This window comes from Methylobacterium sp. 275MFSha3.1 (assembly GCF_900108435.1).
Classification (GTDB): domain Bacteria; phylum Pseudomonadota; class Alphaproteobacteria; order Rhizobiales; family Beijerinckiaceae; genus Methylobacterium.
This window is the reverse complement of record NZ_FNWP01000002.1, coordinates 55,250-112,920: the sequence shown is the minus strand read 5'-3', so window position 1 is coordinate 112,920 and position 57,671 is coordinate 55,250. Positions and strand designations below refer to the sequence as shown.

Annotated in this window: 46 protein-coding genes, 1 tRNA gene, 1 other RNA gene and 1 pseudogene (2 of these 49 running past the window's edge); 19 read left to right on the top strand and 30 right to left on the bottom strand. The window is 68.9% G+C overall.

Annotation, left to right across the window (positions count from 1 at the left end):
- Positions 1-430, top strand: partial view of a hypothetical protein gene (locus BLW78_RS00510; protein WP_244526693.1) — the 3' portion only. 98 nt of this gene lie to the left of the window's left edge; only the last 430 of its 528 coding nucleotides appear in the window; its start codon lies beyond the left edge, outside the window; the stop codon is at positions 428-430.
- A 248-nt stretch (positions 431-678) separates the two neighbouring features.
- On the opposite strand, the gene BLW78_RS00505 is transcribed toward BLW78_RS00510, so the two are convergent.
- From BLW78_RS00505 to BLW78_RS00495, 3 genes are all read right to left on the bottom strand, one after another.
- Positions 679-1,191 (bottom strand): hypothetical protein, encoded by a 513-nt coding sequence (locus BLW78_RS00505; protein WP_139215721.1) that lies wholly within the window; start codon positions 1,189-1,191, stop codon positions 679-681.
- Between the two features lie 1,134 nt (positions 1,192-2,325).
- On the bottom strand, positions 2,326-2,550 hold the full coding sequence (locus BLW78_RS00500; protein ID WP_020091235.1) for a hypothetical protein: 225 nt from the start codon (positions 2,548-2,550) through the stop codon (positions 2,326-2,328).
- A 156-nt stretch (positions 2,551-2,706) separates the two neighbouring features.
- Positions 2,707-3,465, bottom strand: a complete 759-nt coding sequence (locus BLW78_RS00495; protein ID WP_020091236.1) for a sugar transferase — start codon at positions 3,463-3,465, stop codon at positions 2,707-2,709.
- A gap of 1,192 nt (positions 3,466-4,657) precedes the next feature.
- On the opposite strand from BLW78_RS00495, the gene BLW78_RS00490 reads away from it, so the two are divergent.
- The gene (locus tag BLW78_RS00490; protein WP_091675639.1) at positions 4,658-5,803 is read left to right on the top strand and encodes a glycosyltransferase; all 1,146 of its coding nucleotides are present in this window, start codon (positions 4,658-4,660) and stop codon (positions 5,801-5,803) included.
- Between the two features lie 118 nt (positions 5,804-5,921).
- Here the strand turns inward: BLW78_RS00490 and BLW78_RS00485 are convergent, their stop codons facing one another.
- The 6 genes from BLW78_RS00485 to BLW78_RS00460 all read right to left on the bottom strand — a co-directional run bounded on the left by BLW78_RS00485 (position 5,922) and on the right by BLW78_RS00460 (position 15,021).
- Positions 5,922-7,265, bottom strand: coding sequence for an NAD(P)-binding protein (locus BLW78_RS00485; RefSeq protein WP_091675637.1), 1,344 nt, complete (start codon positions 7,263-7,265; stop codon positions 5,922-5,924).
- Between the two features lie 565 nt (positions 7,266-7,830).
- The gene (locus tag BLW78_RS00480) at positions 7,831-9,306 is read right to left on the bottom strand and encodes an O-antigen ligase family protein (protein ID WP_056524859.1); all 1,476 of its coding nucleotides are present in this window, start codon (positions 9,304-9,306) and stop codon (positions 7,831-7,833) included.
- Between the two features lie 150 nt (positions 9,307-9,456).
- Complete coding sequence (locus BLW78_RS00475) at positions 9,457-10,815, bottom strand: polysaccharide biosynthesis/export family protein (RefSeq protein ID WP_091675635.1); 1,359 nt, start codon at positions 10,813-10,815, stop codon at positions 9,457-9,459.
- Positions 10,816-11,094: 279 nt separating this feature from the next.
- Positions 11,095-12,510, bottom strand: coding sequence for a lipopolysaccharide biosynthesis protein (locus BLW78_RS00470; protein WP_091675632.1), 1,416 nt, complete (start codon positions 12,508-12,510; stop codon positions 11,095-11,097).
- Positions 12,511-12,754: 244 nt separating this feature from the next.
- The gene (locus BLW78_RS00465) at positions 12,755-13,816 is read right to left on the bottom strand and encodes a glycosyltransferase family 4 protein (RefSeq protein WP_091675628.1); all 1,062 of its coding nucleotides are present in this window, start codon (positions 13,814-13,816) and stop codon (positions 12,755-12,757) included.
- 182 nt (positions 13,817-13,998) lie between these two features.
- Positions 13,999-15,021, bottom strand: a complete 1,023-nt coding sequence (locus BLW78_RS00460; RefSeq protein WP_091675625.1) for a glycosyltransferase family 2 protein — start codon at positions 15,019-15,021, stop codon at positions 13,999-14,001.
- Between the two features lie 706 nt (positions 15,022-15,727).
- Between BLW78_RS00460 and BLW78_RS00455 the strand changes: the two genes are divergently transcribed.
- The 8 genes and pseudogenes from BLW78_RS00455 to BLW78_RS31665 all read left to right on the top strand — a co-directional run.
- Complete coding sequence (locus tag BLW78_RS00455) at positions 15,728-16,492, top strand: hydrolase (RefSeq protein WP_091675623.1); 765 nt, start codon at positions 15,728-15,730, stop codon at positions 16,490-16,492.
- On the top strand, positions 16,489-17,808 hold the full coding sequence (locus BLW78_RS00450; RefSeq protein ID WP_091675620.1) for a rhodanese-like domain-containing protein: 1,320 nt from the start codon (positions 16,489-16,491) through the stop codon (positions 17,806-17,808). Before BLW78_RS00455 ends, BLW78_RS00450 begins: the two co-directional genes overlap by 4 nt.
- Positions 17,809-18,077: 269 nt before the next feature.
- Positions 18,078-20,096 (top strand): glycosyltransferase, encoded by a 2,019-nt coding sequence (locus tag BLW78_RS00445; protein WP_091675618.1) that lies wholly within the window; start codon positions 18,078-18,080, stop codon positions 20,094-20,096.
- A 1-nt stretch (position 20,097) separates the two neighbouring features.
- Positions 20,098-21,762, top strand: coding sequence for a Wzz/FepE/Etk N-terminal domain-containing protein (locus BLW78_RS00440; protein WP_091675615.1), 1,665 nt, complete (start codon positions 20,098-20,100; stop codon positions 21,760-21,762).
- A 71-nt stretch (positions 21,763-21,833) separates the two neighbouring features.
- Entirely contained in the window at positions 21,834-22,946 is a 1,113-nt protein-coding gene (locus BLW78_RS00435; RefSeq protein WP_091675613.1) for a glycosyltransferase, read from the top strand.
- Between the two features lie 552 nt (positions 22,947-23,498).
- On the top strand, positions 23,499-26,129 hold the full coding sequence (locus BLW78_RS00430; protein ID WP_091675611.1) for an FAD-dependent oxidoreductase: 2,631 nt from the start codon (positions 23,499-23,501) through the stop codon (positions 26,127-26,129).
- Positions 26,130-26,259: 130 nt separating this feature from the next.
- Complete coding sequence (locus BLW78_RS00425; protein WP_091675608.1) at positions 26,260-27,204, top strand: glycoside hydrolase family 16 protein; 945 nt, start codon at positions 26,260-26,262, stop codon at positions 27,202-27,204.
- A 223-nt stretch (positions 27,205-27,427) separates the two neighbouring features.
- A pseudogene (locus BLW78_RS31665) lies at positions 27,428-27,547 on the top strand (IS481 family transposase); the annotation flags it as partial.
- A 182-nt stretch (positions 27,548-27,729) separates the two neighbouring features.
- On the opposite strand, the gene BLW78_RS00415 reads toward BLW78_RS31665, so the two are convergent.
- The 5 genes from BLW78_RS00415 to BLW78_RS00395 all read right to left on the bottom strand — a co-directional run bounded on the left by BLW78_RS00415 (position 27,730) and on the right by BLW78_RS00395 (position 33,702).
- Positions 27,730-27,806: transfer RNA gene (locus tag BLW78_RS00415), tRNA-Arg, on the bottom strand.
- Between the two features lie 124 nt (positions 27,807-27,930).
- A complete protein-coding gene (locus BLW78_RS00410; protein ID WP_091675603.1) occupies positions 27,931-28,683 on the bottom strand; it encodes a nucleotidyltransferase family protein in 753 nt (250 codons plus the stop codon).
- Positions 28,684-28,702: 19 nt separating this feature from the next.
- Positions 28,703-30,265: a tRNA (adenosine(37)-N6)-threonylcarbamoyltransferase complex ATPase subunit type 1 TsaE gene (gene tsaE / locus BLW78_RS00405; protein ID WP_244526688.1), complete on the bottom strand. Its 1,563-nt coding sequence runs from the start codon at positions 30,263-30,265 to the stop codon at positions 28,703-28,705.
- Between the two features lie 177 nt (positions 30,266-30,442).
- Entirely contained in the window at positions 30,443-31,723 is a 1,281-nt protein-coding gene (locus BLW78_RS00400) for an EAL domain-containing protein (protein ID WP_091675597.1), read from the bottom strand.
- Positions 31,724-31,809: 86 nt separating this feature from the next.
- Positions 31,810-33,702: a sigma 54-interacting transcriptional regulator gene (locus BLW78_RS00395; protein WP_091675595.1), complete on the bottom strand. Its 1,893-nt coding sequence runs from the start codon at positions 33,700-33,702 to the stop codon at positions 31,810-31,812.
- Positions 33,703-34,008: 306 nt separating this feature from the next.
- Between BLW78_RS00395 and cynS the strand changes: the two genes are divergently transcribed.
- Positions 34,009-34,497 carry a cyanase gene (cynS, locus tag BLW78_RS00390; protein WP_029358676.1) on the top strand — a complete coding sequence of 163 codons (489 nt, stop codon included), beginning with the start codon at positions 34,009-34,011 and terminating at the stop codon, positions 34,495-34,497.
- 97 nt (positions 34,498-34,594) lie between these two features.
- Here cynS and BLW78_RS00385 read toward each other — a convergent pair whose 3' ends face one another.
- From BLW78_RS00385 to BLW78_RS00365, 5 genes are all read right to left on the bottom strand, one after another.
- Complete coding sequence (locus BLW78_RS00385; RefSeq protein WP_091675592.1) at positions 34,595-37,891, bottom strand: efflux RND transporter permease subunit; 3,297 nt, start codon at positions 37,889-37,891, stop codon at positions 34,595-34,597.
- 272 nt (positions 37,892-38,163) lie between these two features.
- Positions 38,164-38,598, bottom strand: a complete 435-nt coding sequence (locus tag BLW78_RS00380) for a tellurite resistance TerB family protein (RefSeq protein WP_020091280.1) — start codon at positions 38,596-38,598, stop codon at positions 38,164-38,166.
- 106 nt (positions 38,599-38,704) lie between these two features.
- Positions 38,705-38,905: a DUF3606 domain-containing protein gene (locus BLW78_RS00375; RefSeq protein WP_091675589.1), complete on the bottom strand. Its 201-nt coding sequence runs from the start codon at positions 38,903-38,905 to the stop codon at positions 38,705-38,707.
- A 164-nt stretch (positions 38,906-39,069) separates the two neighbouring features.
- On the bottom strand, positions 39,070-39,291 hold the full coding sequence (locus tag BLW78_RS00370; RefSeq protein ID WP_020091282.1) for a YbdD/YjiX family protein: 222 nt from the start codon (positions 39,289-39,291) through the stop codon (positions 39,070-39,072).
- 8 nt (positions 39,292-39,299) lie between these two features.
- Positions 39,300-41,360 carry a carbon starvation CstA family protein gene (locus BLW78_RS00365; RefSeq protein ID WP_091675586.1) on the bottom strand — a complete coding sequence of 687 codons (2,061 nt, stop codon included), beginning with the start codon at positions 41,358-41,360 and terminating at the stop codon, positions 39,300-39,302.
- A 287-nt stretch (positions 41,361-41,647) separates the two neighbouring features.
- Here BLW78_RS00365 and BLW78_RS00360 point away from each other — a divergent pair, with 287 nt between their 5' ends.
- A complete protein-coding gene (locus BLW78_RS00360; protein WP_020091284.1) occupies positions 41,648-42,517 on the top strand; it encodes an NAD(P)-dependent oxidoreductase in 870 nt (289 codons plus the stop codon).
- Positions 42,518-42,644: 127 nt separating this feature from the next.
- On the opposite strand, the gene miaA is transcribed toward BLW78_RS00360, so the two are convergent.
- Positions 42,645-43,571: a tRNA (adenosine(37)-N6)-dimethylallyltransferase MiaA gene (miaA, locus tag BLW78_RS00355; protein WP_056524343.1), complete on the bottom strand. Its 927-nt coding sequence runs from the start codon at positions 43,569-43,571 to the stop codon at positions 42,645-42,647.
- A 14-nt stretch (positions 43,572-43,585) separates the two neighbouring features.
- Here miaA and serB point away from each other — a divergent pair, with 14 nt between their 5' ends.
- Positions 43,586-44,479: a phosphoserine phosphatase SerB gene (serB, locus tag BLW78_RS00350; protein WP_091675584.1), complete on the top strand. Its 894-nt coding sequence runs from the start codon at positions 43,586-43,588 to the stop codon at positions 44,477-44,479.
- Positions 44,480-44,482: 3 nt separating this feature from the next.
- Here serB and BLW78_RS00345 read toward each other — a convergent pair whose 3' ends face one another.
- The 7 genes from BLW78_RS00345 to BLW78_RS00315 form a co-directional block, all read right to left on the bottom strand.
- Positions 44,483-44,989: a coiled-coil domain-containing protein gene (locus BLW78_RS00345; RefSeq protein ID WP_091675581.1), complete on the bottom strand. Its 507-nt coding sequence runs from the start codon at positions 44,987-44,989 to the stop codon at positions 44,483-44,485.
- A gap of 141 nt (positions 44,990-45,130) precedes the next feature.
- On the bottom strand, positions 45,131-46,684 hold the full coding sequence (locus tag BLW78_RS00340; RefSeq protein WP_091676451.1) for a DegQ family serine endoprotease: 1,554 nt from the start codon (positions 46,682-46,684) through the stop codon (positions 45,131-45,133).
- A 113-nt stretch (positions 46,685-46,797) separates the two neighbouring features.
- A complete protein-coding gene (locus BLW78_RS00335) occupies positions 46,798-47,775 on the bottom strand; it encodes a protease modulator HflC (protein ID WP_091675578.1) in 978 nt (325 codons plus the stop codon).
- Complete coding sequence (hflK, locus tag BLW78_RS00330) at positions 47,772-48,965, bottom strand: FtsH protease activity modulator HflK (protein ID WP_091675576.1); 1,194 nt, start codon at positions 48,963-48,965, stop codon at positions 47,772-47,774. The genes BLW78_RS00335 and hflK overlap by 4 nt, the downstream gene beginning before the upstream one ends.
- Positions 48,966-49,247: 282 nt before the next feature.
- Complete coding sequence (locus BLW78_RS00325) at positions 49,248-49,736, bottom strand: dihydrofolate reductase (RefSeq protein ID WP_091675573.1); 489 nt, start codon at positions 49,734-49,736, stop codon at positions 49,248-49,250.
- Complete coding sequence (locus tag BLW78_RS00320; RefSeq protein WP_091675571.1) at positions 49,733-50,527, bottom strand: thymidylate synthase; 795 nt, start codon at positions 50,525-50,527, stop codon at positions 49,733-49,735. Before BLW78_RS00320 ends, BLW78_RS00325 begins: the two co-directional genes overlap by 4 nt.
- Positions 50,528-50,650: 123 nt before the next feature.
- On the bottom strand, positions 50,651-51,508 hold the full coding sequence (locus tag BLW78_RS00315; RefSeq protein WP_170855058.1) for a CPBP family intramembrane glutamic endopeptidase: 858 nt from the start codon (positions 51,506-51,508) through the stop codon (positions 50,651-50,653).
- Between BLW78_RS00315 and ssrA the strand changes: the two genes are divergently transcribed.
- Positions 51,500-51,881, top strand: a transfer-messenger RNA (tmRNA) gene (ssrA, locus tag BLW78_RS00310). The genes BLW78_RS00315 and ssrA overlap by 9 nt on opposite strands.
- Before the next feature lie 64 nt (positions 51,882-51,945).
- Positions 51,946-52,572, top strand: coding sequence for an SspB family protein (locus BLW78_RS00305; protein ID WP_020091294.1), 627 nt, complete (start codon positions 51,946-51,948; stop codon positions 52,570-52,572).
- A 221-nt stretch (positions 52,573-52,793) separates the two neighbouring features.
- Here BLW78_RS00305 and BLW78_RS00300 read toward each other — a convergent pair whose 3' ends face one another.
- Both BLW78_RS00300 and BLW78_RS00295 read right to left on the bottom strand, forming a co-directional pair.
- Entirely contained in the window at positions 52,794-53,072 is a 279-nt protein-coding gene (locus BLW78_RS00300; RefSeq protein WP_056524376.1) for a hypothetical protein, read from the bottom strand.
- Between the two features lie 85 nt (positions 53,073-53,157).
- Entirely contained in the window at positions 53,158-54,552 is a 1,395-nt protein-coding gene (locus BLW78_RS00295; RefSeq protein WP_091676448.1) for a cytochrome P450, read from the bottom strand.
- Positions 54,553-54,674: 122 nt separating this feature from the next.
- Between BLW78_RS00295 and fumC the strand changes: the two genes are divergently transcribed.
- From fumC to BLW78_RS00275, 4 genes are all read left to right on the top strand, one after another.
- Positions 54,675-56,084: a class II fumarate hydratase gene (fumC, locus tag BLW78_RS00290; protein WP_020091298.1), complete on the top strand. Its 1,410-nt coding sequence runs from the start codon at positions 54,675-54,677 to the stop codon at positions 56,082-56,084.
- Positions 56,085-56,146: 62 nt separating this feature from the next.
- Entirely contained in the window at positions 56,147-56,344 is a 198-nt protein-coding gene (locus tag BLW78_RS00285; protein ID WP_056524383.1) for a DUF4169 family protein, read from the top strand.
- A gap of 137 nt (positions 56,345-56,481) precedes the next feature.
- Positions 56,482-56,706 (top strand): ribbon-helix-helix domain-containing protein, encoded by a 225-nt coding sequence (locus tag BLW78_RS00280; RefSeq protein ID WP_020091300.1) that lies wholly within the window; start codon positions 56,482-56,484, stop codon positions 56,704-56,706.
- A gap of 82 nt (positions 56,707-56,788) precedes the next feature.
- Positions 56,789-57,415 (top strand): ParB-like protein, encoded by a 627-nt coding sequence (locus BLW78_RS00275; RefSeq protein WP_020091301.1) that lies wholly within the window; start codon positions 56,789-56,791, stop codon positions 57,413-57,415.
- Between the two features lie 25 nt (positions 57,416-57,440).
- On the opposite strand, the gene BLW78_RS00270 is transcribed toward BLW78_RS00275, so the two are convergent.
- Positions 57,441-57,671 carry the 3' portion of a PRC-barrel domain-containing protein gene (locus tag BLW78_RS00270; RefSeq protein WP_170855057.1) on the bottom strand. Its footprint extends 186 nt past the window's final position, so the window shows 231 of its 417 coding nt (coding positions 187-417); its start codon lies off the right edge, out of view; the stop codon is at positions 57,441-57,443.

Here is a 57,671-nt window from a genome sequence, read left to right as displayed (position 1 = left end):
CCCGACCGCGATGCCTGCGGCAACCGCGTCGACGGGCCCGCTCGTGGGCGCCGCGGCACCGCGTGCTGAGCCCGATATCGATCCGCTCCCCGTCGTCATTCCCGGCACTCTGAAGCTCACGGACGCGCAGATCGGCCAGAACGGTGTGAACCCTCTGGCGGTTCTCGATTCCTCGATGCGCAACCGCATGAGCTGGAAGAGTCTCCGTCCGGAGAATTTGACGAAGCCGCCGATCTATTCCGGCCTGTCCCGCATGTCGAACGGTGCCGGCGTCGGAGAAGCCTCGGCCACACAGAAAGACAACATTCCCGGCTTCGATAAGGATCTCGCCACCAAGAGGATCATGTCGGAGTACAATCGCGAAGCGGCGATGGCGGCGCTCCTGAAGGACGGACGCGGCGCCGCGAAGAGCGTATGCTCAGGATGCTGACGTCGCTCTTCGACGCGGCTCGAGAGTGAACGGCGAGTTCTCCGTATCGACCGGCACGCCTCGGTGCGTTCTCACCCGCCATGCCGGTCCCGACTACGGCCCCCAAGCCGGCGAAGCGGCCATCGCTTTCGCCGTGCGCTCCGTCAGCCGACGCCGCGCAGAAGTCCGTTCGCGGACTCCTTCCGGGGAGGATCCCGACGATGCGCCGCACCCATCCTCTCCGCCTTCTTCACACCTGCGGCCAAGCGTCAGTAGCGCGGCGAGAAATTCATCCCCGTCACGACGGTGAAGACCGGTGGCGTGCGGTCAGCAAGCTCGATGCGTGCCGGATCCTGCGAGCGCTCTGTCTGAACCGAGGGGCAGAAGACGGTGGAGGGCACCTCGACCGTCGGTGAGAGCACCCGTTCCAGAGGAGTCGGCCTCGTCATCGCGGGCTTCGGGTCCAGCCAAGTTCCGGGCACCACCTGCTGCCCACAATTGCTGACAACCGCTTCATGTATCGTCCCATCGATTGCGGCGGAAACCACACAATTGGCGGGATGGTACACCAACTCGTACTGAAACTTCCTATTCTCGTCGGATTCGGTTTTGAACCGTTTGTCCAAAATCACGGCCGTGTGCGGGCGATCGGTCGTCCCGACAACATAGAGCCGACCGGTGGCAATGGCAGCGACCGTGATATCGGAGGCCGCCGATGCGGGCATGCTGAAGACAAGCGCCAGCACTCCGGAGAGCGTCGCAGTCGAAACCAAGCCGCGCATCCTGCCCTCACCCTCACCCGCAACCTGTTCAGACCCGGCTCGATTGTATCGTCAGCCGTGATCGCGCCCCGAACAGCGGGTCCCACAGCCATTCTACCGAGCAATGGCCGGCGTCCATCACCCGATAGAGGTACTCAGATCTCTCATCCACCGGGATATCGAGCTGGACGGACCGCATACCAACGCTCGAGCGCCGGCCCACCCGTGGTCGCCGAGCCAGGGCCCTGGGTCCGGGACAGGAGCGTGCACGAACCTGATAGCCGGCGCATCGACGCGATCGCCATCCGATACCGGGAACGTGCCACCTTTCCTGACCAGGGACCTATACGTCCCAGATCTTGAATCGATGGCGCGGCATCGCGCACCGAATCCTGGGAATGCCGCTTGCGCCGTTCCGCTCCGATCGGTGAGCCTTCCGACCGATCCACAATCCGACGTCGGCGATGACGCGAAAGCCGAGCGACGAAGGATCGTCAACATCTCTATGATACAACACCGAAGAATCTCAACATAAAATAGATTACGCCGAACAGCGTTACACTTGCAGCAACCCAGATAAAGACCAGCAACCATCGATCAAAATATGCGACATCGCAGTCGGCGTATTCTGTGGCGCAGGGAACGCAGTATGCGTTGGAGATCTCCACCTTTGCCCCGCACGTTTGGCAGGCACCGACCGAGAGGGAGCGCTCGCTGGCGGTCATCCTGCGCGTGCGCGGCGGCCAGCCAAAGTGCCAGCGCCGAATGGCAGCCCCTGCCTCCGAGAACCTCATACAAGCACTCGCCACTCGATATGGGCAAATGACATCTGATCCCGTTCGGGATCCATCACGTCTGTCAATTTTCAGAATGGTCAATAGCGCTACTTCATAGCGTTAATATTGTCAATCTCGACCTGATGAAGCTCCCACAACCGGCGCCGCGGCTCCGAGTTCGGTATGCTCCGGACATAACCAGCCTGCGTGCCCGAGAGGTGGGGGGTGAACGGACGCTCAGATGCGCGTTCAGCGTGGCATCACGCTCACCGGAGCTCGGACGGCTGGAGGCCGCGTCGCGGGTCCATCGGCGGATGACGTATCACGACAGGCCGCTCGAGCCCGGCGAACGCTTCACTGTGACGATGCTGCGCTCGGCTCAGAGCCGCTTCGCAGCGGTGGTCCGATCGCGCAGGATCGAGCGCGCGGCCCGGCACCACAGTCGAGTCGGTAGCCAGTACAGCGCTCGCACCGCACCGAGAGCCGCCACGATCGGCACGAACGCGTGCGCCAGCAGATCGAGGATGACGCCAGGCGGCTCATCCGCCTCGATCCGATCGTACCAGATCGGATCCTCGTGCCGGTACGGGTCTCGTTCGGTCATCGCTGGCACCCGCCACAATCCGATCCGGCCCTCATCTATCGGACCAGCAAAGTGCTGCCCCGAACCGGATCTGGGAGCGCGGTTCGTGCTGCGCCGTCGCGCAGGGCCAGAGCACGCCGTGCCCCGGCGCGGGGCGGCTCGGGGACCACCCGCGCCTCATCGGCTCCCGCGCTGCGCCAGAACCGCGGGAACCGTGCGCAGCATGATGGCGAGATCCCGGTGCAAGGTCCACCGGGTGGCATAGTCCAGATCCAGCGCGACGCGCTCGGCATAGGTCGTGTCGGAGCGGCCCGAGACCTGCCACAGCCCCGTCACGCCCGGCGGCACGGCGAAACAGGTGGGGAATGCCCGCCCGTAGCGGGCGACTTCGGCCGGCACGATCGGGCGCGGACCGACCAAGCTCATCTCGCCGCGCAGCACATTCCAGAGTTGCGGCAGCTCGTCGAGCGAGGTCTTGCGCAGCACGTAGCCGACGGCGGTGACGCGCGGGTCGTCGCTGAGCTTGTGCGTCGCCGCCCACTCGGCCCGGGCCAGAGGATTGGCGGCCAGATGCGCCGCCAGAACAGCGTCGCCATTCGTCACCATGGAGCGGAACTTCAGGCACCCGAAGCGGCGACCGTCCCGGCCCACCCGCATGTGGCGGAAGATCGGCGCCTTGCGATCACCGGCATACACGAGAGCGGCGATCAGGATCAGCAACGGCAGCAAGAGGAAGAGGGCCGTGGCCGCCACCGTGATGTCGAGCCCGCGCTTGGCCGCCCAACCCAACCGCAGACCGCGCGCCACGAACGGCGCCGTTGGCAGAACGGCCTCCGCGACAGCCTCCGCGGCATCGCCCACTTGGTCCGCCAGCTCGACACCGTACTGCGGCGCACGCAAGGCAGGCTGAAGCGGTGGGCCGACGTCGCGCAGCATGTTCTGGCTCCTCGTGACGGCAGGTGGCCGCCAGGCGCAGCAACGGTTAATCAATTATTAACGACGGGATATCAAATCATCGCGCCTGTTTCAAGCTTAACCGTACCCTAAATGCCAGTATATTTTCCGCCCAAAAATGCAAGAATAGATTTCGATCCCGCAGGATGAAGCACAGTGGCACCGGGCCCCTGCCTCTCGACCCGGCCACGAATCCGCCTCGATGCCGCAATCCAAGCAATGTCACGAGACACCGACCTTGGCCGGATGCTCACCCATCATTGTGCACTGCGTTCGTCCAGCCCGAGGAATGCCGCGCGTTCCCACGGTTGATGGTCGAGAGCTGAGCCACTTGCAGCTCTGTGCTTCTCCCGTGCGCGCGGGCCACCCGTCCGGACCGGGACGCTCGCGCATGGGATCGCGGTGCAATGTCCGGACGTCCCGCCGCAGGCATTCCGGGAGGTCGCTGCGGCGGCGATCGCCGGGATGTTGCTGAATGGCGCGACGAAATCAATTTCGCGCCGAGGGCGATCATGACAACGTGCGGGGCGCGCTCTATGGATGGACTTCCGATACAGTACCTCAGGCGTGGTCAGCGGGATGAGACGCGTGCCGGATCGGTGGCAACGGCCGCCGCGCCGCGACGGACCATGCGTGCGCGGCCCTATTGCGATGCCGCGGGACTAATCCCTATGGCGGCGGGTTCCGCAGCGTGACCCGGATGGGCGAACTCAGTATCCTGCGGATGGCTAAGCGGCATCCAACGTGCAGGAGCGGCCACAATGCCGGAGCCAGTACGGATTGGGGCCACTCATGATGCATGCGCCGAGAGAGAACAGAGTGCCGGGTGGCGCGGCACGCCGGGTGGTCTGCGCCTGTTCGGCCGACGGGTGGGAGCGCGGAGCCTGATGCGGCTCCGGAGCATACCCGCCAAGTCGGCCAGGCCTGCCTGCAACGTCCATCCGCAGCGGATGGCGTGAGACCCGTCGATCCCGTCTGAAAGTCATCAATCCCCGCGGCTCCCGAGGCTCGAACCACACAGGTCCAGCCGAAGGCGCACGTTTCCGATCAAGACTGAGAATAGCGCAATCATGGTCCCTTGCCTGTGGAGCAGCTGCCTGCCAGCGACCGATCGGACATCCACCGGGCGACTCGGTGAGAGCTGCGCGGCGATCGGGGAAGCAGGTTCCGAGCGATGAGAGTCGCGATCGTCCATTACTGGCTCATCGGGATGCGCGGCGGCGAGAAGGTCGTCGAGGCGCTCTGCGACCTCTATCCGGAAGCCGACATCTTCACGCACGCCTACGCCCCGCAATCCATGTCGCCGACCATCAGGGCGCACCGAGTCAGGACCTCGTTCATCGGCCGATTGCCGTTCGCGACCAGCCGATACAAATCCTATCTACCCCTGATGCCGATGGCCCTCGAGCAGCTCGATCTGCGGGGATACGATCTGATCATCAGCAGCGAATCGGGTCCGGCGAAGGGGATCATCCCGCCATCCGACGCGCTTCATATCTGTTACTGTCACTCACCGATGCGGTACGTCTGGAACATGTACCACGATTATCGCGAGCGGACGGGGCTGCTCACGCGCCTGCTGATGCCGCCGGTGGCCCATTACGTGCGCAACTGGGACGCGGTCTCGGCGGGCCGGGTCCACGAGTTCATCGCCAACTCGGACACGGTCGCGCGACGCATCGAGACCTACTATCGACGCCAAGCCAAGGTCATCCATCCGCCCGTGGACACGGCGGCCTTCGAGATCGCTCCGGATGGCCAGCGCGGTGACTACCATCTGATGGTCGGCGAAATGGTCCGCTACAAGCGGCCAGAACTGGCGATCCAGGCCTTCAACCGGTTGGGGCAGCCGCTCGTGGTGATCGGCGGCGGCGAGATGCTGCGTGAACTGCGCAGCATGGCCGGTCCGCACATCAAGATCCTCGGTCCGCAGCCCTTCGAGGTCCTGAAACACCACTACGCACGGTGCCAAGCCCTGATCTTCCCCGGAGAAGAGGATTTCGGCATCGTCCCGGTCGAGGCCATGGCGAGCGGCCGGCCGGTCGTCGCGTTCGGCAAGGGTGGTGTCACCGAGACGGTCATCGACGGCGTGACCGGCACCTTCTTCCACGAGCAGTCCGTCGACGCGCTGATCGATGCCGTCCAGCGCTGTCGGGAGATCGGGGTGGAGCCAGAGCGCCTCGTCCGGCGCGCAGCCGACTTCGGTGTCGGCCGCTTCGCGGACGAGATCAGCCGTTTCGTCGACGGGGTCCTCGCGCGCGAGCGCTTGGCGGCCCCTCGTCCTCCGCGTGAGCCGGGCCGCGCCTATCTGGTCCAGTGAGACGGCCCCGCGCCGGCGGCCCCGGCCTCCTCGCCGAACCGCCGAGGTCACGACCGAGGCGGGGGAGGCCCCGGTCTCAGAGGGCGGCGCGCGGCGCCCGCCGGCCGAATCGACTCGACTAAGCGTCCGATGTCCTTGTCGGCATCAGGTGAGCCGCCGCGTTGAGCGTCGAAACACGGGCCGTCGGCTGGTAGTCGAAACCGCCCTGTCGTCCGAACGACTCGATCCCGAAGTCGGCGAGTTGGGCGAGCGCGCGCGACACCCGCTGATGGGCCTGCCCGGTGTAGATGGGATAGGCACAGGGCACCACTTGGCTGCCCTCACAAACCAGATCACCGGCGAAGAGCCCGTTCTTGGCGACATGTGCCCGAAAATCCTGCTCGGCGATCGCCACGGAATCGTTCGCGTGGCCAGCGATGACCTCGACTCCAAAATACTCGCGCCCCTCCACCCGACCATAGAAATCGGAATACATCGTGAGCCGCTTCCAAGCGCCGTCATGCGCGAAGTTGTAGAGGATCGAACAGTCGAAGCCGCGATTCCCGTCGAAGCTGAAATACAGGCTGATCAGCGTTACCGAGGCGAGACCGGGATCCTCTCGGACTCCGCAGAGGGCCAACGCCCGCGCAATGGGGATCGTCGAGATGAGTCGCTGGGCGGTCAAACGGCGGCCACCGGTGCGGACATCGAATTGCTTCCCGCGCCGTGTGATCGCTTCGATCCCCTCGCCCAGATGAAAGACCGAACCGCGCTGCCGCAGGGTCCGGGCGGCCACTTCGTAGAGGGCATTGAAGCCTTCGCGGGGTCGCGCCAACTGCCTGTTGGTCGGACCCGGCGCGCGATGCCGGCGGACATAGCGCAACAAGACGCGCGGGCTGGCGTGCTCCTTGATCCAGAGCATCCGCTTCTCGGCAAATTCCAGATCGACCCAGTCGGCCGGAACGCCGAAGAACCGCTTCATGTAGCTCTCGAGGCCGGACCTTCTGAGCAGATAATCACCGATCCAGTAGCGAGCAAACTCCCGCGCATTCCCGATTCTGCGCCGCGCCACGCGCGAGAAAGCGGCCGATAGCACGATCCTGAAGATGCCCCATGGACCGGCCCGGACGATGTCGTCCCGGATCGACAGCGGGTACGAGGTGACGAAAGCCTGGGGTGTCAGCTTTCCCCACGTCGGCTTGATCGGAACGTAATGTTCCAGCAACTCCGGAAAATACTTCAGCAGCGGCGAATCGTCCTGAAATATTAGACTTCCGATGTCGAATGTATATCCATTGATGGACCGGTCGATATGATTGCCGCCGATATTTTCAAATTCGTCGATGACGGCAATATTTCGACAGCCGAGATCGTGAAGGATTGAAGCCGATACGAGGCCTGTAATACCGGCCCCTAATACGATCGTATCGAAAATCTCGTCTCCCGAGTGCCCATGACAATCGAAGGCTGAAGAAACGGTCATGATTCGCTTTGCATCGGCCACGGCGTCAGGCGATGGAGGACGATGCCGGAGCATGATGGTCGGCCGCGCCGAGCACGATGATCATCGCCGACACTCGAATCAGATCGGAAGTTGCGGATCGATACCATAGGATCAGTTCGGAACCCAGTCATGACTACCGTTAACTGAGCAGAATTTGCAAACACACCGTGGCGCGCGGACCGAAACATCGCCTGACGGTCGCACTATGGATCTGTCCCCGTTCCGAACGAGCGGACAGGCGCTCCGCGCCTTGCGGCCGACAGAGGCAGCATTGGCCGCCCTTCAGCAGGGTAAAGTCAACAACGAAAACGACAGATGTCCCATGAGCCATTTGATCAATGGCTTCGAGGCAGTGGATCCACCCAGCATACCTTGAGCGTCCCCCGCGCCCCCGGGCCATTTCCGAGCTCTCTGCACGGCCGTCGCGGCGCGACGGCGCGGTCCGTGGTTTTGCTCCCGGAGCGGAACACGGAACGGCAGTTCCCGGTGCCGGACGGCAGCAACGCCCGGCCCTCGGTCCGGCCATCGGCCTCCGGGGCCGCCCTCACGTGCCGAGTGATACGTTCTGAGCCGAATGGCGAGCCGGTTCGGCGAGCCGCGACCGTATCGCGACCGCGGCCGGCTCGATCGGAGTTGCGGAGACACCGATACGCCCGACTGGATGACGTGCGGGATAGGCGCAGGCGGTGGCGGCGAAGATGTAGAATATCAAGCCCTGATCGACGGTCGGGCCCGCGATGAGGCTGCCAGGGAGAAGGGACAGGCAGGCGACGCGGCCAGCAGCACGGATGTCGCTCGCGTAGGTCCGCGGCGCTCCGCGCCGAAATCCGAACACCGACGCCAGGAAAAGCACGTAGAAGACGGCTCCGGGAATCCCGACATTCGACAGCACCGCGAGCGGAAAGCTCGATGTGCGATTGGTTCCGAGGCCGACGCCCAGGCCGTTCGAGTCGATGAAGTTCCGCCACGCATAGGCGTTCCAGGCCGAACGCTGAACACCCGAACTCGTCTCGGCTTTGCTCAGGACAAGCGTATCGACGTAATCGTAGACGCGCTCAGCCACGCCGCCGACCGAGAAGGCTAGGAGCACGAGGACGCAGGCGACCAACGGACCCGCGACCACCAGCCAGGCGCTGAAGCGGTCCTGACGACGCGTGCTGCATCGCAGCAGCGCGATCGTGTAGAGCATCGGGATCAGCACCGCGGCGCCGACCAGGCCGGTCGAGGATGTCGACAGGATCACGAACAACAGCGAGATCAACGCCAGAGGTCCCGTCACCAAGGGCTTGCGGCCACAGAGCCACAGCATGCCCGTGAACCCGCAACCTCCCAGTGTCATTCCCGCGAAGGCCGACGCCTCCGGCCAAGCCCCGATGATCCGCCGCATACTGCCGACACTCTCCTCGTCGTGGAACGTGTACTGAGCGTTGCGAATGAATTGCAGGGCCTCCTGCGTGCCCGTTGCCGCCGTGAGGACGTCGATGATGCCGAAACATATGTTGGCAGCCGCGTAGAGGATGAGCGCCTTCGCGAGCGTCTCAATCCCGTTCTTCGAGGATCCGAAAGCGGTGATGATACTGAAACAGACCAGATCACCGATGAGATAGATCGGCTGCGTGAAATTGCTGGATACTGGTCCCAGGGGAACGACGCCGTCGCTCGTGATCAGGTGTGACGACGTTCCCAGCGGCACGATATAGGTCTGCCCCGCGAAGAGCCGCGGCAGGATGTAGCTGCTCGCCACCCCGTAGAGAGTGAGACAGAGAAGCCAGAAACCCGGTTCAGGCAGGCGGAACGAACTCAGGACCTGTGTCGAGATGTTGCGATGGAACAGTGTCGCGATCATCAGGAACACGAGGAAGAGATGCGCCGGCTGCACGTTGGCGCCACCCAGCAGGAGTGCCGCGGCCGAGCCGAGATTGCAGAACACCACGAAGGCGATCACCACCGATTCCCTGCCGAACAGCAGACAGAACAGGCCGATGACGACCGCGATGGCGCCTATTGGTTCGAAGCTCATGTCAGGCTGATCCAGGCATGATCGACGGCGGAGCGGCGGTGGCACTCAGGCGACGCACCGGCACCCCCGGGGGTCGTGCCGGGCCGGGATCGGGCGATCGCGTCGTCTGGTCACCGCCCGGATCGATGCGACGCGCACGCATCGACCATCTCAGCGATTCGCACTCTCGGTTGGCCGCAGTGGCGCATCCGAAGCGGCCGGACCGCGGCTCACCGGAGCGCCCGATGATCCGGGCCGCGGCGACGGGGACGGCCGCGTCTCCCCGGCCTTGTCGGCCGGCTGGCGCACGAGCGTCACCCGCACGACGTCGCCGGGCTCGACGACGGCCTCCTCGGAGGCGAGCCATGTGCCCGCCTTCACCCCCTGCTTCCGGGTAATCTCGTAGCGCGCGCTCACGGCTTCTGCCGCGTCGTCGGTGCTGCCGACCATCTGAGACTCGGCATCGGCCGCGAGCCGCTCGGCTGTCCGCGCCTTCTCGTCGATCGAGGCGAGCTTCTGACGGGCATCCGCGGCCTCCGACAGAGCTTCGCGGCGGAACCGGGCCTTGAGGTCGATGATGTCGCGCTCGGCGCGCGTGAGGCTCTGCTGAGCGCGCAGCATGGCGACCTGCACGTCGAGTCGGCTGCTCTCGAACGACGCCTGACTCTGCTCCGCAGCCAGCTTGCGCGGCGCGATCGTGAGCCCCTTCGAGACCAGATCGTTGATCAGGCCGAGCTCACCGCGACTGAGCTCGATCTGGCGGTCCAGCGTTTTGGACTTATTATCGAGCGTGCTCATTTCATTTTGAAAGCTGGCGATCGACTGTTCAATCGACTTGATCTCGGCCTTCAGCGCGTTCCGACGCGTGTCGAACAGGAGTTGCTCACCGCGGACGGCCTGCTCCGCGTATATCCTGTCCACCGTGCCTTTCAGCTCGCCGCCGAACGCGATCGTCTCCGCGCCGCCGACCTCCGCTTCGAGACGCGCCAGCTTGGCGGCCAAGGCGACCCGCTCCGCGGCCAGATTTCGCAACTCGCCGCGCGTTGTGACCGCGTCGCGCTGGATACTGCGCGGGTCGGTGCCGCGCATCAGTCCCTGAGCCGTGCTGACGGCCTGTAGTACGGTCAGGCCGGGTTGATACTCGTACTTGCCGGGCTGCTGGACCGCACCGATGATGTAGAAGGGACGGTAGGTCGCGACTTCGACCGATGCCGCGGGCTTCTCCGCGAGATCGGCGACCTGTTTCAGAGCGACACCGATGGCGTTCGCGAGATCGATCGGCGTGCCGCCCGCCGCCTTGATCTGGCCGATCAGTGGCATGGACACGGTTCCGTCCGCTGCAACGACGAACTGACCGTTCAGTGCCGTCCACGAGTACGCTTCGCCTGTGTTGCGACGCAAATCATAGACGCGGATCGTCAGATGATCCTGAGGGCCGAGCAGATATCGACCGGCTTCGTCGGCGGCCGCATTCGCGTGCGGGCTGCCGAACAGCAGGACGCACGCCGCCGCAACTAGACGCAGACGCATCAAATTCTCCCCGACCAGAGCCAAATCTTGAGTATAAGTCTGCGCGCTGCGATCGCCCTACGGTATCCGTAGCACAGAATCCCGAAGGCCACATCGAAAGGTAGCAGACGCCGCCAAGTTAGCCAAGATTTAACGACCCGAGGTCTGTCTTGCGGCCGCTGCTCATCCGAGCCGTTGAAGTGAGCGCGGCCAAAATTATACCCTCCGCAATCTCGTGGATCAGCCCGATGGCGGCTGTAAGTTCTGCGTTCTTCGCCGCTGGCCCTCGCGCGACCGGCCTCATGGACGCAGGGTCCGCAGGCGGAAGCCGAGCAGCAGCATGCTCACGCCGTAAGCCGCCGCGCCGCCGAGGATCAGGGCCGCGAGAAGCCCGGCCGAGCCGATATCCAGGCGGCTCAAGGCGGCCCGCAGCGCGAGGACGGCGGCCGCCATCGCCGCGCACGAGAGGGCAATCTGCCAGAGATTACGGATCTGCTCCGCCACACCGGCACCGACGAGACGCCGCGCGTAGATCGCGCTGATCAGGAAGTGAAACAGGGCCGTGGCAAGGCGCGCGTAGATCATCATCATCACGCCGCCGAGATAGAATCCCAGTGTCATGCTCAAGACCTTCGCCACCGATTCGAGGAGCGTGATCTTGAGCATCACGTTCGGCTCGTCCATCGCGAGGCAGAGCGTTGAGACAGGTTGGTAATAGGCGGTGAACATGACGGCCAGCGACAGCCATCGCAGATAGGGCGCCGCGGAAATCCATTGCGCACCGAGGATGACGCTCACGATCTGGTCGGCGGTCAGTGCGATGCCCACGCCAGCCGGGAGCGCGATGATCATCGTGAGTCGAGCCGCCTTCAGGAAGGCGGCTCGTAAGCGGAGGCGGTCATCGGCCATCGTCGCGAACGCGGCCATGACCGGCCGCATAGCCGGACCGATGACGCTCTGGGTCGGGAGGACGGAGAAATCGCTCGCCACCCCGTAGCGGCCGAGTACGGCCTTGTCGACGTGGTAACCGAGGAACATGCGATCGAACTGCCAACTGAAGGCAGCGAGGATCTGTGAGGATGTGAACCAGCCTGTGAACGCCGAGAAGGCACTCAGCCGCGCCAGGGAGAGCCCCGGTCGGTAAGGCGCCAGCACGTAGGACAGGATGGTCGGCAGGATCGCGGATGCAGCCGGGTTGATCACCAGGGCCCAGTAGCCGGCTCCCAAGTAGAGAGACCCGATCGAGATCAGGGCCGCGGCCACTTTTCCGGAAAAATCCGCGAGAAACGACGCACGGAAGTCGATCTTACGGAACAGGTGTACCATGGCCGGGCTGTAGAGGCTTCGCGCGATCGGCGCCGACGCGAGCGCGAGCGTGATGGGGATCAGTCGGACGTCGTCGTAGATGTGGGCGACCGGCCAAGCGGCGGCCATCATCAGAACGGCGATGACCCCGCCCCGAAGAAGGCCCAGCGTGAATGCAGTATCCAGATGCGGCTTCTCGATCTTCTGCAGACGCAACAGGGCCTGAACCAGCGGGATCTCGAGGATCATCTCGACGATCGAGATCAGGGACGCGGCGATGGCCGTCAGGCCGAAATCGGCGGGCGACAGGATCCGTGCGAGGACGAGCAGCGTGCCGAGATCGATCGCGCGCGCGGAGATCCGCGCGGCGACACTCCATCCGGCGCCGCGCAGCGTCTTAGAGGCGAGCATGAACGTGTCCCACGGAGGACTGACCGGCGCCACACCGGCCCGGAACGACGTCGTGCCTCGTGGTCACGACATGGATCCGGATCTGAGCAACATGGCGATTCCGATCCTGACACGCTCTGCAAGGCAGTCCTGAACCAGCATCCGGCGGCGGCATCAATCTAGCTAATTTGGTCAGCTTGCGATCGAGCCGCGCCCGCGGTGCGTTGTGGGAGCCGTGTCCGGCTTCCGCGCACCGGGACGCGCATCACCCCGCGAGGCCGGCAGCGCGCCGATAGACGGTCAAGGTCTCGTCGGCCACCCGTGCGATCCGCAGGTGATCCAGGTTGATCTGGCTCTTCGCTCTCAAAGCGCCCAGGGCGCTCGGATCGGTCGTGAGCGTGATCAGCGCCTGCGCAAGCTTGTCCGGATCGTTTGCCGGGACCAGAATGCCCGCCCTTCCCCCGTCGAGCAGCTCGGGAATCCCGTCGACGTCGGTACCCACGATCGCGCAGCCCGCCTCCCGGGCTTCGGAGAGCACGAGCGGTGCCGGATCGGCGTGGGACGGGAGCACGAAGATGTCGGCGCCCAGCATCCAGCGGTACGGATCGTCCCGCGGCCCGGCGAAGGTAATGGCATCCGCGCAGGCCAGCGCGCGCGCGGTCTGCTCATAGGCGTCCCGGTGAGGACCGCCGCCGACGACGTAGAGCCGCATGGCGCGATTGTGGGGGAACGCCTTGTCGAAGGCCTGAAGCAGATCGGGCAATCCCTTCCGGGGATGCAGGCCTCCGACGAAGACGATGGCGGGATGATCCAGAGCCTGCGGTTCCTCGGACCGACCGCGCATGCGGGCTGAGCCGATGGTCCCGTTGAGCACGACGTCGATGCGGGAAGCCGCGATGCCGCGCTTCCGCATTGCCGCAGCGACCGCGCCGCTCACAGCGATGACCCTGGTCCCAAGGCCCATGAGGACGGCACCCTTCTCGAACTCATTGTGGACGGTCGTCACGAGGGGAACGCGCAGCAGCTTGCAGGTCGGCCAAGCCAGCACGGCGCTGGTCATCATATGGGCGTGGACGACATCGGGACGCCAACGCCGGAGCACACCGCCACATCCGAGGAACGACGTCAGGATCCGGGCCGGCGTGCGCGCGTGGCTCGCGAAGATCGACTCGACGCCGTTGGACCGGAGCAGCGCATCGAAATCCCCACCCTGACTGGCTATCGCGACCCGGTGTCCGGCCTGCGCCTGTTGGCACGCGAGATCGACGGCCGCGTGGACATGGCCGTTCAGTCGGCGCGTGTGATTCAGCAGATGGAGAATACGCATGACTTACGAGCACTCGTGTCGGATCCGAGCCCCGGCCTGCGCTGGACTCCATGCAAGCCGCGGCGCCGATTAGGCGGGAGATACGACCCTGGCCGAACAGGAGAGCCGCCACATATTCCGGAGCCATCTAGGTGTAAAAGCGCGACCGGGCGCAACAGAAAAATCCGGCGCACTACTGATTTTCAACAATGCCCCGCACCGATCGTGGCGCGCAGGATCTGTCGGACCGGCCGGCGCTTGGGCGAGAAGCGGAAGGCGAGCAACGCCTGCGCACACCGAACGGGCGCGAGAAACGTCGCGACTACGAAGAGCGCATTCGCCATTTTCCATTTCAGCGAACGCGGCTCGATCAGGACAGATCTGATCAGGCCCAGGAACGGCCTGCCACCGTACCGGACACCCCGGAGGATCGCCAGGCAGAACTCGAGGAACTGAAAATAGTATGTCTGCTCTGGCTCGACGAGGGAGACTCCGGGACGCCAGTCGTGAAGAAGACCGCGCAGATGCCTCAGACGTGACTGGAAACGCTGGAGATCCCGCTCGACGGTGGCCGCCTGCGGGACGCGGCCCAGACCCGAGTCATTGCGGCCATGGACACGGTAGAGCCCGAGACTTTCGGAAAGACTGACGATCTCGCCCATGAACGGGGCAGCCAACAGAATCACGCCATCGACAGCTTGGTCGTACGCGCATTGATGGAGCAGATCGCAGACATCGCGGCGGAAGACATTCCCGGACGTGGGCGGCGTCTGGTAGACGCCTGAGCGCAGGATGTCGTTGACAGTCCTGTCCTGCCCGCGGAACGCGCCGAGAGCGGGGTATGGGTCCGCCAGGATCGTCCCGGTCGAGTCGACGCACCTCAGACAGAACTGAAGTTTGGCGACAGTCGGATCTAGTTCCGCGAGAATACGGTCGAGAGCACCCGGCAGAAGCTCGTCGTCCGCGTCGAGAAAGAGCAGAAACGGGGCCCGGGCCTTGGCCAATCCGTACAGGCAAGCCGCCCTCTGACCGCCGTTCGGGATCCGGAACGCCGCGACACCGGACCGCTGGATAATCGACCACGAGTCATCCGTCGATCCATCGTCTATCACGACGATCTCACAAGAGTCATTGCCTTGCCCAACAACGCTTTGAATTGCTCGACCGACAAAATTTTCGTAGTTGTAACAGGTAATGATGACTGCGAGCTTGGGATCCGTGACCACGACAAATGTCTTTCACGCTCGTCGTTCAGCGCGCCCGTATCTCACGGTCTCCAGCGCCCGACAGGATGTGGCTAGCACGGTATCCCGCCGGAATCCACAATCGACATCTGAAGTCGCAGCAAAAATCCAAGTCCAATTGGTAGTTTAATCGCTGACGCCCTGCGCACTTCACGTTGGCTCGGAGACAAAAATCAACACTCCGTGATCGGGAATCGATCGATGATCGTCACCTTCCGGCCCGACTCGGAGCTCTGGGGACGTGTTGAGTCCCGCATGATGCGCGAGATCGAGGTGACATCCAGGCACGTCGAGCCTGTCGATCGATCCGTCGCGGCCGACGGCGCCGCCCCGCCCTCCCCAGCGCGGGCAGCCGTACCTCATGCTCCCCGGACCTACACCGAACGGCGGTCTTGTTGGGCGCCCCCGAGCTCCGTTAAGGCCCCTTTTTCCGGACATTCCCCCTCGGTCGGGCCGATCAACCCGCCTTTTCGGGGGAGAGCAACCGCCTCGTCAATGCTTATGGCCGTGGCAGCACGCCTTCATTGATGTCGGACGGCACAGATTGTTGCTATACTCGTTGGCGTATGGACATCGCCCGCAGTGTGGTGCCGGCACGGCACCGTGATTGCAGAAGGGATCCGCTGGACGCGACCCGGCGGGCAGGCATCAGGTTCGATCGCAATCGATCGGGAGAGATCTAACCATCATGCACCTACCCGAGACGGCAGCCCGTATCGTATCCTGCGACGTCTTCGACACGCTGCTCCTGCGCGATCACCGGTCCGAGCGCTTCCGCTTCCACGAGATCGCGGCCGTCGCGTCGCAGCTGCTCGCGGCGGAGCACGGCGTGGCGCGCCGTCCGGGCGCGATCTACGCCGCGCGCCTGGAGGTGCAGCGAGCGGCCTACCGGGCGCTCGACTTAGCCAATCCCTCGGGCGACGTGCGCTTCGCCGACATGCTCGCGGCCATGACGCGCGTCCTCGGACTCGATGATCGGGCCGCGGATATCCTGTATCGGGCCGAGATCACGGTCGAACGCGCCCAGTTGCGCGCGAACACCCGGCTGATGACGTGGCTGAGGGGCCGGGCGCAGGCCGGGGGCAGGATCATCGCGGTGAGCGATACGTACCACCGCGGCGAGACCATCGCGCAGCTGCTGAACGCGCTGGCTCCCGACCATCCCATCGCGCGCATCTACACCAGTGCCGATCACGACGCGACCAAGCGGACACGGGCGCTCTTCGATGTCGTTCTCCGGAGCGAGAAAGTGCCCCCGGCCGAGATCCTCCACCTCGGCGATGACACGCTGGCGGACGTGACGATGGCCGCCGCCGCGGGCCTGAGGACGGCACAACTGCTCCGGCCGCGCCACGTGGTGCTGCGTCGCCGCCTCGATGCCGTCCGCGCTCGCGTGATGCACCGGCACTGGATTGGTGCCACCCGCAGCGGGGCCAGGAGGATCGGGCCGTGAGCGCGACCGACGCCGCACGCGGCCCCGCGGGCGACGACGCGGGCGACGACGCGGTCGCGTTCGGCCAGCGCGTGCTGGGCCCAATCCTCGCCGAGTTCTGCCTGCGCCTCTGGCTCGCGGAACGCTTCCTCGCGCCGGACAGGACCGTCCTCCTGTTCTGCGCCCGGGGTGGCCTGCGCCTGCAACTCGTCTACGAGCGCTTCCTCCAGCGAACCGGCCTGCCACAGAACCTCCCGCGCGCGGCCCTGATGGTCTCGCGCCTCGTGGCCGCCCGCACCGCCTTCGATCCGCCGAGCCCCGGCATGCTCTCCGAACTCGGTCGGGAGTTCAGCGGCCGGTCGATGGCGGAGATCGCGGCGGCGCTGGCGCAACGCGACGATCTGGCCCTTCCGGCGTCCTGGGATGAGCCCTTCGAGGAGGGGGCTTTCACCGCGCTGCTGTCCGGCAACCAGCCCGGCGTGGCCCGCCTTCACGCCGCGGTCGCCCAACAGGATGCCCGTTTCCGCGCGCATCTCGAGGCCTGCGCCGGCCCGGCGCGCCACTGCGTGCTGGTCGATACCGGGCTCTACGGCAGCACGGTCCGCATGCTTCAGGAGGGCCTGCCGGAGCGGACGTGGTCAGGGCTCCAGCTCGCCCGCTGCAACTACAAGCGCCTCGCCACACCGCATTTCCGCCGCACGTTCGGCCTGAGTGTCGAGAGCGACTGGTACAAGCCCTGGGACGCGCGCACGTCGGTGCTGCGCTTCTGGCACCTGATCGAGGCCTGCCTGGAACCGGACCTGCCGAGCGTCCGCACCTTCGCCCAGGCCGTCCCGGGATCGCCGCCGCGGGCCAATCTTCAGGACGACGGCTGGGAGGCGCGGATCGCATCGACGCGGCCGGACCTCTTCACCGGCGTTCTGGCCCACATCGACGATTTTCGCTCCGAGAGCGTCGCGGCGATCCCGGACGACGCGGCGCGGGCGTGGGCGGCCCTGAAGAAGGCAATCATCTGGCCGGATGACCGGACCGTCTCGACCTTGAGTCTCGGCGGCAGATCCCGCGATTTCGGACGCGTCGAGCTGAGCGCGCAGTACGCCACACCGCGGCCGGCCCGACCCGCGCAGCAGATCCGCGACAGTCTCTGGCGCGAGGGCGCGCTTCTCCGCTTCTTCCCGCGGGCCGGCCGGTTCCTGCTTCCCGTGATCGAGGCCGTCTACGCCGGTCGCGCCCTTCGAAGGGAGGCCACGTCCCGTCTCGTCCGCCGCCGCGAGCCCGCGCCCGAGGCGCGCGCGGAGCCGCCCCTGTGGCGCCGGCAGGCCTCTGGCGCGAACTGAGGTCTCTGCGTGTCGTCGAATGCAGCGTTCGGGCCTCGGCTACTGAACTTGGATTTTCCTGTCGAGAATCAGAATGCTGCCTATAAAATAATTAGCGTCCCGGATTTTTGCCTCTATTACGTACGCGAATTCTGCGCACGCGCGGGGTCATGCGCGATCCCGGTTCCTGGGATCGCGGGTCCGACCGCGCCGCTCACGCGAAAGGTGGAACACTCTTGTTCTCGTATTCGATCCGCGAATCGGGGCTCCGACAGGAGTAGAGCGACAGCATGACGGCAGTCGGATCGTTCGGAATCAACGGTCGATTCCTCACCCAGCCGATGACCGGGGTTCAGCGCTACGCGATGAACGTCACCCGGGCGCTGAGCGCGGCCCTGACCGCTCGTGGCGAGAGCGCCCCCTTGCTGTCCGTGCCGGATGCGGAGGATCCCCGTCTCGCAGGCACGCCGCTCCGCACCGTCGGACCGGCGGGTGGGCATGTCTGGGAGCAATTCGTCCTGCCGCGCGCCTGGCCCGGCCGATTGCTCAACCTCTGCAACACCGCCCCCGCGCTGAAGGCCGATCAGGTCGTCTGCATCCACGACGCGAACGTGTTCAACGCGCCGGAGAGCTACAGCGCGTCGTTCCGGACCTTCTACAGGACGCTCCAGCCGCTTCTGGCGCGCCGTGCCGCGCGGATCGCCACCGTCTCGAGCTTTTCGGCTGGACAGATCGCCAACCATCTCTCGGTGAGAGCCTCCGACATCGTCGTCCTCCCGAACGGGCATGAGCACGTGCACGCCTGGGATCCGCGACAGGCCGTCCGGGCGCCGGCGGCCCTGGACCGGGACGCCGACGGCCTGGAGCGCCCCTTCGTGCTGGCCCTCGGGTCCCGCGCCCGCCACAAGAACCTCGATCTGCTGCTCAAACTGGCGCCCGCCTTGGGCGAGCTCGGGCTCGACCTCGTGGTGGCGGGCGGCCAGGCGACCATCTACGCCGCCGAGGACCTGCGGCGCGGCGAGAATGTCCGCCACCTCGGCTTCGTCACCGACCACGACCTCGCCTACCTGATGGAGCGCGCCCTGTGCCTGGCCTTCCCCTCCCTCACGGAGGGGTTCGGGCTTCCGGCGCTGGAGGCGATGGCACGCGGCTGCCCCGTCGTCTCGACCGACCGCGCGAGTTTGCCGGAGATCTGCGGGTCCGCGGCCCTGCTCGCTCCGCCGGACCGGCCGGAACGCTGGCTCGACCAGATCCGCGCCCTGGCCGCGAGCCCGGACCTGCGATCGGACCTGATCGGCCGCGGTCGCGATCAGGCCGCCCTCTTCTCGTGGGAGGCTTCGGCGCAGGGCTACCTCGATCTCATGCGGGCGCCGAAGGTGCGGCAGGCCGCGCGCCCTGCCGCGCGATCCGCGGCACAGCCAACCCCGCCCAGCATCGCCGTCGCCATCGCGACGCTGGGCCGTCCCGAGGTGGTGACCGGCACGCTGCGGCGGATCCTGGATCGGCAGACCCTGAAGCCCGCCGCCATCCTGATCTCCTGCGTCACCCCGGACGATGCCGGCGAGGCGGCCGCGTGGCCCGGCGTGACGGTGGTCACGGGGCGTCCCGGCCTCGCCACTCAGAGAAATGCCGCCCTCGCCGCGCTGCCCGAGGCGATCGATATCGTGGTCTTCTTCGACGATGACTTCGTCCCCGAGGCCGGCTGGCTCGCGGCAGCCGCGCAGCGCTTCGAAGACGAGCCGGACATCGTCGGCCTGACGGGCGACGTCGTCGCGGACGGCATCAAGGGGCCCGGACTGCGCTTCACCGAGGTCGACCGGATGCTCGCCGCGCTGGCTCCGGTCGAGCCGGCGGCGCCCATCGAGGCCTTCAGCCCGTACGGCTGCAACATGGCGTTCCGTCGCTCGGCCATCGGCACGCTGCGCTTCGACGAGCGGCTCGTCCTGTACGGCTGGCTCGAGGACCGCGATTTCGGCGCGGCCCTGGCGGCCCGAGGCGGCCGGCTCGTCAAATGCATGGAGGCCCGCGGCGTCCATATGGGCGTGAAAGGCGGCCGCATCTCCGGCGATCGGCTCGGCTATTCGCAGATTGTCAACCCGCTATACATGCTGCGCAAGGGCACGATGACCCTGTCTCAAGTCTTCGGCCAGATTACCCGCAACGTTCTCAGCAACGTGACGCGCTTCGCGGCCCCCGAGCCGTTCATCGACCGGCGCGGCCGGCTGCGCGGCAATCTGCGCGGCGCCGCGGACGTGCTCCTGGGACGGCTGGAGCCCGAGCGGGCCCTGAAGATCCGACGGAAAGTGTGAGATGAACATCCACAACACCAACCGGATCCCGCCGGACCAGTCCCAATCGGTCTCCCATTCTCCGGAGACGACCTCCATCGGCGTGCAGGACGGCCCGCTGGCCGTCATCTCGGCGGCCCTCAAGGCGGCCCGCCGGCACAAACTGGCGGTGGCCGTATGGGTGGTCTTCTGCATCGGCTGCGCGGCGCTCTACACGGTGACCGCGACCCCCTTCTACACGGCGACCGCGGTGCTGCTGCTCGAGCCGCGGCGCCCGGTGGGCTCGGGCTCCTCCGATGGCGCCCTGATGCCGAGCCTCGATGTGGGCCGGGCCGAGAGTGAGCTCCAGGTCCTCCGCTCGGAACGGCTGCTGGCGAACGTGTTCAACAGTCTCCAGCTGGCGAACAATCCGGAATTCGGTCCTCCGGAAGCCGAGAGCCCGAAGGAGCCGGGCCCGGGCGCGTCCGAATTGTCGGGGCTGCGGACCGCCCCGCCGTCGACGGCAGCCATCCTGCAGCAGAGGAAGTTCGAGAACTTCGCCGAGCGATTTACCGTCAGGCGGGTCGGACAGTCGTACGTTGTCGAGGTCTCGTACACGTCCAGAGACCCGAACCTGGCGCGGCGCGTCGCGAACGCGGCCGTCTCGGCCTATCTCCTGCAATCCATCGCTGCCAAGGCCGATGCGGCCAAGAACGGTGCCGAGTTCCTCCAGGGTCGCGTCAATGCCCTCGCCTCCCAGGCGCGGTCCGCCGCGGCGGCCGTCACCGAGGGCACGCTGCCGGACGCGCCGACGCCCGATGCCGACGCGCGGGTGATCGGCGCGGCGCTGCAGCCCCTCAAACCCTCGGCCCCGCGGAAGACCCTGATCCTCGGCCTCGGCGCGATGATCGGCCTCGTCGGCGGCTTCCTGGCCGTGGCGCTGCTGCAGGCCTTCGACCGCCGGATCCGGACGCCGCAGGATCTCGTCCAGAGGGCCGGCATCCCCTGCCTCGCCGTGATGCCCGAGGTCCTGCGCAAGACGGCCGAGGGGCGCCGCGAGACCGTGGATCTGCGCAACGTCAACGCGCCGTGGTTCCTCAACGTCAGATTCTCCACGGGCGTCCGCGACCTTCGGACGTCGATCCAGCTGGCCCTCTCCGCGCGCGGCCACGATTCCGACTGTGTCATCGCCCTGGTCGGCTGCACCCCGCGCACCGGCACGACCCTGATCGGCCTGAGCTTGGCGCGCCTGCTGCAGGAAGGTGGCCGGACCGCCCGGCTGATCGACACGAATATCCACGGCGCCGGAACCTTCTTCCTGACCCCGGACTCCAAGGCCGGGGTCGGCGCGAGTCTCGCCGACCTGATCATCAATCCGAGCCATCTGGCCCTCGCCAAGTTCGTGGATTTCGGGGGCGTCTCGGTCCTGCCGTCGCGGTCGCCGTACACGGCGGTCGGCACCGGCATCTCCCTCAGCTCCTCGGTCTTCCAGAGCGTCATCGACCAGATGCGCCGGGGGGGCTACGTCATCCTCGACCTGCCGCCGCTCTCCGTCTCGGCCGAGTCCCGGGTCGCGGCCCGTCGAGCGGATGTCGTGGTGATCGTCGCCGAGGCCGGGCGGACGACCGTCGACGAGCTGTCGGACGCGGTGAACGGCCTGATCGGTGCCGGCGCGAACGTGATCGGCGCCGTCCTCAATCGCGCGTGAGTCGGACTCCGGCATCGTCGACGGGCCCGCGCCCGGATCGCCGGAGCTTCGAACGGAAGGAGTTGGTTGGGATGGCGGCCGGAGATCGTGAGAAGGTCCAGATCCTCTATCTACAGCCGGGGTCTTCCGTCTTCGCCGGCATCGAGCGAGTGGTCGACACGATCGGCGGGGAACTCGCGCAGAAGTGCGGCACCGAGTTCGCCGTCGACGTGCTGCGAGTCACGCAGCACGCGAACTACCCGGCGGAACCGCGGCCTTACAGAAGCGTCTTCCGGCCGGTCACATCGCGCCTGCACCTCCTGCGGATCTTCAGGGATGTCAGCAAAGGAGGCCGCTACGATCTGGTCATCGTCCCGCAGATCGAGCCGACCGTCATCTTCTGGCTCGCCCGGTTGGGCATCCCGCAGCGGATCACGATGCACCTGCACGGCAACCCGCGGCGCGAATCCGCCAGCCTGAAATCGAAGGTCAAGTTCTTCCTCCTGAAGCATTACATCCTCCCGCGGATCGCTTCCGTTTTCGGCACGTCGCCGCGGCAGCTCCGGGCGTTCGAGGCCGATTTCAACTGCAGACGGCCAATGTACTGGGTTCCCAACCCGGTCAGGCACTTCGATGCGTCGGACGCCGACATCCGGCCCGACCCCGCCGTCATCACCTTCGTGAATGTCGGACGCTACGCCTTCCAGAAGGGTCAGGACCTTCTGGTGCGCGCGTTCGCGCGATTGTACGAGCGGCGCAGGAACGTGCGGCTCAACTTGGTCGGCCACGGATCCGACAAAGCGGCGCTGGCGGACCAGATTCAGGCGCTCGGCCTGTCCGAGGTCGTCCGGCTCGTCCACTACCCGGACAACCCGCAACGGGCGCTCTTCGCGAGTGATGTCTTCGTCGCGACGTCTCGATGGGAGGGCTGGTCGCTGGCGATCTGCGAAGCCCTCCGGTGCGGACTGCCCGTCATATCCACCGACTGCGAATTCGGCCCCAGCGACATCCTGGTCGACCGACGTCTCGGGCGCCTGATCCCACCCGACGACGAGGAGGCGCTCATAGAATCCATGGAGTATTACTGTGACAATATAATCCTGGAGAGATCGTTTTCGGAATTCAGGAAGCATCACATCGACCAGTACAGTGCCGAGAGGATCGTGCACATTCACGCCGACGCGATCCGGCAATCGGCATGCTGAACCTCGGCCAGCCCCCGGTCGCGCAGCGGCCCGGCCCATCCTCCACCTCGACCCTAGAGCGCTCTCCGCCGAAGTGGATACCGGTTCGGCGTAAGAGAGCGCGTCAAGACAAAGGTCTAGAGCCGTGCCCGATTGCAACGCGATCGGGCACGGCTCTAAGTCGTCGCGCGCGCCGCGGAAGCAGCATCGACGCGGCGGCCCGCCGAGCGCGTCAGGGTTCGCAGCCGCGATGCGCCGGCCGGCCGGTACGGGGCGATAGGCGCGCGCCGCACGGGAGAGCCGCACCACCGGCCGACAACGTCCGGACCGCGCCGCGGAGCGTCATGGATCGCCGTCCTCACGACCGCGCGCAACCGTCGCGCCCGCTCGTCGACGGATCTATCGCTGGTCCATATCCGCGTCGTGCCCGAAGAATCACTGACGATCCGGCGTCATGGCAAGTGGACACTGAGCATATTCATGCCTCCTCAATGCGTCGATCGTCCACGTCCGCGCTTCAGCAATAAGTGCGCGACGGTAGTCTCGATGGAATGAGCCCGGGAGCCGCCCACCGTGATCCAACTGCGTGCCGCACGTGAAATCGAGGGTCTTCTGGATGCGGCTTGCGATGTCTGCATTGTCGGGACAGGCCCGGCCGGGAGCACCTTGGCGCGCGAGCTGTCCGGCGGCGGCCTGAGGGTCGTGCTGCTGGAGAGCGGCGGCCTCGACCGGATGGAGAGCGCGGACGCGCTGGACGCCATCGTGAATGTCGGCCGGCCGCGCGCGACCCAGTGGGCCGTCCGGAACCGGATCGTGGGTGGTAGCTCGCACACGTGGGGCGGCCGGTGCGCCCCTTTCGACACGATCGACTTCGAGCAGCGTGCCTGGGTCCCGGAGAGTGGGTGGCCGTTCCAGCGCGACGCACTCGATCCTTATCTCGAGCGGACGGCCAAGTATCTCGGGCTCGCCTACGGCAACCATTTCAGCGACGCGCGCTTCTGGGACCTGTTCGGTTCGCAGCCGGCCTGGTCCGAGCCGGATCCTCGGATGCTCCTGCCCTTCTTCTGGCAGTTCAGCCGCGACGACGCGGAATCCTATCCGTTCGAGTACACGCGCTTCGGGCGGAAACTGGACGAGAAGTTGGGCCCGAACGTCACGTTGATCAGCGGCGCGACCGTCGTCGCGATCGACGTGAACGGGACGGGCGACAGGGTACAGGGCGTCCAAGTCGCGGCGCCCGACGGCGCGATCGTCAAGCTGCTGGCCCGCCATGTCGTCCTGTGTGCCGGCGGGATCGAGAATGCGCGGCTCCTCCTCGCCTCCGATCATCAGGTCCCGGGCGGCCTCGGCAACAGGTTCGACCGCGTGGGTCGCTACCTGATGGATCACCTGCGCGGGCCGGTCGCGCATTTCGACCCTCACCGATCGCGCGCGCTGCAGCGGCGGTTCGGCCGCTACACCATCGAGGATCGGCTGTTCCGAGGCGGGCTCCGCCTGAGCCCGGACGTCCAGCGAAGCCGTCAGCTCCTGAACAGCGCGGTCTGGCTCGGGGAGACGCTCGCCCCCGACGACCCGGGCGACGCGATCCGGAGGATTCTGGTCGGCAAGCCGCGGGCGAAGGACATCCTGACGCTGACGTCGAACCTGCCGCTGCTCCTGCGCGGCTGCCGGGACCATTTCATCGCGCGCAACGGCTTTCCGCGGAAGCTGTCCGAGCTGAGCCTCGAATGCATGGTCGAGCAGCGGCCGGATCCCGAGAGCCGGGTCATGCTCTCCGATCAGCGGGATCACCTGGGCAGCCGGCTGCCCCTGATCGACTGGCGCAGTCACGAAGATGAAGGCCGCACGATGCGCGAGACGGCGCGGCTCGTCGTCTCCGAGTTCGCCCGCCTGGGCCTGCCCGTGCCCGAGCTGGCAGACTGGGTGCGCGAAGAGGCGCCGATCCCGCTCAGCTTCGTCGATGTCGCCCACCCGACCGGCACCACCCGCATGTCCGACGATGCCACCAGGGGCGTCGTCGATGCGCGCGGCCAGGTTCACGGGATCGACGGCCTGTTCGTCACGGGAAGTTCGGTGTTCCCGACAGGAGGCCACTGCAATCCCACGCAGATGATCGTCGCTCTGGCGATCCGCCTCGCCGACCTGCTGAAGGTCCGGGAGCAGCGCGACACCGTGGTCTCCGACCTCCGAACGTCTCCGCCCGTCCCGGGCGATCTCCGCGTCCTCGTGACGGGGGCGACGGGGCGGATCGGCCGCATCCTGGTGGAGGACCTGCAGGAACGCGGCTACGCGGTCAGGGCCGTCACGTCCCAGCCCCTGACCGAGGCGCAGCCGCGCACGGGTCGGGTCGAGTGGCGGACCTTCGACTTCACGGCGGATCAGGATTACGCCGGCCTCGTCCACGGCTGCGCGGCCGTCATGCATCTCGCCGCCGAGCTCGGGAAGCAGGATCGGATGCAGGCCATCAATGTCGAGGCGACGCGGCGACTGGCCGAAGCCGCCGAGCGGGACGGCGTCCGGGCCTTCTGCTACATGAGCACCGTCTCCGTGTATGGCAGCGGCCGCGCGCGCACCATGACGGAGACGGCGCCGGTTCTCACCAGCAGCGTCGACGTCAAATCCGAATACTGGGCCCTGGACTACGTTCGCGCCTACGGTCGAACGAAGCTCGCCGGCGAAGAGGCCATCAGGCGGATCGCCTCGACCCTTCCCTACGTGATCCTGCGCCCGACGGTGGTCGTCGATCTCCATAATCTCATCGGCTTGCGCGACTGGAGCCTCTCGAAGCGCCTCTTCGCAGCGCATCGGCCCTCCCATCACGTCTACGTCCGGGACGTCACGGACGCGGCGATCTGGACGATGACGCGGTCCCTGACCGGGGCTTGGCCGGCGGGCGAGGTCCAGGTCTTCAATCTCTCCGATCACGAGGCGCGCGATGCGCGGATCGGCGACTTCATGCGGCGGGCGTTCGCGATAAGCCGCGATCCCCGCTTCCGGGTCATCCCGATGCCGGCCCTCGTCGACTGGCTCCACGATTTCCTGCGCAACCGGACGCTGCCCTTGCGCAATCCTCTCTGGAGGATGCGGTTCCCCAACGATCGTCTGCGGCAGGCCGGGTATCGACACCGCTACGGAATGGCCAGGGCCCGCGCCATGGCGCTGGACATCCTGCGAGCGGAAACACGGGAGCGAAACCGGTCCTGAAAGCCGTCAGCCTCACCACAGCGGCGCGCCGCCGGGCACCGGCACGTCCCAGATCATGGCGTCGCCGCGAAAGGGAGGTTCGTGCCGCGAAGTTCTCTCACTTGCCACGCCGGAACTCGGAGCCTGAGCCATGACGAAACCTCGCTGGGTACGCCGCGATCTGCTGAAATCGTGCTTCCGGGATCTACCGATCTGCGCGGCCGCATCCCTGCTGCCGACCAGCGGCTCGAGCGCGGCGATCGACGCCTCCGTGGATCCGACGCAGGGCCGCACGCTCGTCTTCGATGAGCCCTTCGCGGAGATCAACGGACGGATCTGGAATGGCGGACCGAAGGCCACGACAGGGCCGTCCGGTTTCTACGGCCGTTCCGCCTTCGCTCCCCTTGCCGGGGCGGAAGGCTTCAAACCCTACGAGATCGTCGCGGATGCGGAGGCCACGGGCGGCACGGCCCTCCAGATTTCCGCGAAATACATCGGACGCAAGATGAGCGTCGTGAATTACTATGGAAACAACACATCCGACTATCAGTGGATTTCCGGAAATTTGCAGACCGGCAGCCGCAGCGGTGTCGTATCGGTCGGCTGGCGCCAAGGCTATCTCGAAGCGCGGATGAGATTTCCGCGGCATCCGCTCACGTGGCCGGCGTTCTGGCTTCTCAACCGGGATGGCATCACCAATGCCAAACGGAGCATAGAGGTCGATATCGTCGAGCATAAGGGTTTCGAGCCGAAGCTCTACGGCGCGTACCTGCACGAATGGGGGCAGCCCGGCGAGCACAACGAAGGCACCGGCGTTCCCACGCCCGTCGACATGACCGAACAGTACTGCCGGTACGGCGTGCTGATCCAGGACGGTCAATGCATTCCTTATTTCGATCGCAAGCCAATCATCAATCCTAAGACGAACCAGCTCAATATTTGGACACTCACCCGCGCGTCGGAGATGGAACAAGCCGGCGACGTCTTCTGGCCGCTCCTCACATTGGCGTTGCGGACGGATGTCCCGGCCCCTCAACTGACCGAGGCGCAGAAGCTCACCCATATGCGCGTCGATTACTTTCGCGTGTACGCGTAGCCTCGGACGCCGCGCCGATGAATCCGTGAGGGCGGCGAGGCTCGCGCCCGCGACCTGTTCTCATCGCGGACGGCACACCAAGCGCGTCGCTCCGAATCTGACCTGACCGGCTGGCTTTGGACCGGGCTGATTGAGAGGATCAGCCAGGACCGAAGGCGTCGGACATGCGGCGCGGTCAGAAGACGAGCGGGGAGCAGGTCGTGCTGAAGCTGCGCCTGATCGAACGCTGGCCGAGCGCTACGGCATCAACCTGAAAGCCGTGGCGAAGTGGAAGACGCGCACGTCCGTCCTCGATCAGCGTACTGGACCGAAGGAGCGGCATTCGACCGTGCTGTCGGTCGAGCTACGAGGCTATCAGCAAAGCCTGGGCCGCAGAATCAGAGCACTTCAGGCTCGACCCGCTCCACCAAAAGCCGGGACCAAACACGCTCTCGTCGCGAGTTCAGAGACTTCGTGGGTTGGTCGTCCGATAGTCGTCAGCGGGAAGGGGCATTGCCCCGGCATCCGCTAAGCACGTGGTTTGAATGGCGCGCCCGAAAGGATTCGAACCTCTGACCCCCAGATTCGTAGTCTGGTGCTCTATCCAGCTGAGCTACGGGCGCCTGACACGGCGGCGGGCTCTCGGCCCGCCGGTGTGAAGGGGCTTCTAGAGGCTCAGATCCGGCTTGGCAAGACACTTCGGACAAGGACTTCGCGCTCCGCGCATCGTGCCCCGGATCCGGCTCTCTACGGGGCCCGGGCGCTCGCGCGGACGCGCTCCTCCGCGGCCCGGATCGCCTCCGGCGTACCGACATGCAGCCACTGGCCGTCGAGCCGCATCCCGAACAGCCGCCCCGCCGCGATCGCCCGGTCGAACAGCAGGTTGAGCGAGAACGCGCCCTCCGGCGTGTCGGCGAAGAGGCCCGGCGTGAGGATCGCCACCCCCGCGTAGATGAACGGCGCCACCGCGCGCTCGCCGCGGCGCTCTAGGCGGCCGTCCGGATCCATCACGAAATCCCCGGCGCCCTCGTAGCCGAGGCTGGTGGCGGTCGGTGCTACCAGCAGCAGGCCGTCCATGCGGTCCCCGTCCCAGGTCTCGATCAGCCGGCGCAGGTTGGAGGCCGGCCCCTCGAGCCAGAACGAATCCGAGTTCAGCACCACGAACGGCGCGTCGCCCAGGAGCGGCAGCGCCTTGCGGATGCCGCCGCCCGTCTCCAGCAGCGCCGCGCGCTCGTCGGAGACGGTCGTGGCCGGTCCCGGGGCCGCCCCCTCGGCCCGGCGCACGAGGTGCCCCTCGATCAGGTCGGCGAGGTAGTGGACGTTGACGATTGCGCTCCCGATCCCGGCCTCGGCGACCCGGTCGAGGGCGTGGTCGAGCAGGGCCTTGCCGGACACCTCCACCAGGGGTTTCGGCACGGTGGCGGTCACCGGCCGCATGCGCTTGCCCAGGCCCGCGGCCAGGACGAAGGCGCGGCTGACGGCGGGGCTGGGATCGCTCATGCGGTCGGGAATCCGGTGGTCAGGGGTCGGGCGCCGGGGCGACGAGGCCCGGCAGATGGTCCGCGTGCCAGGCCCGCAGACCGGCGAGCGCCGGATGGGCGAGGTTGCGGGCGAGGTAGCCCTCGATCCGCGGCAGGTGGGCGAGGTAGCCGGGCTTGCCGTCGCGCCGGTCGAGGCGCGCGAAGATGCCGAGGATCTTGGTGGCCCGCTGGGCCGCCAGCAGCGCGTAGGCGGTGGCGAAGGCGCCGACGTCGAAGGTCGGGTCCCGGCCGCGGCGCTCGCGGGCATAGAGGCCGAGGAGCCGCAGCTCGAACTCCGCGCTGGAATCGACCCGGGCATCCTGCAGCAGCGAGGCGACGTCGTAGGCCGGGTGGCCCATGACGGCGTCCTGGAAATCGATCAGACCGACCCGCTCCAGCCCGTCGCGCTCGGGCAGCCAGATCAGGTTCGGGGAATGGTAGTCGCGCAGGGTCCAGGTCGGCCGGTCCGGGATCGCGCCCTGGAGCGCCCCCCGCCACAGGTCGACGAAGGCCGCCCGCGCCTCCGCCGACAGGCTGACGTTCCGGATCGCCGGGGCGTACCATTCGGGCATCAGCTCCGCCTCGAACAGCAGCGCCTCCATGTCGTAGGGCGGCAGCCTGTGCTCGATCCCCTCCGCCACGGGCAGGACCGGGGGCAGCGGGTTGGCGTGGAGCTTGGCCAGCACGCGCACGGCCTCGGCGTAGCGCTCGGGCCGCGGGGCGCCCCCCTCGATCACCGGCTCGCTGCCGAGATCCTCCAGGATGAGCAGGCCCTCGGTCAGGTCCTCGCCGTAGATCTTCGGGGCCGAGAAGCCGAGTGCCCGCAGGCCGCGGTCGAGGGCCACGAAGGCGTGGACGCTCTCGGCGAGGTGCACGATCGCGCTGTAGGGCTTGCCGTCCCGCACCGGCGGCCCGTCGGGTCGCGGCGGCGCGATCATCAGCACGGCGCTGGTGCCGTCGGGCTTGGTCAGGCGCTCGTAGGCGCGGGAGGAGGCGTCCCCCTGCATCAAGGTCCGCTCGGCGATGTCCCAGCCGCTGCGGTCGAGGAGGCGGCGCACCGCGCGGGCCCGGTCGAGGCGGGCGCGCATGCCGCCGGTGCCGTCGATCCGCGCGAGCCGCGCCTCGGGGCCGAACTCCGCCCGCAGGGACAGGTCCACGGTCAGCACCGGGCCGGCGCGGGGCGGCATCCGGTCGGGCCACTCCACCAGGGTGATCGCGCCCTCGGCCATCTCGTCGAAGCCGAGTTCCACCAACTCGTCGGAGTCGCGCAGCCGGTACAGGTCGGCGTGGACGATCGGCCGGCCGTCGCGGGCCGCGTAGGGCTGGATCAGCGTGAAGGTCGGGCTCGGCACCTCCAGGCGCGGGTCGCCGGCGAGTTCGCGGATGACCGCGCGGGCGAGCGTGGTCTTGCCACCACCCAGGCCGCCGGACAGAGCCACGACGTCCCCGGGCATCAGGAACTCGGAGAGGAACAGGCCGAGATCCTCGGTGGCCGTCTCCTCCGGCAGCACGAATTCCCAGGGCGCCGGATGCGCGGATGCCCCCGCAGCCCCTTCGGCCATCTGCCCGTCCCGCTCGTCTCCGCCCAAAGCCCGCCTCCGAGACCCGAAGACGCATGGTCCGAAAACACGCACCGGATGCAAGCGTTTCCGCCCGGAGCCGCGCGCTTCCCGCCCGCCCGGTGCATCGAAACCACGCTCGCGGGGGTGGCGAAAGACCGCGCCGGGCCCGGGAATCCGTCAGGCCCGGACGTGGAACCCGTGCCGCCCCGGATCAGCCTCCCCGGAGAGCCCGACACGCCACGCCTCGGCGTTCCAGGCCGCCGCCGCCGCGAGGGCGTCGGCCTCCGGCATCGGGCGGCCGAAATGGTAGCCCTGGCCCAGGGCGCAGCCCATCGCCGCGAGGGCCTCCGCCTCGGCGCGGCCCTCGATGCCCTCCGCGACCGCCGTCACCCCGATCTCCTCGGCGAGCCGCAGGATGGTCTGGACGATCCGGCGATCGCGCGGCTCCGCCAGCATCGCCCGGACGAAGGCCCGGTCCACCTTGAGCGTGGTGATCGGCAGGGTGCTGAGATGGCTGAGCGAGGAGTAGCCGGTGCCGAAATCGTCCACCGCGATGCCGAGGCCGGCGGCGCGACAGCGCGCGAGGGCGGCCGCGGCCCCGGCCGGATCCTGCATCAGCGCGCTCTCGGTGACCTCGATCTTGAGGGCGCCGGGCGCGAGGCTGGTCCGGCGCAGCATCGCGTCGACGAGGCCCGGTATGTCCGCGCGGGCGAGATCCTGGGCCGTGACGTTGAAGCTCACGAACAGGGAGGGCTCGACGGAGGCGGGCGCGCGCAGGCCGGCCTGCAGGATGCGGGGCACGATCCGGCCGATCGCGTCGATCACCCAGGCGGTGATCGCCAGGATCAGGCCGTTCGCCTCGGCGGCCGGAATGAAGGCGGCGGGGGGCACGAGCCCGCGCTCGGGATCGTGCCAGCGGATCAGGGCCTCGAAGCCGGCGAGGCGCCCGGTGGCGAGCCGCACGATCGGCTGCAGGAACAGCGCGAACTGGTCCCGGGCCAGGGCGCGCCGCAGGGCGCGCTCCTGCGCGAGCGACGCGACCGTCGCGTCGAAATCGGCGCGGGCGGAGGGCGACGGCGGCGCCTGAAGCCCCTCGGCGGAAGCCGGCCCGAGGCGGGGCAGGGTCTCGCGGAACCGGGCGATGAGCCCCTCGAGGCAGAGGCGCAGGATCGGATCGGCGCCGGCGAGCCGCTGGCGGATCTGCGCCGCGTCCACCGGGACGAGCACGCTATCCGCCTCGGCGCGCGCGCCGGCGGAGCGCGGGAGGGCGTCGAGGATGGCCATCTCGCCGAAGATCTCGCCGGGGCCGCGCCGGGCGAGCACGGCCTCACCGCCGTCGCGCCGCCGGAAGATCGCGATGCGCCCGCTCAGGATCAGGTAGGCGCAGTGCCCGATCGCCCCCTCCTCGAACAGGACGGTGCCGGCCGGGAGAGTGACGGGATCGGAGAGGTCGTGCATCGGTCGGGGACGTTGCGCCTTCGCGGGGAAAGCCCGGCGCGAGCGTAGGCACAGCGGCCTTAAGATCGGATCAAGGGCCCGCCGGATCAGCCGCGCGGGATCCCGTGTGCCTTGATCCGCGAGGCCAGCGTCGTCGGCCGAAGGCCGAGGAGCGCGGCCGCGCCGCCCGGCCCGGAGATCCGGCCGCCCGCCAGCGCCAGGGCCGCGACGATCTCGGCGCGGTCGCGCGCCCGGCGCTCGGCCTCGGTGGCGGGCCGCCCGCCGGGCGGCGCGGCCGGGCTGGCCGCGTCCGCGGGTCCGGTCGCCTCACCGTCGGGCAGGTCGAGGCGGAGGCGTCCCCGGGCGGACAGGATCACCGCCCGCTCGATCACGTTCTCCAGTTCCCGGACATTGCCGGGCCAGGAATAGCGGCAGAGGCGGCGGACATCGCCCTCCGTGAGGCGCGGCTCCGGGACGGTGAGGCGGCGCGCGGCGACCCGGAGCAGGTGCTGGGCGATCGGTGGGATGTCCTCGGGCCGCTCGCGCAGGGGCCGCGCCTGGATCGGGAAGACGTTGAGGCGGAAGTAGAGGTCCTCCCGGAAGCGGCCCGCCCGGATCTCGGCGCGCAGGTCCCGGTTGGTGGCCGCGACCACGCGCACGTCCACCGCCCGCGTGCGCGCCTCGCCGACCCGCTCGAACGAGCGCTCCTGCAGGACGCGCAGCAGCTTGCCCTGGAGGTCGAGGGGGATCTCGCCGACCTCGTCGAGGAACAGCGTGCCGCCGTCGGCGAGTTCGAACCGGCCGATCCGGTCGCGCAGCGCCCCCGTGAAGCTGCCCTTGGCGTGGCCGAAGAACTCGCTCTCGAACAGCTCGCGGGGGATCGCCGCGCAGTTGACGCGAATCATCGGGCGGGCACTGCGGCGGCTGCCCTCGTGGATCGCCCGGGCGATCAGCTCCTTGCCGGTGCCGGATTCGCCGGTGATCAGCACGGTGGCGTCGGTGGCGGCGACGCGGTCGACCTGCCGGAGCGTCGCCGCGATGGCGGGCGAGCGGCCGATGATGCCCTGGTGCTGGCGCTCGGCCCGGATCTCCTCCTTCAGGTAGGCGTTCTCCAGCTCCAGGCGCTCCCGGAGGGAATCGACCTCGGCGAGTGCGCTCGTCAGGCGGGCCTCGGCCTCACGGCGCTGGCTGATGTCGCGGAACACGATGACGGCGCCGAGCAGGCGCCCCCGGTCGCGGATCGGCGTCGAGGTGTACTCGACCGGGAAGGCGGTGCCGTCGGCGCGCCAGAAGACCTCGTGATCGACTTGGTGCACGGTCCCGTCCCGGAACGCCGCGTAGATCGGGCAGTCGCGGTGGGGGTAGTGGCTCCCGTCCGGGCGGGTGTGGTGCACGGCGGCGTGCATGTCCCGGCCGACGAGGTCGGCGGCCTCGCAGCCGAGCATGCGCGCGGCGGCCGGGTTGACGAAGGTGGTCACACCCTCCGCGTTGACGCCGTAGATCCCCTCCCCGGCCGCGCGCAGGATCAGCTGGTTGCCCCGCTCGATGTCGCGGAAGATGCGCTCCACGCGCTGCCACTCCGAGAGGCCGGCGCGCATGTGCGCCTCGGCCTCGCCGTCGACCTGGCGGCGGTGGAGCGTGTCCGGGTCCGCCAGGGTGACGAGGAGGCGCATCGCGTCGCCCGGGAGCGGGAAGGCCGCGGTCTCGACCCGCAGGTCGCGTCCGGCCGCGTCGCGCGGCGCCAATGTGCGCGTCCACCAGTGCCCCCGGGCCAGCGCGGCCTCGGTGAAGACCGTGAGCGCCGGGAGCTGGTCCGGGAACAGGGCGCTCGCCCGTGCGCCGCGCAGCGCCGGGCGGCCGTAGCCGAGGAGGCGCGCCGCCGCCGGGTTGGCGTCCGCGACCCGGTCCTCCTCCGGCGCTAGCACCAGCATGGGATCCGGGCTCGCCTCGAAGACCGGCCCGAAGCTTCCGGCGGCACCGGACTCACGATATATCGTCATTGGCTCACGATATCTCGTTTCCAACGAGATGTCGTGAGCGACATCCGGCGACCCAAACCTCTGGCAGACCGAGCGATTTCTCCGGCATCCCTTCTGGCACACCCTTTGCCGAGTGAGGCTGTCCGCCCGTCGGCCGGCACCGCTCCCGAAGGCGCGCCGCGACGACGCCCGGCGGATGTCCGCGTCCGGACGCGACCGTCCCCCCTCACCGGTCGCGGTCCGGACGCGCACCCGCACCGGGTGGGTGGGGCCGCGGAGCGCGCGGCCTCACCGGACCCATCGCAGATCGAGATCCGGGAGCCGACGATGAAGCGCGAAGACCTCACCGAGAAGCTTCTCGACATCAAGCGCGAGAAGGGGTGGAGCTGGAAGCACATCCACGCGGAGATCGGCGGCCTGTCGCCGTTCCTGATCACCGCGGCCTGCATGGGCCAGATGAAGCTCCCGAAGGCCCAGGCCAAGCGGGCGGCCGAGCTCTTCGGCCTCACCGCCGCCGAGGAGCGGATGCTCAACGAGCCGCCCTATCGCGGCTCGATCCCGTCCATGCCGCCCACCGACCCGCTGATCTACCGGTTCTACGAGCTGGTGATGGTCTACGGCACGACCTTCAAGGAGCTGATCCAAGAGGAGTTCGGCGACGGCATCATGTCGGCGATCGACTTCAACATGGACATGGCCCGGGAGGCCAACAACAAGGGCGACCGCGTGAAGCTCACCATGTCGGGCAAGTTCCTGCCGTACAAGTACTACGGCAACGACGACGACACGCCGGAATACGGCTTCAAGGAGGGGTGAGCGACCCGCAAGGGCATCCCCCCGACCGGGATCCGACGGTCAGGCATCCGGATCGGGCCAGCGACACCGGCCGCGGCGCGCGACGCGCCGCCGTCCCTCACGCCGCCGCCGGGCGGCCCTCCGGCTCCAGGTAATCCTGCACCGGCCGCGCCGGGCCGCCGCGCATCAGCACGTAGAGGAAGGGCACAAGCAGCAGGGTCGCGGGCGTCGCGAAGGCGATGCCGCCCATAACCGCGCGGGCGAGCGCGGCGTTCTGCTCACCGCCCTCGCCGGTGCCCAAGGCCATCGGGATGAGCCCCAGAAACATCGCCGAGGCGGTCATCAGCACCGGCCGCAGCCGCGTCTCGCCCGCCGTGATCGCCGCCTCCAGGGCGCTGCACCCGGTCTCCTCCCGGTGCTCCTTGGCGAAGGTGACGAGCAGGATCGAGTTCGCCGAGGCGATGCCCACCGACATGATCGCCCCGAAGATCGACGGGATCGAGAACGGCGTGCCGGTCACGAACAGCGCGAAGGTGATGCCGCAGAAGGCCATCGGCAGGGCGGCGATCACCACGAACGGGTCGCCCCAGCTCTGGTAGTTCACCGCCATCAGCAGGTAGACGGCGATCAGCGCGATGCCGAGGCCGATCTCCAGGCGGAAGAAGGCCGAGCGCATGTTCTCGATCTGGCCGCGGACGACGATCTTGTCCGGCGCCTCGAGGTTCTTCTGCTCGTCCTCGACGATCCTGTCGATATCGCGCGCGACCGAGCCGAGGTCCCGGTCCTGCACCGAGGCGAAGATGTCGAAGGTCGGCTGGATGTTGACGTGGCTGATCATGGTCTGCGTCGGCGTCCGGCGGATGTCCGCGAGGCTCGACAGCAGGGTCAGCACCCCGGGGCCGGAGCCGGAGGTCGCGGCGGCGCGCACGAACATCGGCGTGTTGCGCAGGTCGGTGAGCGAGCTGTTGCGGTACTCGGGCGTCTGCACCCAGAGCTGGTAGGGGATGCCGGTCTTCGGGTCCGGCCAGAAGTTCGGCGTGACCTGGTAGCTGCCGGACAGCGAGATGTTCATGTTCTGCGCCACCTGCTGCTCGGTCAGCCCGAGTTCGGAGGCGAGGCGCCGGTCGACGTCGACGTAGAATTGCGGCTCGTTGACGATCTGCTGCAGGTGGACGTCGACGAGACCCTTCGTGTGCTTCAGCCGCTGCACGATGCGCTGGGCGACCTCCAGGTCCTTCTCCTTGTGCCGGCCGGAGACCTGCACGTCGATCGGCGTGAGGACGCCGAAGTTCAGGATCTGGGTGATCATGTCGGCGGGCTGGAAGTAGACGACCACGTCGGGGAAGCGCTTCATCAGCACCTCGCGCAGGCGCTTCATGTAGCCCGCCACCGGGCCGTGCCCCTCCTTCAGGCTGATCAGCATCTGCCCGTCATTGTAGGAGACGAACGAGCCGTCCGAGAACGCGAAGTTGTAGTTGTTCGACGGCAGGCCGATGTTCTGGAGGATCTGGTCGACCTCACCCGCCGGGATCACCTCGCGGACGGTGTCCTCGACCTCGGCGAAGACCTGCCGGGCGGTCTCGATGCGCATGCCGACGCGGGTGCGCAGATGCATGGTCATCTGGCTCGCCTCGATCTGCGGGAAGTAGTCCTGGCCGACGAACACGAACAGCACGCCGGTCATGCCGAGCACGCCGCCGACGGCGCCCAGGGTGACGATGCGGTGGCGCAGCACCGCGTGGAGCAGCCCGACATAGCCCCGGTGGAACCGCGCGAAGCCGCGCTCGAACGCGCCGTGGATCCGGCCGGCGAGCCGCAGCGCGGGGGCGCCCACGAGGCCGACGGCCCGGGCGATCCGGCCCCGCCGGGGCGCCGCGTGCTGCGCCGGGTGCGCGTCATGGTGCGCGTCCCGGTCCTTGGCGTGCTTCTGGCGGTATTCCGGCGCCACGATCACGTCGATCAGGAGCGGCACCAGGGTCCGCGACAGCAGGTAGGAGGTCAGCATCGCGAACACGACCGCGAGCGCCTGCGGGGTGAACAGGTATTTCGGCGTGTCGGTGAGCGCGAACACGGCCGTGAAGGCCGCGCAGATCGCGAGCGTCGAGATCAGCGCCGGCTTGGCGATGCCGGCGGCGCCGTGGACCACGCTCTCGCGGAACTCCTCGCCCTCCTCGAACAGCCGGTAGGTGTTCTCGATCGCCACCGTGGCGTCGTCCACCAGGATGCCGACCGCGAGCGCCAGGCCGCCCAGCGTCATCACGTTGATGGTCTCGCCGAGCGCCGCCAGCACGGCGAGCGAGGTCATGACGCAGAGCGGGATCGAGATCAGCACGATGATCGTCGAGCGCCAGGAGCCGAGGAACAGCAGGATGGCGAGGCCGGTCAGGGCCGCCGCGGTCAGCGCCTCGTGGAGCACCCCCTCGATGGCGTTCGAGACGTAGACCGACTGGTCGAAGAGCGGCTTGATCGCCAGCCCCTCGGGCGCGGCGGCGCGAATCGTCGGCATCGCCGCCTTGACGTTGTTGACCACGCTCAGGGTCGAGGCGTTGCCGTTCTTGATGATCTGCATCAGCACGGCCTGCTGGCCGTCGGCGCTGACCACGTTGACCTGCGGCGGGCCGCCGTCGCGGACATAGGCGACGTCGCGCACCAGCACGGGCTGGCCGGCCACCACCTTGATCGGCGCGAGGTTCAGGGTCTCGATCGACGGCGGGGTGCCGTTGAGCTGGACCGGGTACTGCTGCTCGCCGATCTTGGCGAGGCCGGACGGCACGGTCAGGTTCTGGGCCGTCATGGCGTTGGTGACGTCGAGCGGCGTCAGGCCGAGCGCCTGGAGGGCGTTGAGGTCGAGGTCGACCATGATCTGCCGGGGCGCGCCGCCGAAGGGCGACGGCAGGGTCGAGCCCGGGACCTGCGCCAGGGTCTGGCGGATCCGGTACTGGGCGTAGTCGTAGACCTGGTTGAGGCTCTCCTTGGCCGAGGTCAGGGCGAGCTGGATCACCGGCACCGAGGAGGCGGAGTAGCGCACGATCACCGGCGGCTGCGTGCCGGGGGGCATCACGGCGCGGATCGAGTTGGTCGAGGACACCACCTGGGCGATGGCGAGATTGAGGCTGACGGTGGGCTCGAAGTAGATCCGCTGCACCGCCGTGCCCTGGAGCGTCGTCGACTCCATGCGGCGGATGTTGTTGACGTTGTTGGAGATGCCGTACTCGGCGTAGGTCGTGATGCGCTGTTCCATCTCCGGCGCCGAGAGGCCGGTATAGGTCCAGACCACCACGACGACCGGGATGTCGACGACCGGCAGCACGTCCTTCGGCGCGACGACGATCGCCCCGACGCCGCCGAGCATCATCAGGACCGCGAGCACGTAGGTCGTGATCCGGAACTTGAGCGCGTAGAGGACGAGGCCCATGCGGTCTCCGCCGTCCGGCCCCGGGCCGGCAACTCCGCGTTGTATACCGGCTCACCGGCTAAACCCGGACTGTTTCGCTATCACGTCCGGTCAGGCAAGGGACGGGCCGCGTCGCCGCAGGTTCGGGATGGCGGCGGCCTCGCGCCCGCGCCGGCGTCCGCGAAGACCCGGCACGGCGGGCCGGGCCGCGTCACCTCGGGATGCGGGTGCCGGACGGGGAGAGCGCTCCCGGCGCGCCGTCCCGGGGTCTGCCGGGCGACGGGCCGGCCGGATCAGCGCAGCAGGGCGGACTTGTCGACCTGCAGCGCCCCGGCGATCTCGTCGAGCGCCTTGTGCTCGACCTCGCTGATGCCGTCGATATCGGCCACGTCCGCGCCGATCAGGAACACGTCCTGGCGCTGCTCGATCGGACGATCCGCGATGGCGCCGACATGGCGCAGGTTCTCCAGCCGCCCGGCCCGGGTCTTGGCCCGGGTGATCGCCTCGTAGAGCTCCTGCTCGACGCGCAACGTGTCGTAGGATTTCTCGAGGATCGGGTTGGCGCGGATGCCGGTGATCGCCGACTCGATCTCCTCCTCGCCCACGTCGCCATCGGCCACGATGACGTTGGCGGCGGACGAGACCGCGGCCTGCAGGAAGACCGCGTCGCCCGCGTACGACATGATCGTGCGGCCGAACCGAAGGATGGCGTCCTGGAAAATGCTCATGCCGACCTCCCGTCGGGCCTGAGATGGCGGATATTGTGGCGGCGGAGTCAAGATGCGGCCGAGCTTAAGCCCGGGATCGCGGAGGACTAGTCCTGGCGCGGCGGGATCAGGTGGCGGGCTCGTGGCCCGGCCAGTCGCGCCCGAGATGGGCGGCCACGCGGGCCGGATCGTCGCCGACCGCCGCCACGGCGGCCTCGACCTGCTCCACCGGGACCATGAACCGGCGCGCCCAGTAGGCCCGCTCCCAGGCATGGGCGGTGTTGACGGCCCGGGGCTCGATCGGATCCTGCACGCTCTGGTCGGTCATCGGCTCTCCGCGTCGCGCGAGGGCCGGGCGGCCCTCCGGCGTGGAGAACGCCGGCCGGGCCCGATCGGGTCCGCGCAGCGAGCGGGGCCCGGTCCGCGGCGAGGACACGCCGCCGTCATCGCGCGCGCAGCGAAGCAAGGACGACCAGGCTCACCGGCCGCCTGTCAGCAGCAGCGGAAGCCCGCGGTGTTGCCGACCCCGAAGCGGGCGTTCTCCCGGTTGCGGAAGAACTCCACCTCGCTCATCGGCGCCTGGTCGGGATGGGTGCGGCGGACATGCTCGGCATAGGCCGCGTAGTCCCCCTGCCCGACCATCAGGCGGGCGCCGTCGCAGACGCACTTGGACAGCGTCCGGATCCGGTCCCGCAGGTTCGACGACGGCAGCATGGGACCTCCTACTCGGCCGGGACCATGTGCGGCTCGGTCTCCAGCGCGGTCCAGCGATCGGCGCGCCACGCCTTCAGGCAGGCGGCGATGCCGAAGCCCGCGATGGCGACGACGAGGCCGATGAACAGGGCCGCCAGCACCGCGTCGATCCGGTCGTTGAGGATGATCTGGCTCATCTGGTCGGCGTTCTTGGCAGGCGCCAGGATCTTGCCCTCGGCGGCGGCGGCCGCGTAGCGCTCGGCGTGCGCCAGGAAGCCGATCTTCGGGTCGGCCGAGAAGATCTTCTGCCAGCCGGCCGTGAGAGTGCAGATGCACAGCCACGCGGTCGGGATGATGGTCACGAACGCGTAGCGCTCGCGCTTCATCTTGAAGATCACCACCGTGCAGAGCGTCAGCGCCACCGCGGCCAGCATCTGGTTCGAGATGCCGAAGAGCGGCCACAGGGTGTTGATGCCGCCGAGCGGGTCGGTCACGCCCTGGTACAGGAAGTAGCCCCAGGCCCCCACCGAGATGGCGGTCGCCGCGATGCTCGGGCCCCACGACGTGGTGTTCTTGAACGACGGCACCGCGAGCGCCACGAGGTCCTGCACCATGAACCGGCAGGCGCGGGTGCCCGCGTCCACGGCCGTGAGGATGAACAGCGCCTCGAACAAGATCGCGAAATGGTACCAGAAGGCCATCATCGCCTTGCCGCCGATGGCGGACGAGATGATGTGGGCCATGCCGACCGCGAGGGTCGGCGCGCCGCCGGCCCGCGAGATGATCGTGTGCTCGCCGACGTCGGCGGCGGTCTGGGTGATGACCTCCGGCGTCGTGGCGAAGCCGAGCTTGGTCACCGCGGCGGCGGCGGTCTCGGGCGTCGTGCCGACGAGGGCCGCGGGCGAGTTCATGGTGAAGTAGACGCCCGGGTCGATCACGCAGGCCGAGACCAGCGCCATGATCGCCACGAAGGATTCCATCAGCATGCCGCCGTAGCCGATGAAGCGGGCGTCGGACTCGCTGGCGATCAGCTTCGGGGTGGTGCCCGACGAGATCAGGGCGTGGAAGCCCGAGACCGCGCCGCAGGCGATGGTGATGAACAGGAACGGGAACAGGCTGCCCGCCCAGACCGGGCCGGTGCCGTCCACGAACTTGGTGACCGCCGGCATCTGCATGTGCGGCGCCACGAAGGCGATGCCGAGCGCGAGGCCCACGATGGTGCCGATCTTGAGGAAGGTCGACAGGTAGTCGCGCGGGGCCAGCAGCAGCCAGACCGGCAGGATCGACGCCACGAAGCCGTAGCCGATCAGCATCCAGCAGAGCTGTGGGCCCGTGAAGGTGAAGGCCGGCCCCCAGACCGGGCTCGCCGCCACCGAGCCGCCGGCGACGATCGCCAGCATCAGCAGGACGAAGCCGAGGATCGAGACCTCGCCGATCTTGCCCGGCCGGATGTAGCGCGAATAGCCGCCCATCAGCATGGCGATCGGGATCGTCGACATCACCGTGAAGGTGCCCCAGGGGCTCTCGGCCAGCGCCTTGACGACGATCAGCGCCAGCACGGCGAGCAGGATCACCATGATCAGGAAGGTGCCGAACAGGGCGATGATGCCGGGAATCGTGCCGAGCTCGGCCCGGATCAGCTCGCCGAGCGAGCGGCCGTCCCGGCGCATCGACACGAACAGGACCATGAAGTCCTGCACGGCGCCCGCGAGGACCACGCCGGCCAGGATCCACAGCATGCCGGGCAGGTAGCCCATCTGAGCGGCGAGCACCGGGCCGACCAGCGGGCCCGCGCCCGCGATCGCCGCGAAGTGGTGGCCGAACAGGACGCCGCGGTTGGTGGGCACGTAGTCGAGCCCGTCGTTGTGGCGCACCGCGGGGGTCGCGCGCTTCGGGTCGAGCCGCATCACCTTGTCGGCGATGAACTGGGAATAGTAGCGGTAGGCGATGAGGTAGACGCAGACCGCCGCGACCACGATCCAGAGGGCATTGATCGTCTCGCCGCGCTGGCTCGCCACGATCGCCAGCGCCGCGGCGCCGAGCGCCCCCACGAGGGCCCAGGGCCCGTGCCTGCCGATCGCCGTACCCATGTCCCACTCCCTGACCGAACGCCTCGCGCGCGGGGCCGCGCGGGGGGCTCCGGCTGGGACTTCGTGGTCCCGGGCTACACGGGCGGGTTATCCTATTGGTCCGGCGTTGACGCAAGCGATCCGAGCTGTGATGCAGCGTCGGCGGCGGCACGACGCCCAATCTGTCACATCGGGTCCCCCGGCACGGCCCCGACCCCCTTCACGGCCCGGCTGCCGAGCTCCGTCGCCGCCCGCCGTCGGAGATGGAAGGGCGCCGGCGCGGTCGGGCCCGCGAGGAGCGCACGACAATGGCGAAGGTCGCATTCCTGGGTCTCGGCGTGATGGGCGGCCCGATGGCCGGACACCTCGCCAAGAAGGGTGGCCACGACGTCACCGTCTACAACCGCACCACCCCGAAGGCCGAGGCCTGGGTGAAGACCTACGGCGGCGCCCACGCGCCCACGCCCCGGCAGGCCGCCGAGGGCGCCGAGATCGTGTTCGCCTGCGTGGGCAACGACGACGACCTGCGCAGCGTCGTGCTGGGCGACGACGGGGCGCTCGCCGGCATGAAGCCCGGCGCGGTGTTCGTCGATCACACCACGGCCTCCGCCGAGGTCGCCCGGGAGCTCGCCGCGGCGGCCGAGGCCAAGGGGCTCGGCTTCATCGACGCGCCGGTCTCCGGCGGCCAGGCGGGCGCCGAGAACGGCGTGCTCACCGTGATGTGCGGCGGCGACGCGGCGACCTACGCCAAGGTCGAGGGTGCGATCGGGTCCTTCGCCCGCGCCTGCCGGCTGATGGGCCCGGCCGGCGCCGGCCAGCTCACCAAGATGGTCAACCAGATCTGCATCGCCGGCCTCGTCCAGGGCCTGTCGGAGGGCGTCCACTTCGCCAAGCGCGCCGGCCTCGACGTCGAGGCGGTGCTCGACGTGATCTCCAAGGGCGCCGCCGGCTCCTGGCAGATGGAGAACCGCGGCAAGACCATGAACGCGGGCAAGTTCGACTTCGGCTTCGCGGTCGACTGGATGCGCAAGGATCTCGGCATCCTGCTGGACGAGGCCCGCCGCAACGGCGCCAAGCTGCCGGTCTCGGCCCTCGTCGACCAGTTCTACGCCGAGGTGCAGGCCATGGGCGGCAACCGCTGGGACACGTCGAGCCTCGTGGCGCGGCTGGAGCGCTGAGGGCTCCGGCCTTCGCCCGGAGCCGAGGACCGGGCAAGACGCGACAGGCTCCCTCTCACGCGCGAGAGGGGGCCGCCTGGATCGCGGCGCCGCGCGCCGGTCTCCCCCGGCGGGTCGGACGCTCGCCTCAGAACAGTTCCTCGACCCCCGCGGATTCCGGATCCACCCAGCGCCACGCCTCCCCCATCTGGTGGCGGAACCACGTGACCTGGCGCTTGGCGTAGGCCCGCGTGTCCGCCTGCCCCCGGACGATCGCCGCTTCGAGGCTCATCGCCCCGTCGAGGTGGGCGATCAGGCCCGGCACCCCGTGGGCGCGCATCACCGGCAGCATCGGGTCGAGATCGCGCGCGCGCAGGCGGGCGACCTCGTCCAGGGCCCCCTCGGCGATCATGGTCCGGAAGCGGGCGTCGATCCGGGCCCGCAGCACCGCCCGGTCGGGTGCCAGGAAGATTCTCTGGAGGTTCCGCCCGGCGAGCGGGCCGGGAACGGGATCGCCGTAGAAGCTGGCGATCGGCCGGCCCGTCGCGAGAAAAATCTCCAGGGCGCGCATCACCCGCATCCGGTCGCTCGGCCGCAGGCGGGCGGCCCCCTCGGGATCGTGCCGGCCGAGCTCGGCGTGCAGCGCCTCGGTCGGGCGGCCCTCGGCCGCGTCCCGCACCTGCCGCCGCACGACGTCGGGCACCGGCGGCAGCTCCGAGAAGCCCTGCTCCAGCGCCCGGAAGTACAGGCCGGTGCCGCCGACGAAGACCGGCAGGCGCCCGCCGAGCGTCGCCAGCAGCGCCGCCGCGTCCCGCGAGAAGTGCCCCGCGGAGTAGTTCACGGCGCCGTCGACGTGGCCGTAGAGCCGGTGAGGCACGCGCGCCTCCTCGTCCGGGTCCGGACGGGCGGTCAGGCGGCGCAGGTCCGCGTAGACCTGCATGGAATCGGTGTTGATCACCACGCCGCCGTGACGCTCCGCCAGCCGGGCGGCCAGCGCCGACTTGCCCGACGCGGTGGGCCCTGCGATGAGGACCGCGGCCGGGCGCCCCCCGGCTTCCCCCCGGTCTGGCGGCAAGGCGAAACTCCACGATGCTGGTCGCGGTCCTGATAGCAAACCCGGATCGGCCGTCCATCACCGACGCGGTGCTGGCCGAGACGCGCGCCGTGCTGCGGACGGAGCACCAGCCCCGGATCCTGCACGGCGAGGTGGCGGCCGAGCTGCTGGTGCCGGGCGAGCCCGCGGCCGCGGCGGCCCTCACCGACAGGCTGCGCACGGCGCTGGCCGGCGAGCCGATCGACCTCGCGGTGCTGCCCGCCGACGCGCACAGGCGCAAGCGCCTGTTCCTGGCCGACATGGATTCCACCATGATCGAGCAGGAATGCATCGACGAGCTCGCCGGGACGCTCGGCCTCAAGGACCACGTGGCGGCGATCACCGAGCGGGCGATGCGGGGCGAGATCGCCTTCGAGCCGGCCCTGCGCGAGCGCGTCGCGCTCCTGAAGGACATCCCGGTCGGCGCGGTCGACGGGCTGATCGCCGAGCACCTGACCCTGACCCCGGGCGGCGGCACGCTGGTGCGGACCATGCGGGCGCACGGCGCCCAGACCTGCCTAGTCTCCGGGGGCTTCACCCTGTTCACCGGCCCGATCGCCGCGATGATCGGCTTCGACGAGCACCAGTCCAACGTGCTGGGCGTGGCGGACGGGCGGCTCACCGGCCTGGTGGAGGACCCGATCGTCGGGAAGGCCGAGAAGCGCGCGACGCTGATCGCGCTGCGCGGGCAGCTCGGCCTCGGCGCCGCCGAGACCCTCGCGGTCGGCGACGGCGCCAACGACCTCGACATGCTGGGCGAGGCCGGCCTCGGGGTGGCGTTCCGGGCCAAGCCCGCGGTCGCGGCCGCGGCGCGGGTCCGGGTCGAGCACGGCGACCTCACCGCGCTCCTGTACCTGCAGGGCTACGCGGCGGCGGAGTTCGTGGGGTGAGGCTCAGTGGAGGGTGCGGGTCAGGGCGATGACCGCGCCGAGCACGGCGAGCGTCTGAAAGCCGATCGCGCCGACGAGCCAGCGCACCGTCTCGACCTTCGCGGAGGCGATCGCGCCCTTCACGGCCTCGATGTCGGCCTTGGTCTCGAGGCGCAGGCTGTCGATGTCGGCTTTTGTGGATAGGCGGAGGGCTTCGATATCCGACTTGGTCGACTGACGAAGACTGTCAGAATCCGCCTTGGTCGAGATGCGAAGCCCCTCGATATCCGCCTGGGTCGTGAGTCGCAGTGCCTCGATGTCGCCGCGGGTCTGTATCTTGAGGGCTTCGATATCGCCGCGGACGATCTGCAGTTCGGCCTGCACGTCGCGAATGTCGGCTTTGGTTGCAAGATTCCCGTCGAAGACGTCCACCAGCGCGTCGGCCAGGCCCTCCGCCTGCTCGGGCGACAGCTTCGCCTTCTCCCGCAGGGCGCGGGCGAACTTCAGGGTGTCGAACGCTACGGCCGTCATGGGTCCGAACCCGCCCGAGCCGCACCGACTCGCGGCCCCAGTGTGCCGTGCCGCGGCGCAGCGTCAATGTGGGCCCCCTGAACGCGCGAGGGCCGCCGCTCCCCGCGGAGCGACGGCCCTCGGCAACGCGGTCGAGGCCGCTCAGTCGAGGCCGACGGCCACGAAGCGCACGTCGCCGGTGGCGCCCGCCACCAGCAGCAGCACCGACTTGCGCCCATCCTTCTTGAGGGCGTCGATCCGCTTGGTCACCTCCGCGGGGGTGCTGACCGATTCCTGGCCGACCTCGACGATCACCTCGCCGGGCTGGATCCGCTTGTCGGCGGCGGTCGAGTTCGGGTCGACCCGGGTGACGACCACGCCCTTCACGGTGTCCTTGATGGAGTACTTCTTGCGCAGCTCGTCGGTCATGCCGGAGAGGTTGAGGCCCAGCGCCTGCCGGGTCGCGCTCTCGGGCTCCGGCTGGCGCAGGTTGGCGAGCTGCGGCTTGTCGCCGTCCTCCAGGCGGCCGAGGGTGACGGGCTTCGTCACCTCCTCGCCCTTGCGCATGACGACCACGTCGACCTTCTGGCCGACCGGGGTCGAGGCGACGATGCGCGGCAGGTCGCCCGAGGCTTTCACCGGCGCGCCGTTGAACTTCAGGATCACGTCGCCGACCTCGATCCCGGCGGTCTTGGCCGGTCCCTTCTCGTCGACGCCGGCCACCAGGGCGCCCCGCGCGCCGCCCTTGAGGTTGAGCGCCTCTGCGGTGGTGTCGTCGACGTTCTGGATGCGCACGCCGAGCCAGCCGCGGCGGACCTCGCCGAAGTCGCGGAGCTGGTCGATCACGGGCTTGGCCGTGCCCGACGGGACCGCGAAGCCGATGCCCACCGAGCCGCCGGTCGGCGACAGGATCGCCGTGTTGATGCCGATCACCTCGCCGTCCATGTTGAACAGCGGGCCGCCGGAATTGCCCTTGTTGATGGCCGCGTCGGTCTGGATGTAGTTGTCGTAGGGTCCGGACTCGATGTTCCGGCCCCGCGCCGAGACGATGCCGGCCGAGACCGAGCCGCCGAGCCCGAACGGGTTGCCGATGGCGATGACCCAGTCACCCGGCCGCATCTTGTCGGAATCGCCGAACGGCACGGCCTTCAGCGTGCGGTCGGCCGGGGGCTTCACCCGCAGGACCGCGAGGTCGATCTTCGAATCCTTGCCGACGATCTCGGCCTTCAGCTTCGTGCCGTCGTGCAGGATGACCTGGATGTCGTTGGCGTCGCCGATGACGTGGTTGTTCGTCACCACGAGGCCGGCGGAATCGATGATGAAGCCGGAGCCGAGGGAGTTCGACTTGCGCTGCTGACGCGGCCCGTCGCCGTCACCGCCGCCACCGCCGCCGCGACCGCCGCGGCGGTTGAAGAACTCCTCGAACAGGTCCTCGAACGGGGTGCCCGGGGGCACCTGCGGCCCGGCACGGCCGGCGCGGGCCTCGACGGTGGTGGACGCGGAGATGTTCACCACCGCGTCGGTGACCTGCTCGGCGAGATCGGCGAGGGAGGCCGGCCCCTTGGCGAAGGCCGGCACCGGCAGGGCGGCCGCGGCCACGGAGACGGTGACCGAGGCGCCGATCAGGATCGAGGCCATCACCGCGCGGGCGCGGGAGCGGGGCCGCGCCGGGGCGCGGTCGAACGGCGCCTCGGGGGCGCTCGCGACGGGGTGCATGGTCGACCTCTTCATGAACGCGTTTCCGGTCCCGCGGGCCTCGACCGATGGCCGATCGCCCGCGGGTTGTCCTGCAAGGTAATCCGCGGGCACCGGGGCGCCAACGGGCCCCCTCAGCGCGCCGTCCCCACCGTGGAGCCGGTCGTCGACCCCGTGGTGGCGCTCGGATCGGCCGGTCCGCGCGGCCCGCGGGCGGCCGGGGCGGGTGCCCGACCCTGCGGATCGCTGAAGAAGCGGAAGAAGTCCGTGTTCGGGCTGATCACCAGGCGGGTATCGGATCCCTTCAGCCCGCTCTCGTAGGCCTGCATCGAGCGGTAGAAGCTGAAGAAATCCGCGTCCTTCCCGAACGCGTCCGCGAGGATGCGGTTCTTGTCCGCGTCACCCTGTCCACGCAGCTGCTCGGATTTCTGCGTCGCCTCGGCCAGGATGACCGTGACCTCGCGGTCGGCCTTGGCGCGGATCGTGGCGGCGATCTGGTCGCCGTTGGCGCGGATATCGGCGGCCTCGCGCTCGCGCTCGGTCTTCATCCGCCGGTAGACGGCGGCCGAGTTCTGCGCGGGCAGGTCGACGCGGGTCATGCGCAGGTCGACGATCTCGATGCCGAGCGCCTTGGCCTGCCGGTTCACGTCCTCCTGGATCTGGTGCATCAGCTGCCCGCGATCGGTCTTCACGATCGCGTCGCGGGTCGAGCGGGCGAGCACGTTGCGCAGGCCGGAATTGGTGAAGCTCGCGAGCCGCTGGTTGGCCAGCCCGATATTGCCCACCGCCTGGTAGAAGCGCAGCGGATCGACGATCCGGTAGCGGGCGAAGGCGTCCACCTCCAGGTTCTGCCGGTCGGCGGTGAGCACCGTCTGGACCGGCAGGTCGAGGTCGAGCACGCGCTTGTCGAAGACGACCACGTTCTCCATGAACGGGATCTTGAAGTACAGGCCGGGCTTGTCCTCGCCGGTGGCGTTGAGGACGGCCCGGACGCGGCCGAACTGCAGGACGAGCGCCTGCTGCATCTGGCCGACGGTGAAGATCGAGGCGTAGAGGCCGATCGCGACGATGGCCGCGACCACGATCAGGCCGGTGCGGAGAGCTTGTTTCATCGGGCAGCTCCCGTCTGGGTCTGGGCGCGGGCGCCGAACTCGGAGAGCGGCAGCACCGGCAGCACGCCGGCCGCGGTGGTACCGCCGGGCTGCGTCCCGTTCTGGTCGATGATCACCTTGTTCACGGAGCCCAGGACCTTCTCCATCGTCTCCAGGAAGATCCGCTCGCGGCTGATCGCCGGGGCGGCCTTGTAGGAGGCGTAGACCTCGCTGAAGCGCGCGGCCTGGCCGGTGGCGTCGGCGGTCGCCTTCGTCCGGTAGGCCTCGGCCTGCTGGACGATCTGGGACGCCTTACCGCGGGCCTGCGGCACCTCGCGGCTGGCGTAGGTCTTGGCCTCGTTCTGCGCCGTGTCGGCGTCCTGCTGGGCCGCGTTCACGTCGATGAAGGCGGGGCGCACTTCCGGCGGCGGGTTGACCGAGACGAGCTGCACCACCTCGATGCGCACGCCGGCGCCGTACTCGTCGAGCGCCTTCTGGACCATCTCCTTCACCTCCTGGGCGATGCTCGACTGCTCGTTGGTGAGGATCGCCTGGATGTTGCGGCGGCCGATCACCTCGCGCATCGCGCTCTCGGAGATCGCCTTGATGGTGCCCTCCGGATTCTGGAGGTTGAACACGAAGTCGGAGGCCTTCAGCGGGTTGACCCGCCACTGCACCTCGAAGTCGAGATCGACGATGTTCTCGTCGCCGGTGAGCATCAGGCTCTCGTCCGGCACGTCGCGGTTGCGGCCCTGCCCGTTCGGGCCGGCGCGGAAGCCGATCTGGATCGAGTTCTGGGAGCCGACATCCGGCTTCACCACCCCGCCGATCGGATAGGGGAAGTTGTAGCGCAGGCCCTCGCCCTTGGTGCCGACGTAGCGGCCGAAGATGGTCTCGATGCCGACCTGACGGGGGTAGACGGTGTAGAAGCCGGTCGCGAGCCAGATGGCGACGGCCAGGACGGCGATCACCGCCGCGCTGCGGCCGCCGCCGACGCCGGTCGAGCCGCCGCCGCCGTAACCGCCGCCCGAACCGCCACCGCCGCCCGGGATCAGACCGCGCAGGCGGTCCTGCCCGCGCCGGAGCAGGTCCTCGAGGTTCGGCGGCGTCTTGCCACCGCCGCCGCCGCTGCCGCCACCCCAGGGACCACCGCCGTTACCGCCGGGCCGGCCCCAGGGCCCCCCGCCGCCGCTCTGATTGCTCCAAGGCATCCTAGCCGTCGTCTCCTGCCTGTCCGCGCCCGGCCCACGTCCCGACCGGCGCCCCCTGCCTGAACGGCCACGCTCGCCCGCCTAGTCCCGACCATCCGGACCGATCGCACCGCGACCGCTCCCGGCTGGAGGCCTCGAGGGCCCGCACGCGCATCTTCCCGCAGGATGTGCAGGCCCGGCGTGAGCGCGCGCACCCGACAGGCACCTGCGGGCGCACGCCCCGTGCTGTCAAGGCTGGCAGGTGGGCATGCGCGGCGCGGAACGCAAATGCGGCGGCGCGCCTCAGCGTGCGCGCTCCCAGTCGACGAAGGCGAAGGCGTGCTCGTCCCGCGGGCCCGCCGGGTGCGCCTCGCGGAACGCCTCCCGGAAGCGGGCGCGGTCGAAGGCGGGGAATCGCACGTCGCCGGCGGGCTCGGCCTCGACCTCGGTGAGGTGGAGCCGGTCGGCGTGCGGGAGCGCGAGCGCGTAGATCTCGGCGCCGCCGACCACCATCAGCTCCGCCCCGGCGGCGGCCAGCGCGGAGTCCCAGTCGTGGACGGTCTCGACCCCCTCGGCGCGGAAGCCCGTGTCCCGGGTCAGCACCAGGGTGCGGCGCCCCGGCAGGGGCCGGCCGATCGAATCCCAGGTGCGCCGGCCCATCAGCATCGGCTTGCCCATGGTCAGGGCCTTGAAGCGCTTGAGATCGCTGGAGAGATGCCAGGCGAGCCCGTTGTCGCGGCCGATCACGCCGTTGCGGGCGACGGCGGCGACCAGGGAAACGATCGGGCTCATACCGCCACCGAGGCCGCGATGGCGGGATGCGGGTCGTAGTTCTCGATGGCGATGTCCTCGAACCGGAAGGCGAAGAGGTCGCGCACCTCCGGGTTGAGCCGCAGGTGCGGCAGCGGGCGCGGCTCCCGGGCCAGGAGGGTGCGGGTCTGCTCCAGGTGGTTCCTGTAGAGGTGCGCGTCGCCGAAGGTGTGGACGAAGTCGCCGACCCCGAGGCCGGCCACCTGGGCGATCATGTGGGTCAGGAGGGCGTAGCTCGCGATGTTGAACGGCACGCCCAGGAAGGCGTCCGCCGAGCGCTGGTAGAGCTGGCAGGAGAGCCGCCCCTCGCTGACGTAGAACTGGAACAGGCAGTGGCAGGGCGCGAGGGCCATCCGGTCGAGGTCGGCCGGGTTCCAGGCCGACACGATCAGGCGGCGGGAATCGGGGTTGCGTCGGATCTCGTCGAGCACCCAGGCGATCTGGTCGACCGTGCCGCCGCCGGGCTTCTCCCAGGAGCGCCACTGCTTGCCGTAGACCGGGCCGAGATCGCCGCGCTCGTCCGCCCACTCGTCCCAGATCGTCACGCCGTTCGCCTTCAGCGCCGCCACGTTGGTGTCGCCCGCCAGGAACCAGAGCAGCTCGTGGATGATCGAGCGCAGGTGCAGCCGCTTCGTGGTGACGAGCGGGAAGCCCGCCGACAGGTCGAAGCGCATCTGGTGGCCGAACACCGAGAGCGTGCCGGTGCCGGTGCGGTCGTCCTTGGCGACGCCCGCGTCGAGGATGCGCCGGAGCAGGTCGTGATAAGCGTCCATCGCCCATTCCTGCGCGCCGGCGCGCCGGCCGGCAAGCGCGCCGCCGCCATATGTCCACCGCCGTCGCGCGGGAGCCGCTCCGGCGCAGGCCTGCGCGCGGCGCCCTGTCGGCCAAGCCGACCTTCAGACCGGCCAGAGCAGGTAGGTCACCAGGGCGAGGTTCGACCAGCCGTGCAGGGCGATGCCGGGCCAGAGGCGGCCGGTGCGCCAGCGCAGCCAGCCCAGCGCCAGGGCGAGGGGCAGCAGCGAGACCGGCCGGGCGAGCCCCCAGGACGAGATGTGGGCGGCGGCGAAGATGAGCGCGGTGACCAGGATCGCCCCCGCGGGTCCGACGGCCGCCCGGGCGCGGGCGAAGGCCTCGCCGCGCAGCAGCAGCTCCTCGGCCACCGGCGCCAGGATCGCCAGATAGGCGAGCCAGGCCGCGACCGCCGCCTGGCTCATGAACGGCGACAGCCGCACGTGCTGGCCGAAGCTCGCGCCGAACAGCTCCGCCGTGCCGGTGACCCAGGCGATGTGCAGCACCGGCCAGACCAGCAGGAGGCCCAGCAGCGCGACCGGCCGCATGCCGTTCGGCCGCTCGCGGTCGAGGGCGAGGCGGCGGCGCCAACCGGCCCGGTCGTGCCACCACGCGCCGCCGAGCACCAGGGCGGCGAGGTAGACCTGGCGCAGGGCGTCGATCGCGAAGGCCCGGTGGGCGAGTTCCACCGCGCCCAGGAACGGGCGCCGCTCGGGGGGCAGGAACGGGTCGATCCCGCTCCAGAGGTCGAAGCCGACGCGCACCGTGGCGAGGGACAGGAGGCTCGCCGCGCCGAGATAGACGACCACGAGGGCGACCAGGGCGCCGAGCCGCCACGTCGCGCCCCAGGCGCGCTCGAGCGGGCCCCGCGCGTCGGGGACGGCGGCGCGCGACTGCGCACTTCCGGCAACAGCCTCCCCCGGAGGCTCCAAATGAGGCGGCGGCGCGACACGATCGGGCTTCAAAACCGGACCGATCCCCTCTATATCTCGGGAGCCGGTCGCGAGGCCGGCTATGGCGATAAACGTTCTTCGCAATAAACCTATCGGACCCGGGGGCGGTACCCGGCGTCTCCACCCGAGCCCAGGACATGCTGCCGCAAGGGGCGTGATCGGAACCGGGGCTTCGGCGGGGGCGAAATAGGATCGACGAGGGCGTAAAGGTTGAGCTTTCGCTCGGCATGGTTCCGCCGTTATCGGGCCTTTGCAATAGTTGCCAACGACAACTTTGCTCCGGTGGCGGTGGCCGCGTAAGCGGTCCCCAATATCGACCTGAAGTCCTAGCGGGTAGCTCCGCATAGGCGGGGTTCGGAGGCGCCTGGCAACAGAAGCCTCCACTTCAGTCCTCGGTCCGGCCATCCGCGGCGGGGCGCCGGGCAGACCGGGCGAGAGCGCGACCGCAGATGGCAGACGACCTGATCCGCTACGACCTCCTGGTACAGGACGCCCTGCGCGGCGTGGTGCGCAAGGTCCTGACCGACGCGGCCCGCGAGGGGCTGATGGGCGAGCACCATTTCTACGTCTCGTTCCGGACGGAGGCCCCCGGCGTGCGGATGTCGCAGGCCCTGCGCGAGAAGTACCCGCAGGACATGACGATCGTCCTGCAGCACCAGTTCTGGGACCTCAACGTCACCGAGCACGCCTTCGAGGTCGGCCTGTCCTTCTCGGGCGTGCCGGAGCGCCTGCTGGTGCCGTTCGACGCCCTGTCGGGCTTCTTCGACCCCTCCGTGCAGTTCGGCCTGAAGTTCGACCTCAGCGAGGCCGGCGAGACCCCCGAGGAGGCCAACGCCGCCCCGGCCAAGCCCGGTCCCCGCGGCGCCGGCTCGGAACCCGGCGAGGTGCGGCCCAAGAGCGCCGGTCTCGCGACGATCGGCGCGGGCGCGCCGAAGGGTCTTCCCGCGCCCGCCGCCCCGGGCGAGAAGGACGCCGGCAAGACCGACGACAAGGCCCCCCGCCCCGCCGCCAAGAAGGAGGGCGAGGAGGGCAGCGCCGAGGTCGTGAGCCTGGACGCCTTCCGCAAGAAGAGCTGAGATCGCCCCTGGCCGACTCGGTCACGACCTTCAGCTGCGAGATCCGTCAGGCTCAGGCGCGGCGAGGCGAGGCGATGGGAGCGCGCTCAAATCGAAGCTCGGGGGCGTGCTCCATAGCCGGCCTCGACCGAACGTCGCCCAGACGATCGCCCAGGGAGCTTCACACAGTCGCGGCAGGCATTTCGGACCGCGCCAGCGCCGGTCGTGCTTCAGATCGACGGTCAGGGGCTCAGAAGTTTGACGAACGCGGCGCCCGCGCCGAAGAATGCGGCCGCGGCTGCCATGCCGGCGAAACCGATGGAGAGCGGGGCCAGGACACGGTCTCGACCGAGCTTGAGCGTCTCGGCGTGCAGCTTCGCCGCCTCGGCCTGAAGCTTGGTCTGCTCGTCGATCAGCTTCCGCTGCTCGGCCACGAACTTTTCCGTCTCCGCATTGGAGCGCAGGACGCGGGCGACCTGCTCGGCATAATCCAGCGTCACGGGAGCAACGGTGTCGACCATCGCGGTTCGTGCCCGATCTCAGCCAGCGCGACTCTGCTGACCCGTTCCGGCAATGTGAGAACGCACGGGGAACCCGTCAACCCGCTCACGCCCGCCGCTCGGCCTCCATCCGCAAGCCGTGCTCCGGCCGGAGCGTCACCCGGTGGAGCGGCGTGACCGCGGGGTGATCCGCCGGCAGCCGGAAGCGCACCGCCCGGACCACGTGGGCCAGCACGATCACCGCCTCCTGGATCGAGAAGCTCTGGCCGATGCAGACCCGCGGCCCCGCCCCGAACGGCAGGTAGGCGAAGCGCGGGATCGCGTCCCGGTTCTCGGGCAGGAACCGCTCCGGCACGAAGGCCTCCGGGTCATCCCAGAGCAGCTGGTGGCGGTGGAGCACCCAGGGCGCCACCATCACCAGCGAGCCCCGCGGCACCTTGATCCGGCCGAGCCGGTCGTCGCGGACCGCCTGCCGGCTGAGGAACGGCACCGGCGGGAACAGCCGCATCGCCTCCTCGATCACCGCCCGGGTGAAGGGCAGGCGCTCGACGGCGAAATCCCCCGGCCCGGCCGCGTCGACCTCGGCCTCGACCCGCGCCTGCGCGGCGGGATCCTGCGACAGGCAGTAGAGCGCCCAGGTCAGGGAGTTGGCCGTGGTCTCGTGGCCGGCGGCGATGAAGGTGACGATGTTGGCCTTCACGGCGAGGTCCGAGAGCCCGTTGCCGGTCTCGGGATCCTGCGCGGCGAGCAGCAGCGTCAGCAGGTCCCGCGGCGCCTCGCCCCCCGTCATCAGCGCCTTGCGCCGTGCGATCAGTTCGTCGACCACCTCGGCGAAGAAGCGCCCCGCGGGCCGCGCCCGCAACCGGCCGATCCGCGGCACGAAATCGGGCACGCCGAACACGTCGAGGGGGTCGATCGGCCCGACGGCCTCGAGGAAGCGCGTGATCGCGCGGCCCAGCGCGTCGGGATCGCTCGGCAAACCTTGCGTGAAGATCGTCCGCTCCAGCACGTCGAGGGTGACGCGGGTCATCTCCAGGGCGACGTCGACCCGCTTGCCGTCGCGGCGGACGAGGCGGCGGCCGAGCCGCGCCCCGGCGGCGTTCATCGCGTCGGAGAAGCCCTGGACCGTGCGGGCGTTGAAGATCGGCGCCAGCGTCCGGCGCTGGAGCCGCCACTCGTCGCCCTCGGCACTGAGCAGGCCGTTGCCGAGCCCCGGGGCCAGCACGCGGCGCTGGAGGTCGTCCTTGCGGTAGCCGTCGGGGTTCTCGATGAGCAGGTAGCGGATCAGCGCCGGGTCGCTCACCAGGGTGATCCGGCCCATCGCGCCCTCGGCCGCCACGACCGGCAGCTTGAAATGCGCGTCCATCCAGGTGGTGATCGGGTTCTTGCGCGCCGCCCGCAGGAACTCGAACAGGCCGAGCGGCTCCTTCAGCGGCGGCGGCACGACGGGGCGGAACCGGGTGCCGGCCATCGGTTCGGAGAGATCGATCGTGGCGCTCATCGGCTCCTTGTCCGGCGGGAACAGAGCCCCGCCCTTGTCGGCGCGCCGGGGAAAACCGGCATCGCGATTCACCCGCGCCTCATTTAAGTAGGCACCGCACTGCACCAGACGTAGAGGCCACGATGTCGCCCACCGAGACCGCCACCCGCACCGAGTCCGATACCTTCGGTCCGATCGAGGTCCCGGCGCATCGCTACTGGGGCGCGCAGACGCAGCGCTCGATCCAGAACTTCAAGATCGGCACCGACCGGATGCCGGCGCCGCTCGTCCACGCCCTCGGCGTCGTGAAGCAGGCCGCCGCCCTGGTGAACAAGGATCTCGGCGCCCTCGACCCGAAGCTCGCCGACGCCATCGCGGCCTCGGCCGCCGAGGTCGTTGAGGGCCGCTACGACGACGAGTTCCCGCTCGTCATCTACCAGACCGGCTCGGGCACCCAGTCGAACATGAACGCCAACGAGGTGATCGCCAGCCTCGCCAACGAGCGCCTGGGCGGCCAGCGCGGCGGCAAGTCGCCGGTCCACCCGAACGACCATTGCAACCGCGGCCAGTCCTCCAACGACACCTTCCCCACGGCCATGCACATCGCGGTGGCCCGCGAGATCCAGGGCCGCCTGCTGCCGGCGCTCTCCCACCTGCACGCCGCCCTCGACGCCAAGGCCAAGGCCTTCGACGCGATCGTCAAGATCGGGCGCACCCACCTGCAGGACGCGACGCCGGTCTCCCTCGGCCAGGAATTCTCCGGCTACGTCGCGCAGGTCGCCCTCGGCGGCTCGCGGGTCGCCGCGACCCTGCCGGGGGTGCTGGCGCTCGCCCAGGGCGGCACGGCGGTCGGCACCGGCCTCAACGCCCATCCGGAATTCGCCGAGCGCTTCGCCGCCAAGGTCGCCGAGCTGACCGGCCTGCCCTTCACGTCGGCCGAGAACAAGTTCGAGGCGCTCGCGACCCACGACGCCCTGGTGTTCACGCAGGGCGCCCTCTCCGCGCTCGCCGCCGGCCTGTTCAAGATCGCCCAGGATATCCGCTTCCTCGGCTCGGGCCCGCGCTCCGGCCTCGGCGAGCTGTCGCTCCCCGAGAACGAGCCCGGCTCGTCGATCATGCCCGGCAAGGTCAACCCGACCCAGTGCGAGGCCCTGACGATGGTCTGCGCCCAGGTGATCGGCAACGGCACCACGGTGAGCTTCGCCGGCTCCCAGGGCAATTTCGAGCTCAACGTGTTCAAGCCGGTGATCGCCAACGCAGTGCTGCAGTCGATCCGCCTGCTCGCCGACGCGGCGGTGAGCTTCACCGACAATTGCGTCGTCGGCATCAAGGCCAACGAGGACAAGATCGCCGACCTGATGAGCCGGTCGCTCATGCTGGTCACCGCGCTCGCCCCCTCGATCGGCTACGACAAGGCCGCCGAGATTGCCAAGACCGCGCACAAGAACGGCACGACACTCAAGGAGGAGGCCCTGCGCCTCGGCTACGTGACCGAGGCGGAGTTCGAGCGCGTGGTCCGGCCGGAGACCATGCTGGCCCCCAGCGCCGACTAGTTTCTTGGGTATTTGGCCGGCGCGGGTGTCCCGCGCCGGCCGCCATTGCCGGGAGGCGATCCATGGCCGAGATCATCAACCTGCGTCAGGTCCGCAAGGCGAAGGCCCGCGCCGAGGCCGACACGAAGGCCGAGTCCAACCGCATCGCCTTCGGGCAGCCGAAGAAGGCCAGGACCCTCCAGCAGCGCCGCAAGGCCCTGGAGACCGAGCGGCACGAGGGCCACCGCCTGGAGCGGGGCGAGCCCGATCCGGCAGACTGAGAGCAGATCCGGATGCAGCAGCCCCACCGTCCTTGCGAGCGGAGCGAAGCGATCCAGTCGCGCCACGCCGACCAGGGTCGCGCTGCCCTGGATCGCTTCGCTCCGCTCGCGAGGACGGGACGCGCAGCCGCCTCGCCATGAGCCCGGGCATCACCAAGCGCTCCGTGATGATCGCCGGCCACAGGACCAGCGTGTCCCTGGAGGACCCGTTCTGGGCGGCCCTGCGGGCGATCGCGGAGGCGCGGGGCCAGTCGGTCCAGGCCCTCATCGGGCACATCGACGCCGGCCGCGACGGCCAGAACCTGTCCTCGGCGATCCGCGTGTTCGTGCTGGAGGCCGTCCGCGCGATGCCGGAAACGTGAGCGCCGCGCGCCCTGGCCGCTCACCCGATCCTGAATAGGTGTCTGACGATCGCGTGACAAATCCACGCACGAAGGAGACCCCATGGCCAGTAGAGAGCCGCTGCTCAAGACCATCCCGATCGCGGAGCTGCGCCCGACGCAGATGACCGTGGGCTACCGGGAAGTGGCGGAGAAGCGGCGGCGCTGGCGGGAGTACGACGGCGAGAAGAAGAAGGAATTCCTCGGCGCCCACATGATCCCGACGCTGCTCGGGCCGAAGAAGCGCCACTACATCATCGATCACCACCACCTCTCCCGCGCCCTGCACGAGGAGGGCGTCGAGAACGTGCTCGTCACCGTGGTGGCCGACCTGCACTACCTCGACAAGGACGCGTTCTGGACGGTCTGCGACCACAAATCCTGGACCCACCCCTACGACGCCGACGGCGTGCGCCAGCACTTCGACGACATCCCGAAATCCGTCGACGCCCTGGTGGACGACCCCTATCGCAGCCTCGCCGGCGAGCTGCGCCGGGCCGGCGGCTTCGCGAAGGACACGACGCCGTTCAGCGAGTTTCTCTGGGCCGACTTCCTGCGGCGGAACATCAAGGAGAAGCGGATCGAGAACGACTTCTCCTCGGCCCTGGAGCGGGCGATGTCGCTGGCCAAGTCCAAGGACGCCGACTATCTGCCCGGCTGGTGCGGGCCGGTCACGCGCCACGTCCGCTGAGACCCGTAGACGGTCGCGGCGCCGCCTAGATGCCCCAGTAGGGCGCCGCGTCGTAGTAGCGGTGGATCTGCTCCTCCCAGGCGCCGTCCGCGGCCGGATCGGTGCCCTCGGGGGTGCGGGCCGGGGCGGCGCGCAGCTGCGCCTCGGTGATGTCGACCACGTAGGCGTCCTGCTGCGGCTCGAACCGCAGCACCGACCAGGGCAGCGTGTAGAAGTCCTCGCCGAGGCCCAGGAACCCGCCGAAGCTCATCACCGC

What these genes read in the sequence shown, in the direction of transcription:
- BLW78_RS00505 (WP_139215721.1), bottom strand. Translation starts at nt 1,191, where the DNA reads ATGCGCGGCTTGGTTTCGACTGCGACGCTCTCCGGAGTGCTGGCGCTT.
- BLW78_RS00500 (WP_020091235.1), bottom strand. Translation starts at nt 2,550, where the DNA reads ATGACCGAACGAGACCCGTACCGGCACGAGGATCCGATCTGGTACGAT.
- BLW78_RS00495 (WP_020091236.1), bottom strand. Translation starts at nt 3,465, where the DNA reads ATGCTGCGCGACGTCGGCCCACCGCTTCAGCCTGCCTTGCGTGCGCCG.
- BLW78_RS00490 (WP_091675639.1), top strand. Translation starts at nt 4,658, where the DNA reads ATGAGAGTCGCGATCGTCCATTACTGGCTCATCGGGATGCGCGGCGGC.
- BLW78_RS00485 (WP_091675637.1), bottom strand. Translation starts at nt 7,265, where the DNA reads ATGACCGTTTCTTCAGCCTTCGATTGTCATGGGCACTCGGGAGACGAG.
- BLW78_RS00480 (WP_056524859.1), bottom strand. Translation starts at nt 9,306, where the DNA reads ATGAGCTTCGAACCAATAGGCGCCATCGCGGTCGTCATCGGCCTGTTC.
- BLW78_RS00475 (WP_091675635.1), bottom strand. Translation starts at nt 10,815, where the DNA reads ATGCGTCTGCGTCTAGTTGCGGCGGCGTGCGTCCTGCTGTTCGGCAGC.
- BLW78_RS00470 (WP_091675632.1), bottom strand. Translation starts at nt 12,510, where the DNA reads ATGCTCGCCTCTAAGACGCTGCGCGGCGCCGGATGGAGTGTCGCCGCG.
- BLW78_RS00465 (WP_091675628.1), bottom strand. Translation starts at nt 13,816, where the DNA reads ATGCGTATTCTCCATCTGCTGAATCACACGCGCCGACTGAACGGCCAT.
- BLW78_RS00455 (WP_091675623.1), top strand. Translation starts at nt 15,728, where the DNA reads ATGCACCTACCCGAGACGGCAGCCCGTATCGTATCCTGCGACGTCTTC.
- BLW78_RS00445 (WP_091675618.1), top strand. Translation starts at nt 18,078, where the DNA reads ATGACGGCAGTCGGATCGTTCGGAATCAACGGTCGATTCCTCACCCAG.
- BLW78_RS00440 (WP_091675615.1), top strand. Translation starts at nt 20,098, where the DNA reads ATGAACATCCACAACACCAACCGGATCCCGCCGGACCAGTCCCAATCG.
- BLW78_RS00435 (WP_091675613.1), top strand. Translation starts at nt 21,834, where the DNA reads ATGGCGGCCGGAGATCGTGAGAAGGTCCAGATCCTCTATCTACAGCCG.
- BLW78_RS00425 (WP_091675608.1), top strand. Translation starts at nt 26,260, where the DNA reads ATGACGAAACCTCGCTGGGTACGCCGCGATCTGCTGAAATCGTGCTTC.
- BLW78_RS00410 (WP_091675603.1), bottom strand. Translation starts at nt 28,683, where the DNA reads ATGAGCGATCCCAGCCCCGCCGTCAGCCGCGCCTTCGTCCTGGCCGCG.
- tsaE (WP_244526688.1), bottom strand. Translation starts at nt 30,265, where the DNA reads ATGGCCGAAGGGGCTGCGGGGGCATCCGCGCATCCGGCGCCCTGGGAA.
- BLW78_RS00400 (WP_091675597.1), bottom strand. Translation starts at nt 31,723, where the DNA reads ATGCACGACCTCTCCGATCCCGTCACTCTCCCGGCCGGCACCGTCCTG.
- BLW78_RS00395 (WP_091675595.1), bottom strand. Translation starts at nt 33,702, where the DNA reads ATGACGATATATCGTGAGTCCGGTGCCGCCGGAAGCTTCGGGCCGGTC.
- cynS (WP_029358676.1), top strand. Translation starts at nt 34,009, where the DNA reads ATGAAGCGCGAAGACCTCACCGAGAAGCTTCTCGACATCAAGCGCGAG.
- BLW78_RS00385 (WP_091675592.1), bottom strand. Translation starts at nt 37,891, where the DNA reads ATGGGCCTCGTCCTCTACGCGCTCAAGTTCCGGATCACGACCTACGTG.
- BLW78_RS00380 (WP_020091280.1), bottom strand. Translation starts at nt 38,598, where the DNA reads ATGAGCATTTTCCAGGACGCCATCCTTCGGTTCGGCCGCACGATCATG.
- BLW78_RS00375 (WP_091675589.1), bottom strand. Translation starts at nt 38,905, where the DNA reads ATGACCGACCAGAGCGTGCAGGATCCGATCGAGCCCCGGGCCGTCAAC.
- BLW78_RS00370 (WP_020091282.1), bottom strand. Translation starts at nt 39,291, where the DNA reads ATGCTGCCGTCGTCGAACCTGCGGGACCGGATCCGGACGCTGTCCAAG.
- BLW78_RS00365 (WP_091675586.1), bottom strand. Translation starts at nt 41,360, where the DNA reads ATGGGTACGGCGATCGGCAGGCACGGGCCCTGGGCCCTCGTGGGGGCG.
- BLW78_RS00360 (WP_020091284.1), top strand. Translation starts at nt 41,648, where the DNA reads ATGGCGAAGGTCGCATTCCTGGGTCTCGGCGTGATGGGCGGCCCGATG.
- serB (WP_091675584.1), top strand. Translation starts at nt 43,586, where the DNA reads ATGCTGGTCGCGGTCCTGATAGCAAACCCGGATCGGCCGTCCATCACC.
- BLW78_RS00345 (WP_091675581.1), bottom strand. Translation starts at nt 44,989, where the DNA reads ATGACGGCCGTAGCGTTCGACACCCTGAAGTTCGCCCGCGCCCTGCGG.
- BLW78_RS00340 (WP_091676451.1), bottom strand. Translation starts at nt 46,684, where the DNA reads ATGCACCCCGTCGCGAGCGCCCCCGAGGCGCCGTTCGACCGCGCCCCG.
- BLW78_RS00335 (WP_091675578.1), bottom strand. Translation starts at nt 47,775, where the DNA reads ATGAAACAAGCTCTCCGCACCGGCCTGATCGTGGTCGCGGCCATCGTC.
- hflK (WP_091675576.1), bottom strand. Translation starts at nt 48,965, where the DNA reads ATGCCTTGGAGCAATCAGAGCGGCGGCGGGGGGCCCTGGGGCCGGCCC.
- BLW78_RS00325 (WP_091675573.1), bottom strand. Translation starts at nt 49,736, where the DNA reads ATGAGCCCGATCGTTTCCCTGGTCGCCGCCGTCGCCCGCAACGGCGTG.
- BLW78_RS00320 (WP_091675571.1), bottom strand. Translation starts at nt 50,527, where the DNA reads ATGGACGCTTATCACGACCTGCTCCGGCGCATCCTCGACGCGGGCGTC.
- BLW78_RS00305 (WP_020091294.1), top strand. Translation starts at nt 51,946, where the DNA reads ATGGCAGACGACCTGATCCGCTACGACCTCCTGGTACAGGACGCCCTG.
- BLW78_RS00300 (WP_056524376.1), bottom strand. Translation starts at nt 53,072, where the DNA reads ATGGTCGACACCGTTGCTCCCGTGACGCTGGATTATGCCGAGCAGGTC.
- BLW78_RS00295 (WP_091676448.1), bottom strand. Translation starts at nt 54,552, where the DNA reads ATGAGCGCCACGATCGATCTCTCCGAACCGATGGCCGGCACCCGGTTC.
- fumC (WP_020091298.1), top strand. Translation starts at nt 54,675, where the DNA reads ATGTCGCCCACCGAGACCGCCACCCGCACCGAGTCCGATACCTTCGGT.
- BLW78_RS00285 (WP_056524383.1), top strand. Translation starts at nt 56,147, where the DNA reads ATGGCCGAGATCATCAACCTGCGTCAGGTCCGCAAGGCGAAGGCCCGC.
- BLW78_RS00280 (WP_020091300.1), top strand. Translation starts at nt 56,482, where the DNA reads ATGAGCCCGGGCATCACCAAGCGCTCCGTGATGATCGCCGGCCACAGG.
- BLW78_RS00275 (WP_020091301.1), top strand. Translation starts at nt 56,789, where the DNA reads ATGGCCAGTAGAGAGCCGCTGCTCAAGACCATCCCGATCGCGGAGCTG.